The sequence below is a fragment of the Fibrobacter sp. genome (assembly GCF_045601785.1).
In the GTDB taxonomy this organism is placed as follows: Bacteria; Fibrobacterota; Fibrobacteria; order Fibrobacterales; family Fibrobacteraceae; genus Fibrobacter.
On the sequence record NZ_JAZSAF010000023.1, the window covers coordinates 1 to 57258 of the forward strand.

A 57258-nucleotide genomic window follows, 5' to 3' on the forward strand; every position below is an offset into this window, starting at 1 on the left:
CGTTACTCACCCGTTCGCCGCTATGCATTGCTGCACCGCTCGACTTGCATGTATAAGACACGCCACCAGCGTTCGTTCTGAGCCAGGATCAAACTCTTCATTAATCTTTTAAAGTCTTGGTCCCGTTAATCACGTTCGTATAATTGACTACTCCAAGAAATCTCTTGGACCCGTCACTAAGCACATCTCCGATTCCTTCAATCTTCCCGGCGGCCTCGCGGGCCTCCGTCGCGTTCGTCCGGGCTTGAACCCTTTCGTTCGCGGGTGAGGCCAATTATAGAACTTTATGCCGTGTCCGTCAAGGGGTTAAGGCAAAAAATTTTGTTTTTTTCCACTTTTTTCGCTAATGACTAGCTATAGTCTGCGTCAATCACTAGTTATCAACAATCTATAAACCAAAATTTTCCCTGAGCTACAATTCCACCGTCAATCCGGCGTGCATTTGCTCGACTCGGTCGCCCAGGACTTCGTGCAAGATTTCAAACGCGCGGTTTCCGGTGCAATGCCCCGTATAAATCTTCTGGACATCCAGTTCGCGCAAGCGCTCGGCAAAGACACGCACGACTTCATCTTTATAACGGAACAAGTGGAATCCGCCCAAAAGCGCATAGATTTTCTTGCCCGGGAATGTCGCCTCGATTTCTTTTACGATATTGTCTGCGCCACCGTGGCTGCAGCTGTTCATGACAAACAAGCCCTTGGGCGTATCGAACACGAGACTTTGTTCGTGATCAAAACTATCGTAGCGGAACTTGCCGTTTTCCTTGACCGAAAGATGTGCGCGCTCGCCAATGCTTTCGAGCCCAGGCATCTTGTGCGGCACCAGATACACATTCGGCGCAATCAGCGCATCACCTTCGGCAAAACGAATGCGGTCTGCGAAGCGCTTTAAAAAGCCCTTGTGAATTCCAATGTATTCGTGATAAGTAAACCGACCAAGCAATTTGTGCGCATGGTAGCAGTTTTCGCCAGCACCCTTGCGCAGATAAAACGGTGCAGTCTTGTTAAGCGCAAAGAACTTCGCCATACCATCGCTGTGGTCGAAATGCGCATGGCTCAAAACGCCCATGTCAATCTTTGAAAGATCCACTCCCATCACGCCTGCATTTTTGGCGAACAAGTGCGACGCCCCCGTATCGAGCAGGTAGCGCTTGCCCTCGAATTCCACATATACCGACAGGCCCCTCTCGCCAAAGAGCTTGCGGGAGCCACATGAGCTAGCAATGTTATCGATCAGAACTCGAATTTTCATATTGCAAAAGCCGGATTATTCACAGTCGAGGCAAGTCCATTCAATGACGCCATCGCAGCCGTCTTTAGTGCCGGAAAGGCGTTCGCAGGTATAGCTTTCGATGTCGATCAGGAACCCGAGTTCGCCCGCGTTCTTGGTGCAGCACCCGTCGCAATCGCTATCGGCGCACTTGTCACAGACAACGGCATCTATAGTGCGGTCATTCTGGCGGAGTCTAAAAGTCTTCAGCTTGTACTTGCCAAAATCCTTTTCGTGAATGGATATGATATTGTGTTCGCGCACCCATTCTTCGGTTTGCTGGTCAGACAGCGCTGCAAAATACCCGGACCATTCGCAACCATTGTACACCACGCATTCTTCGCTGCCCGGATCCGGCCACGATATGTACCAGGTAAGGTTCGCCTTGTTCCATACCGTGTCGGCAGTGGGTTCGACAGTTGAAGACTCCAAGGCAGAACTACTCGGTTCTACCGGATCGTTTGAAGTACTGGAAGTACCACCGCAAGCGGCCAACAAAGCAGCCGCCACGACACTTGAAAAAATATTAAGACTCTTCATATCCCCCAAAAAAAATTAAACATTGCCGAACAATTTCCCGTCACTGAAGGCGTTGCCTACACGGCGTTCCATCACATAGTAGCCATGGCCTGCAGAATCGTAGCAAACCGGCGCGAGCTTTTCAACTGAGAGCTTGCCGGATTCATCGAGTACGGAATCGTCGACAGACACATTCACGATTTCCCCGAGCAAAAGTTCCGAATCTTCGTTGTAGCTTACGAACTTGCATTCCAATGCGAGCGGAAGTTCCGCAATCAGCGGGGCATCCACATGAGCGCTCTTGACAGAGGTCAGGCCGGAATGGGCAAACTTGTCGGCCACCTTATTGCCCGACGTAATTCCCAAGTAATCGATTGCCTTGATGTTCTTTGCCGTCGCCATGCTCACGGTAAACGCCTTGCGGGCCAAAATATTCGGCATGGTCTTATGACTATGCGCCACGTAAATAGCCACCTGGTTTGTATCGCTAATGGAGCCCCATGCGGCCACCATGGCATTCGTGGAACCGTCTTCGTTGTAGGTTGCAATCACCAAGGTAGGTTGCGGATACAAGTAAGCTTTAACACCGAGATCTTTACGCATTGTTTACTCCTTTAATATTGCTAGACAATATACAAAAAGCAATTAATGAAAATCAACGACCTTCGCGCAGGCGGAACGCCACGCAGGCAATATCAACGACACGCGGGAGGCTCATTTCGCGGCTCATGCCCTGCGGCAGATTGCGGAAGCCCACGTTCTGGATTTTTTCGTAAAGTTTCCGGATGGTCGCAGCCACAGAATCACCGGCGGCAGAGGCATCGGACGATTCCGAATTGCTGGCGACGTTCTGCAGCAAGTTCAAAAGCAAGAATCCGGCACCAAGGCGTTGTTGCTTGTCGACAAGCGTGTTGAGGCGCGAAGTATCAGACACCAGAAACCCGATTTGCAACAAAGTATCGCCTGAGAGTTTTACCTTGACTTGGCGCTCGACCGCTGAGGTGGGGCGCACAGATTTTTGCAAAGGTTGCATGTAGGCTACAAACGGGCGCGCGCTTGAGGCCGCGGCTATGGATTGTTGCGATTTCGGCGACTTCGAAGACTTTGCACATTCGGCCTTGTAGTTTGCCATGACCACGATGTTGTCGGCAAGGTCGAGGTAGTCGCCACAGGCTCCCGCGACAAGAATGAAGTTCATGCCCGCGGAGGCAAGCTCGCGAATGCGGTCGGTCAAGGGAATCAACGGTTCGCGTTCGTCGCCCAGGAGCTTGCGCACGCGGACATCGCGGATCAAAAAATTCACCGCGGACGAATCTTCGTCAATCAGGAAAGTCGTCGCGCCCGCCTCCATGGCTTCGAGCAAGTTCGCGGCTTCGCTCGTGGAGCCCGACGCCGAAAGTGTCGTAAAATTCTTAGTGCTCACGCCGCCCGGCAAGTCGCGCACGAACATCGACAAGTCCGTTCCGCGCACGCAGCGGCCGTCTTCAACCCCGACTCGCAGAGCGGTCTCGTCCACAACGATTCCTTCGCGGCCGTCTCCAGGAACATGTGGGTAGACGGCGCGAATCAGCGCCTGAAGTAATGTGGACTTGCCGTGAAACGCGCCACCGGTAATCACCGTGATTCCCTTCGGGATTCCCATGCCGCGGATTTCGCGACCGCACGCGTTCAAAGTCACCGCCATCTGTTCGGGAGCGGCAAACGGGACAGCCCCTTCCAGCGGTAATTCACTCAAGCCTGATGCTCGTGGAAGGACCGCGCCATCGGGCACAAAGGCACATAATCCGCGGGAATCAAGCTGAGCAAGGATTTCCTTGCGTTCGGCAAGCACACGGTAATGCTCCTGTAGAGCCTTCTCGTCAGACTTGCTGTAATACACCCCGGCAGACACAAGGTCGGGCAGCACCATCGTCAAAATTTCGGCAGCGGCTTCGCTCTGAATCTTGCGACCGTCGCCCGGGAGCCTTACCTGCAGGCACGCCCTGAGTTCGCCATTGTCTATCCAGAGGCTGTTTCGCACCAGCATCTCGGGTCCAGCGACATCAAAAACGATTGCGGCATCCTTTTCCGGATACCTCTCCCTCACCAGAGCCGAAAGCTTGCGGTACACGAAATCGCTCAGCGCAAGCCTGTGTTCGAAATCGCCCCCCCATTCAGTCGCATACCCGAGCATCTGGAGTTTCGAGCGAATCAGCACACGGGACGCAGGCGCATACGGGTCCCCCTGCACATGCAAAAATTCAAGGACAAAGTCACCAAAATCCCAAGCCTTTTCAGCTAGGCTTTTGTAAAGTCCGTAGTTTTTTCCGTTCAGGGTACGAATTTTCTGATAAAGGGCTTTCATACAGGGGAAGATAGAAAAAAGGATTGAGGTCGCGACTTTGTCGCTCTGAGGTACGAGCGCGGCATTTCACGTCTTTGAGTATTTAATAATCGCGGCTAAGCCGCTTCTTTTTAAGGGAGCTTTAGCGAACAACCTCATTGCCAACACGCTTTTTCGCCTTATTTTCCCCAGGTATCTAAACTTTTGCACAAAAAAAATTTAAATTCCCTAAAAACTTTATATCTTTAGTACAAACAAATAGGAGAAATCCATGAAGAAACTTTACATCTTTGCGCTCTTGATCGCATTCCTCGTCACTTCCGCCGTCGCAGACGACGACCCACCTCCGCGCGGCAAGGCCGCAACCATCACCATCATCACCAATCCGCCTAACAGCGACGTGTTCCTCGGTGGTGAACCCTTGGGCAAGAGCCCGATTGAAAACGTGAGCGTCAAGTCTGGCCGCCAGACCCTCGTGGTGATCGACCAGGGTTACGAACTGGTGAACCAGCGCGTGAACATTTGGCCGGGCAACGACAAGCGCAATGTGTTCGACTTCGGCACCAAGATTCCTAAGGGCGCCATCAAGGTGACCACCATTCCGGGCAAGTGCCTCATCTACATCGACGGTGACAACGCCGACAAGACCGACGGTGCAGCTCTCACCATCAACAACCTCGATGCAGGCGACCACGTGGTTCGCGCCGAATGCTCCAACCGCAAGTCCGCTGAAGCCCTCGTCACCGTGAAGGGCGAAGAGACCGTCGAAATCACGCTCGACGCTTCGGGCAAGAAGAAGAAAAAGTAATTTCTCTCTCTGGTTTATACCACTTACCTCCGGCACGAGCCGGAGGCTTTTTTTTGTCCGCCTTGATTTTATTTATATTTCCACTACCGACATTAACGGAGTCTTTATGAAGCGCCTAGTTCTATTTGCCCTATCGGCATTTTTACTCTGCTCCTGTGCCAACAAGTCCATGACTCGCTACGAAACGCTCGCGCCCGTTCTCAAGAAAGAGGGATTCGAAGGAACGATTCAGAAAATCGAGAAGAAAAAGGACGACATCTACGGCAAGAACAGCGAATTCCTTTACCACTTCGATAAAGGCATGCTCTACCATTATACAGGAAACAACAAGGAAAGTATCAAGAGTTTCGAGAAGGCGGAACAGGTCTACGAAGACCTGTACACCAAGTCCGTAACAAACGAGGCTGCAGCCATCGTGACAAACGACAATATCCGTCCTTATAGGGCACGCCCCTTTGAAGTTTTGCTCATGTACCAGTACCAGATCCTGAACTACCTGGCCATCGGCGACCTGGACGGAGCCCTTGTCGAAGTCCGCAGGGCGCAGATTGCATCGGAAGCCCTTTACCAAAAAGACAACGAGAAAGTGAACGACAACGGCTGGCTACGCTACCTGAGCGCCATCGTCTACGAGATGGCCGGTGAAGAAGACGATGCGGCCATTGCCTACCTGAAGGCGGCCAAGGCCTTTGAAGAAGGTAACATCAGCATGCCCAAGGAAGCCTGGGAGTTCATCAACGAGAGCCTTACCAAGATGGACCGCGCCGACGACCTGAAGAACTTCAAGAGCGCCCCCCTCTCCCAGACGCCCAAGGCAACCGATGCCCGCGAAAAGGGCCAAGAAATCATCGTGATCGGCTATGCAGGACACAGCCCCATCCTGGGCGAGATGTACCTGTCGGGCACCTATGTGAGCGGCACTGCAATGAACCTCACCTATAAAGACGGCAAAACCGGGAAAGTCGGCTCATTTACCGTATTCGTCCCACCCGTTGCAGGTGCCGGAAGCAACACCTTCCACGTTGGTTTCGCCCTCCCCGAAAAGATGGAGCTCCCCCAGCGTACAAGTCTTTTCAGCGTGAACCTGGACGGAAAAATGCGCATTTCTCCTGAAAAGGTGGCAAACATCGATGCAGAACTCGAACAGAACATGAAGGACGAAAACACGACCACGATGGTCCGCACCGCAACCCGCGTCATCCTTCGCACCATTGCCGCCCAGAAGGCCAAATCGTCAACGAATACCGGCAACGGAATCCTGGACCTCGTGAAAAACATTGCCGTCGACGTGGGTCAGAGCCAGCTGGAACAGGCGGACCTACGCGTAGGCCTCTTTATGCCGAACTCAATCTATGTCACCCGCATCCCGGTAACCGAAGGCACCCACCAGCTGAACGTTTCTGCGCTTGGAGCCCACGGACAGATCGTCGGGGACTACAGGCTTGACAACATTAAAGTCAAAAAAGGGCAAAAAAAGATAGTCGTGATTCCCGCCATCGAGTGATTTTAAGTAATTTATGAAAATAATAGTATCCGCTTTTGAAATTTTTATGTAGTTTCAAAAGGCAAAACTTAAGGAGTCCTTATGAACATTAAAGCATTACTCGCCGCCGGAGCACTGCTTGCTACGCAGTCCTTCGCTATCGTGGGCATCGGTGCACACTACGCACCCGGTCTCGGGACCAAGATGGACGCGATGGACGCACCCGCACCCGTTGCCGACAATGTCAGCCTGCAGCACCAGGGCTTTGACGGCCTGATGCAAGGTTTCGGTTTCAAGCTGTGGGTGGACCTGCTCCCGATCATCGACATCGAAGCAACTCTCAACATCCAGTTCGGCTCCTACGACGCAGCCCTCTATGTCACCGACCCGGTTAACGGCTCCGTGACCGAGGTTCCCCTTGAAATTGAACTGGGCGGCACCCCGTTCGGCAAGGCAAACCCGAAGTTTGTCGCCATGACCGGTGACCTCTCCATCACCTACCCCATCACCTTCCTCCCGATTATCCGTCCCTACATCGGTGGCGGTCTTTCTTACCACTTGAACAGCTTTGTCCTGAACCAGAAGTTCGTCTCGGGCATCATTGACGGCACGACCCAGGAAATGATCCAGGTGCTCGCCCAGATTGACCCGACCGACCCGGCTTCCGTCCAGGCAGCCCAGGAAAAGACCCAGCAGCTCGGCGAAGTCATGAAGGAAAAGGTGCAGAAGGCAGCCATTGACGAAGGCCTCAACACCAGCATCGGCGGTCACATCCTGGTGGGTCTCCGCGCAAAGCTCCCCATCATCCCGATTGCAGCCTACACGAACTTCAAGTACTACATCGGTGGCGACTACCCGTCCGAAATCGATGCAGGCAATATGGCTCTCGAACTGGGTATCGGACTCGCTATTTAACACACTCCTAGGTAAAATCAATGACTGAAAATACAAGCAGCACCAAAATTCTTATTATCGAAGACGAAATTGCAATTGCGGAAGGACTGATCGACCTATGCAATCTGAATGGATACAACGTGAAGCACTGCGCCGATGGTGAAAGCGGCCTTGCAGAAGCACTCAGCCGCCAGTACAACCTGGTACTTCTGGACCTGATGCTCCCCGGCATGGACGGCTTCACTGTTTGCGACAAGATTCGCGAACAGGACAAGAGCCTGCCGATCATCATCCTCTCTGCAAAGAACGCCGACGACGATATCATCAATGGGCTCAAGTATGGCGCCGACGACTACATCCCGAAGCCGTTCTCCGTGCCGATGCTTTTGGCCCGTATCGATGCAGTGCTGCGCCGTAGCCGCCAGACGATGGAAAACGAAGGTAAGCTCGTGGCAGGCAGCCTGCGCGTGAACTTCCGCGAATACACCGGCACCCGCGGTACAGAAGAACTCGCCTTCACCCGCAAGGAAATCGAGATCCTTGAATACCTGTGGAAGAACCGCGACCACGCCGTTCCGCGCTCCGAACTCCTCCGCAAGGTCTGGGGTTACGAAAACGCCGACTCCGTGGACACCCGCACCGTTGACATCCACATTACCAAGCTCCGCAAGAAGATCGAAGACGACCCGTCCCACCCGAAGCTTCTGGTGACGTTCCGCGGCGAAGGATACCAGATGCGTTCCGCGCCCGATACTGACAAGTGAGCATAAAGACAATACTGAGTTATATTAAAAAGCATCAGGCGATCATCAAAGAGCGCCTGGTGTTTGTTTTAATCTTCTTGGTCATTGCCATTCCACTCACGATCTTGTTCATCAAGACCTACGAGCAGTCGTCCGCCCTCGAGGAAAAGAAGATCGAGGAGCGCATCGACGCCGCCTACGAAAGCCTGAGGCTCCGCCTGTCGTCGGACTTCAACCTGGAGAATAGCCGTTCCTACAAGGACTACGGCATTTTGAACTCCATCACGGTGATCGGCGGAAACAGCCGGCTTTTCTCTGAATTCTTCTCGTTCCCCGACTCGAGCGGCCCATACTGCGACTTCGACTCGCTGTACAGGCAGTGCCGCAAGGGTCTTGTCGGGCACTTCCAGATTTCGCACAGCGGAGAGCTCCTCACGCCCTTCTACCCCGACACGAGCACCGGCATCGGAAAGTCCATGTGGGACAACTTCTCGTTCGACGATCAGGAACAGCGCAAGAAGACACGAGACCTGATACAGCTCCTACTCAGGCAGCTCGATATCAAGAACGGGCTCCCGAAGCGGACGGTACAGACGGTGGACTCTACCGAAGCGATCGACCAGCTGTACGACGAGATTCCCGACCTGCAGATTCCGACACGCGTGGAGCTGACCTCCGAAGAGGAAGCTCTCACCTACATGGCGGAAACCGCAAAGAACGACACCTCGGTCACGCCGGACATTCCCATCTTCAACGGAAGCAACACTAACGTGAGCATCACGGACCTAAAGATCCGCATGACCTCCGACTACATCGTATTCTTCCGTACCATCTACATCGGCATGCTCCCCATTGTGCAGGGGTTCGTGGTCGACAAGGGAATCTACCTGAACTACATGACGCAGGAGGAGCAGATTGCCTACACCGAACTGCCCTACGCCATCGAGCTCACAAGCGACGACAAGGTATTGCTCGCCATCGGCAAGAACAACGCCACCTACACCATCAAGACGAGTCGTCCGCTCCCGCCGCCCTATGAAAAGATCCTCTTCAAGATGTACGCAAGCCCCGCCGCGAACTCGACCGGATTCACCGTGCTCCTGAGCGGAATCGTGATGCTGATTGTGATTGCCGTGTGCCTTGTCACCATCTACCGCTTTACGCAGAGCAAGGTGGCACTAGCCTCCAAGCGACAGGACTTCGTATCGGCCATTACGCACGAACTGAAGACTCCCCTTACCGCCATCAAGATGTACGCCGAACTGTTGCAGAACTCCTGGGTGGCAAACGAAGAGAAGAAACAGCGCTACTACGGACAAATTGCAAGCGAAGCGGACAGGCTTTCGCGCCTAATCCAGAATGTGCTCAACCTCTCAAAGCTCGACGGAAACCGTTGGAACGTGCAGCTCCGCAAGGAACGCCCCAAGGCCGTACTTGACGACTTTGTCGCCACTTACAGCAGAAACATCGAGAAGCAGGGATTCGAACTCACCGTCTCTACCGATACGGATGCAGACAACATAACAGTGCTGATTGACCGCGACGCCGTGATGCAGATTCTAATGAACCTGGTCGACAACTCGCTCAAGTTCTCCAAGAATGCAAGCTACAAGATGGTGAACATCGAACTGCGCGTGAACGGAGGCGACATGTACCTTGCCGTACGAGACTATGGTCCGGGCATTCCTGCAGCCGAGATGAAGAAGGTGTTCCAGGAATTCTACCGCGTCGAAAACGAAATGACGCGACAGACGAGCGGCACGGGCATAGGCCTTTCGATGGTGAAGAAGCTCTGTACGCTCTCTAACATGAAGATTGAAATCGAGAACGCAAATCCGGGACTTCGCACCAAGATACACTTCCCGCCGCTCGATATCTAGGCACGCTGCTAAAGCAGCTAACAGGGCATAAAAAAATCCGCTGGTTATATACCGGCGGATCTTTTAATTTTTGAGAGAGAAGCTACTTCTTTGCGGCAGGCTTCGCAGCCTTTGCGGCGGGCTTTGCTGTGGGCTTTGCAGCGGGCTTCTGAGCATCCGCCTTCTTGTCGGCAGGAGCCGCTTCGGTTGTCGCAGGCTGAGCAGCAGGTTCTACGGCGGGGGCGACGGCGGCGCTATCGATCGCGGGCACCTCGGCATAGACCTTCAGGAGTTCCACTTCGAACACGAGCATCGAATTGGCCGGAATGAGCGGCGGTACACCCGCCTCGCCATAAGCGAGAGCGCTCGGGATCCAGGCCTTCACCTTCATGCCTTCCTTCATTACCTGCAGCAGGTCCTGCCAGCCTTCAATCACGGCGTTCACCGGGAATTCAAGCGGTTCACCGCGCTTGACACTATTGTCGAACTCGGTACCGTCCAGAAGGGCGCCGACATAATGCACCTGCACCTTGTCGCCAAGCTTGGGGCTGATGCCTTCGGCATCCTTGAGCACCTTGTACTGTACGCCCTTCGGAGTCAGCTTGATCGTCGAATCCTTCGCATTTTCAGCAATGACGCGGTTCTGTTCGTCAAGAGCCTTGGCGGCCTTGGCCTTTTCCTCGTCTTCCTTTTTCTTCTGCATCTGCAAAAGAAGGTCCTGCAGCGCGGACTCCGAAGCGGAATCGCTCATCAGCACCTCGCGGGAGGAATCCACCTGGTCGCGGATGGCGCCCATCAGCACATCGACATTCAAGGGAACATTGATGTTGGCGACTGCCTTGCCGAGGTCCATACCCAGAGCGTAGCTGTAGCGTTCCGTGGGGTTGCTCAGATCGGGTGCGACAGGGGCTGCCGCAGCAGTCGTATCGGCAGCGGGGGCTGCAGCCGGGGCAGATTCCACAACAGGTTGCTGCTTGGACCCGCCACAGGCAACCAAAGCTCCACAAAGGGCAAAAGAGACCGGTAAAAGATGCATTTGCTTCATATAAATCCTTGATTTTGAGTGATTTATTGCACAGAGAAAGTTAGAAATATGGACAAAAGAACGCAGAGCGAACACTTTTTAGAACGCTTTTTTACTCTAGAATTTACAAAATAAGCCCCCAAAAAAGCGCTTTTTTTTCCAAAAATTTGCATTTATGGCGCAAAATCGCCATTTTCGTCCAGATTTGCATCGTGTGATGCGGAACACAGTTTGTAAACCCTGCTTTACAAAGCGGGTTGCACAAGGGAAGAAATGTTTCTAAATTTACATACAAGGATGAGAAAATAAGGAAAAAATATGAACTATCGCTTTGAAAATATCTTAAATTCAGCCTCCGCCAACAAGCAGGCTTTCGATAGCTCCATCGCGGGGGTACGCCGCAGCCTGCATGACTCGCTGCACGAGAACAATACGGCCTCTGCGACGGCTCCGGCCAAGACCGGCTGGCTCAAGGGCTCGCTCTCTTACCCGTGGGTAATCGTCTGCTCCCTGATTCCGTCACTCAAGGATCTGATGTAAGGCTTTCGGGATTCTCCCTTTACGCACGCAGCCCCGCTTTCCGCGGGGCTTTATTTTTTTCCGTTAGCCAAAATGTAATGACTATCCACTAAAACAATTCTATCTTTGCGGCAAACAACCGCGCATGACGCGCACCGGAGACACTTATGGCAGCACTCATCCTCGACGGCAAAGCACTTGCTAAGACCACGGAAGAAGAACTCAGCGCACGCGTAGCGCGTCTCAAGGAAAAGACGGGCAAGACCCCGATCCTTGCAACGATTCTCGTGGGCGACGATCCGGCATCCGCCACGTACGTGAAGATGAAGGGCAACGCCTGCGCTCGCGTGGGCATGGAAAGCATCCGCGTGGTACTCCCGAAGAACACCACCACCGAAGAGCTTCTCAACAAGATTCAGGAATTGAACGAGAACCACGACGTGCACGGCATTCTTTTGCAGCACCCGGTTCCGCGCCACATCGACGAACGCGCCGCTTTCGAAGCGATTGACGCCCGCAAGGACGTAGACGGAGTGACCTGCCTCGGCTTTGGCCGCATGGCAATGGGCGAACCCGCATACGGGTGCGCAACGCCCGCCGGCATTATGCGTCTCTTGAAGGCTTACAACATTCCGCTTGCAGGCAAGCATGCCGTGGTTGTAGGACGCAGCGCAATTCTTGGAAAGCCCATGGCCATGATGCTCTTGAATGCAGACTGCACCGTGACGATTTGCCACAGCAAGACCGAAAACCTCCCCGAATTCGTGAAGCAAGCGGACATCTTGGTAGGTGCGGTCGGCAAGCCGGAATTCATCAAGAAGGAATGGATCAAGCAGGGCGCCGTCGTGGTCGATGCAGGCTACCATCCGGGTGGCGTGGGCGATATCGAAAAGGGTCTCGAAGACGTGGCCAGCGCCTACACTCCGGTTCCGGGCGGCGTTGGCCCCATGACCATCAACACGCTCATCTACCAGAGCGTGGAAAGTGGCGAGAAGTACTTAGGATAATAGCGCCGCAGACGCTATCGTCTCGTGCGTTCAAGTTCGACAGCGTCGGTTTCGGCAGAATTGGGCGAAAGCATGTTCTTCATGGTCTGCCCCACAAATTCGGCACCAACGCCAATCAGCGTCCCGACAGTAGAATCGTTTGAAATTTTCTTGCTGTCCATTTCGACAGTCGCATCTTTTATGGCAGACTTTTCGTTTTCCTTGGGGTCCGCATAAACAACGGGCCCTTTCTTGTTGCCCAAATCAATGGAATCGGCAGCCGTAGGAACCTTCTTTTGCACCAACTGGGCGCAAGCGACGCCCGCAAGCATCAATAAGGCCAATCCAATAAATTTCATTTTTGCACCCTTCAGTGCAAAATATAGCAAGGGTCCCACCCACTGGCCAAGAAGGGTTCGATTTTTGCGCCCTAGAACTTGGTCAGGAATTCCTTGGCATCGCAACTGACGACAATATCGCCAAGGAGCGAGTGCAGCCTGTCAAGATCGGGGTGTCCCTCGCGTTCGAACACCACCACTTTCTTGAAGCGGGCACGGTGGCGGAGCAGAAATTCCAAATTGTTCATATCCGTTTTCGGGAAACCGTACCCGAGGAAATAAATTTCCTGAGCATTTTTCAGATAGTAGTCCGCCTTGCTCCACAACAAATTAAACAGGCTCCCGCGCAGGAAAGATTCCTTGGCATGCGCCATCGGAATATAGATCGGAGTGTCTTCGCGGTAAATCGGGAAACTACGGTCGCAAGGTTCCACCTGGCACACATTTTTCAAGTCCAGCGGATCTGACGCACCCTTGACCGGATACCAGTTCAGCGAGCCGTGCAGCTTGATCAAATCTACGGAATGTGTGCGCGGCGCACGGACAGCGCTGCGGTCCGCCGGATCGATGCGGACACCGTAATCGACCGCCACATCTGCACCCATTTTCGGATCGTCGGCAATGACATTTTCGATGAGCGTGTCGTAGTTGAAGCTGAGCAAGAGCGTATCGCGGAGCCCTTCGCCTGGGCAATTGACACAGCTTGCAAGAAACTTGCGGAGCACCGCCGCAGAAGATTCGTCAATGGCATGGTCATGGCGGATCGCGCCTGCAATAAAGCGCAACAGTTCAAACCGCAGGCTCGAATGGTATAGACTCTCGCGAACGCCCGGGAAAATCTGTGCCGACAGGATCGATGTCGAGAGAGTTTCGATATTCAGGTATTCCGCCTGGTTATTGCAAAGCTCCAGAAAACGCCTGCAGTAGTCGCGCAGATGCGGAAATTCGTCCGAGATTCCGAAGGGAATCAGCTCGTTCAGATCGCGAAGCGTAGGCATCTGCGGGCAAAACGACTTGCTGAAACCGGAACCGAACACGAAGATGCGGCGGTATGTACTCGATGCGATATCCATACCCTTAATGTATAATAATTTCAGCGGAAGTGCAACAAAAAACGCCTCGCGCCCAAAAGCGAGAGACGTCTCAATCAGGAAATATTCCTTACGGCTTATTCGGCGCGCAATCTCTTTGCAGCCGCCACGAGGTTCTTGAGGCTTGCCGTGGTTTCGGTTTCGCCGCGGGTTTTGAGGCCGCAATCAGGGTTCACCCACACGTTCTGCTGCGGGACCTTCGCAATAATCTTGTGGAGCGCATCCACAATTTCTTGTTCCGAGGGCACGCGCGGAGAGTGAATGTCGTACACACCTGGGCCCACCTGCGTTTCGAACTTGGCTTCGTTCAAGGCATCAAGCAGCTTGAGGTCAGAACGGCTTGCTTCGAAGGTGATTACGTCGGCATCCATGTTGTCGATATCGCGCACGATGTCGTTGAATTCGCTGTAGCACATGTGCGTGTGGATTTGCGTTTCGGGCTTGACCTTCGCGTGCACTAGGCGAAATGCCGGAATAGCCCAGTCGAGGTATTCCTTGTGCCAGTCGCTCTTGCGGAGCGGCAACTTTTCGCGGAGGGCGGCTTCGTCAATCTGGATAATGCGAATGCCGTTCTTTTCAAGGTCAAGGACTTCGTCGCGGATAGCAAAGCCGATTTCTTGCGCCTGCACCTTCAGCGAAACATCTTCACGCGGGAAAGACCAGTTGAGAATCGTCACCGGGCCCGTGAGCATGCCCTTCACCGGCTTCTTGGTGCAGCTCTGCGCAAAAACGGACCATTCGACGGTAATCGGAGCGCTACGGCTCACGTCGCCCCAAACTACAGGCGGCTTCACGCAACGGGTGCCGTAGCTCTGCACCCAGGCATTTTGCGTGAATACGAATCCGTCAATCTTCGAGCCGAAATATTCCACCATGTCGTTGCGTTCGAATTCGCCGTGCACAATCACGTCGAGACCGATTTCTTCTTGCAGCTTGATGCATTCGGCAATTTTTTTGCGGTTGAATTCCACATACTGTTCCTTGGAAATTTCACCCTTGCGGAATGCGGCGCGGTTCGCGCGGACTTCAGCGGTCTGCGGGAATGATCCGATTGTGGTCGTGGGGAACGCGGGCAGCTTGAATTCAGCCTTCTGCACTTCGCGGCGCTTGAGGCGGCTCGGCTTGCGTTCGAAATCAGCGGCGGTGAGGGCGGCAAGTTCTGCCTGCACCTTGGCGTTCGCCTGCACACGCGGAGTTGCAAACAAAGCCTTATTCTTTTCGAGAGCGGCAGCATCACCGCTTGCGATCTCGGCAAGTTCAACGAGCTTTTCTTCGGCGAAGGCGAAGTGACGGAGCGTCTCGGCGGGAAGTTTCTGTTCGGCAGCAACCATATACGGCACATGCAACAGCGAGCAAGAAGTTCCGACTACCACGTTTTCGGCACCGACAGCACTCACGATTTCAGCGAGCAAGGCATTCTTCTGTGCGAAATCGGCGCGCCAGATGTTCTTGCCGTTCACGATACCGGCGAGCAAGAGCGTGTTCTTCGGGAAACCGGACTTGACAAGTTCCAGCGATTTGAGACCTTCCACAAAATCAAGACCGATGGCATCGAAACCGAGGGCAACCACATCCTGGTACACATCGCGGATATCACCAAAGTAAGTCTGCAAGGCAATCTTGAGGCCTGCGGCACGCACCTTCTTGATAAGTTCCACATAAATAGATTTAAAAAGTTCCTTTTCTTCGGCGGTCACGTCGAATACCAAAGCGGGTTCGGCGAAGCTGATCCATTCGGCACCGGCAGCGGCGAGCAGATCGGCGACCTTCGCGTAAGCAGCGACTGCAGAGGCTACAAAATCCTTGGCCTTCTTTTGACCATTGTAGCGGGCCAAGCGGAGGAACGTGTAGGCGCCAATCAAAGTCGGCACGGTCTGAATTCCAGCAGCCTTCGCTTCGTTATATTCCTGCACCGGCTTGGAATCATTCACCTTGAATTCAGAAGCGTCATCAATTTCCGGGACAATGTAGTGGTAGTTTGTGTTGAACCACTTTTTCATGGGGAGGGCCTTCACGTCGCCCTTTTCACCTTGGTAGCCGTGAGCGGCTGCGAAATACTTTTCGAGTACGCTCAAGTCGAGGTTTTTATAACGTTCCGGAACGATGCCGAACAAGAATGCGGTATCGAGAACGTTATCATAGAACGAGAAATCGTTCGAGGGAATAAAGTCGATGCCGGCGGCCTTCTGCTTTGCCCAACCGTACTGACGGATTTCGGCGGCGACGTTCTGGAGCTCCACTTCGGAGATTTCGCCCTTGAAGAACTTTTCGCTTGCAAACTTGAGTTCACGGGCCTTACCAATGCGCGGGAAACCGATTACAGATGTTTTTTGATTGCTCATAGTGTTTAACCTACCTTTTTTGTTTGTTTTTCAATTACGCCGCCAAATATATCTCCTTTTTCATCATCGGTAAAATACTATTTTTTAGGCATTCACCATAGAATTTTCCTATGGTATAAACAAAAGAAAAGCTGATAACTGGCTATAAGAAAGGTCTATGACTTTACAACAACTTAAATACGCTATCGCCGTAGCCGACACACGCAACATTACCGAAGCATCCAAGCGGGTATTCATCTCGCAGCCGAGCCTTACGGCCGCCATCCACGAGCTCGAAGAAGAAATGGGCGTTACCATCTTCAACCGCTCCAATAAAGGCGTCACGATCACTAACGAGGGCGACGAATTTCTCTCTTACGCAAGGCAAGTCTTGGAACAAGCAACCCTCATGGAAGACCGCTACAAGGGTGGCAAAGGCGGCAACACCATCTTCTCCGTAAGCTGTCAGCATTACTCTTTTGCGGTCAACGCATTCGTCGATGTCATTCGAAAATTCGGCGGTCCGAGCTACGATTTTACGCTCCGGGAAACCCAAACTAACGAAATTATTGACGATATTGCGAAGCTAAAAAGCGAAATTGGCGTGCTTTATTTGAGCGACAAGAACGAAAAAGTCATCAAAAAACTTATTCAAAAGAACAATTTGATCTTTGAACCGCTCTTTGCAACCCCTCTGCATGTGTTTATGTCGTCTAAAAACCCACTTGCGCGAAAAGAAAAAATCACACTGGAGGACCTGAAGCCATACCCGTACCTGACTTACGAACAGGGCGACTTCAACTCGTTCTACTTCGCCGAAGAGCCGCTCACCGCCATCGATTTCGATTGTCCACGCAATATCAAGGTTCGCGACCGCGCGACACTTTTCAACTTGCTCATCGGCCTGAATGGCTACACCATTTGCTCGGGCGTCATCAGCCACAAGCTCAACGGTCGAAACATTATCGCGAGACACCTCGATGTTCACGACAAAATGACCATCGGTTACGTGATGCGAAAAGGCGTCTCGCCCTCGCGCTATGCCAAAGCCTACATCGCGGCACTCCTGCGACACTGCAAATAAATTACTTATCAATAATTGCCGAGGCAACGACTCCATCGCCCGCATAAAGCACCAAGACTTGGCCAGGGGCGGCAGCGAATTGCGGCGTTTCGAATTCTACGCGAATGCGGCCCTGTTCCAAGTCAAGAATCTTTGCGGGAGAGCCCTTGTGGCCCAGGCGAATGTGGGCATCTAGCGGCCCCTTGAGCAGCGGCGAATTCTCAGACACCATCAAGTTCAAGTCAATGGCAGAAACTTGTATACAAGATAACGCACTGCGGGGCCCGAGAACTACCTGATTCTTGGCAGCATCGATCGCCACCACGAAAAGCGGTTCCTTTTGCCCGCCAATGTTCAGGCCCTTGCGCTGACCCACCGTGTAATTCACGATGCCCTTGTGCTTACCCAGCACCTTGCCATTCACATCTACAAAATCGCCCGGCACCTGGTCCGATTCCTCGAACAGAACCGAGTAATCACCGCATTCAATGAAATCCTGGCTTTCGCGCTTGGTGGCAAAATCTTCCCAGCCGATTTCAGCGGCGAGAGCCTTTACATCTTGCTTGTGCATACCGCCCAGCGGGAAAAGCACTGTTGAAAGTTGCTCCGCCGAAAGCCTTGACAAAAAATAAGTCTGGTCTTTGCCTGTATCTAAGGCGCGATACAAAAAGGGTTCATTCTCGTTTTTGAAATCGAGGCGCGCATAATGCCCCGTAGCAAAATAATCGAATTCAATTCCCATTTTGCGGGCGGCCAAATGCAATGCGCCAAACTTGATGGACTGATTGCAACGCACGCACGGGTTCGGCGTACGACCAGCGCGGTATTCGGCGCGGAAATAATCCAGCACCTTTGTTTTGTATTCACCTGCGACGGGAACTACATAATGCGGGATTCCCAGGCGATCTGCCACCAGTTTCGCTTCTTCGATATTTTTGTCTTCGCTGGGGCCGTAGCAGCCTTCGCGGCCTTCTACCGCGGGCATATTCACCGAGCCATCCCACGTTGCCATGGTAAGCCCCACCACATCGTACCCCTGCTTTTGCAACAGGTACGCCGAAAGGGCTGAATCTACACCGCCTGAAAGTCCTACTGCCACACGCTTCATTATTTACCTTACGATTATTGCGACAAACCTTTCTCAAATTCTGCCAAGAATGCACGGCCCTGTTCCCATTCACCTAGATTCGAGTTGGAATTGATGTGTCCCAGCGCACCCGCGTTAAACAGCTTTGCGCCCCACGCCTCAGCAAAGAACTTCGTGCGCGCGAGCGTCATGTACGGGTCGTTTTCGCTACCCACAATGCAAACGGGTACCGGGAGTTTTTCGGTAGGCATCGGAGCAAAGTTCTTGATGATATCGACTGTGTCGGCATCGGCTGGGGCCACAAGGAAGGCCCCCTTGATATTTGCCGGAAGATTCCCTTGCTGCTTCGCACGCAAAAGCCAAAGAGCCGTTGTCACAACGCCCAAACTGTGTGAAACAAGAATCGTATCGTCCTTCAGCTGGCGGACAGCTTCGTCCAACGTTTGGATCCAGTCCTCTTTTTGCGGCTTATCCCAGCAATGCTGAAAAACGCGACTTGCGCTTGCCAGACTCTTGGTCCAAAAAGTTTGCCAATGGCTCGGGCCAGAATTATTTAAACCGGGAACAATCAAGTAGTGCATTCGAGAAGTCCTTTTATTTCCTACAAAAATAGTATAAAAATAAAAGCATCGCTTGACATTTTTTTCATTTTGCCTACTTAACCGCCGCAATCAGGCGTACAGAATCAAAAGCCTTCAGGTTTCCCGTCAGAAAGTAGCGTTGCTGAAGCGCGTTTTCGCCGAGAAATTCGTCGACCTTGAATCCGTAACGCTCTAGAACCTCGAAAACTTCGAGGTCTAAGTAACCCTCGGCCATGGTTTCGCCGCAGTCGGCAACGATTTTTCGCAATTCTTGAACGGAATTTGAATAGGCGTCTTTTTGCAGGTAATCAAATACAATCGAAATGCCGGTTGATGCAATCTCTGAAAACTGGCGCACCGTTTCTGCAAAAACAGGAAGCGGAAGGTAATATGAGACACCCAGAATGCTAATAACTGTCGGCTTTTTGCAGTCAAAGCCGTTTGCGACGAGTCTTTCGACAATACTGTCCTTGCTGAAGTCAATCGCCACAAAATGGACATTCTCCGAGACATTCCACTGGAGTTCCCGAATACGTTTTTTCTTGTAGCTTTGCGTCGGAAGCAAATCCAATTCAAAAACTTCGACATTCGGGTCTTTGTTGCGGAACGAGAATGTATCTACGCCAGCACCGCAAATCACATATTGAATCTTACCCGAGCGTGCAAGGAGTTTTACGCGGTCTTCCGCAAAGCGGCTTCGCGAAAGTACAATCGGGAGAAAGTATTTTTTGTTGAAATATTCGACCGAATTTTCCGATTCCTGCGGAAAGCGCTTTAGAATCAAGCGCGAAACATTTTCGTACTCCTCGCGACCCATCAGGTCGAATGCTAAAAAATCATTGAAAATCGTATGGTCCGATTGTAAAGAATGCCAGGCCCGTGCAAAGGCGCATAATTTCGCCGTCAAACTTTCCATTTTATTTTTCCTTTTTAAATTTTGGTTGAGGGCCTTAGCCCATAAGAAACGCCCGCGAAGGTTAACCTTACACGGGCGACAAAATGAATACCGCAATAAACGCCCGTCAACATCGGCCGTTCTTACAACAAAATCCTACAATCAGAGGCAACATTTTATTTGTCCTGCAATCCCTTGAGTCTCTGGGTACGTTCCGCAATCTTTTTGCGGTATACGTTGATTTTTGCAATTGCCTCGGCGATGGGGAGCGCGATATCGAATGCGCGCACGTTAAAGCGCGTTAAAGCCTGCACCGCCTGCGGGCCAAGCTGCGAGCAGAGAACATAATCCAGATCGGCTAGATTTTTTGCGGCCGAAAACATTGACGAACGTTCCACATCTCGCTGCCCACAAGCGCCGTCTCCGCACGAACCGTCGCAATGCTCCGGCTTAACGCGGACTTCGACTTTTTCTAATTTTCCGCTTTCTTCATCGACTTCGTAGACATCGAACGCCGCAGCGTGCCCAAAGTGAACATTGACATTTTCGCCATCGTTTGTGGCGACTGCAACTCTATATTTACCCATGAGAGAAAGTCTCCTTTACACGGATACGGTCCATGTAGATTTGCGCGCCGACATCGTAAACGCCCGGGACGCCAACGGCGTCGGCACGGCAATGGGCGCAATGCTTGAACACGTTGATGAACACTCCCGCCTGCTCCTGCGCAATCGCAAGAGTTTTCGGTGTCGGAGCGGGAATATCCTTAAAACCGTTTTGCGGAATCAACGGAATGATATTGTACATGATGGCCCCCGCTTCGCGCACGGTGGCCGCCACATCTTCGATGTGCTTGTCATTAATGCCCGGGCAAAGAACCGTATTGACTTTGATAAGTGTTCCGCTTTTCGCCACCTTGCGAATGCCTTCGAGCTGGTTGTGAATCAGAATTTCGGCCGCTTCTACACCTGTATAGGTTTTGCCGTGGTAGAAAATTCTCGCGTTGATCATCGCCTCGATTTCAGGATCCACGGCATTCACCGTAACCGTGAGCGAATCAATGCCCACATCGATGACTTCGTCTGCTTTGTCATTCAGCAAGAGTCCGTTAGTACTCATGCAACGAATGAGCTGCGGAAATTCCTTTTTCACCAAGCGGAACGTGTCTAGCGCAAAAGGAGTTGCAAGAGTGTCGCCGGGGCCCGCAATTCCCACCGTAGTGAGTTCCGGCACAAATTCCAATGCCTTGCGAATGTATCCGCATGCCTCTTCGGGCTTAATCACCTTACTTGTATTCCCCGGTACCTGAGCATCTTCGTTAATGCGCCTATCACAAAAACGACACTCTATGTTGCAACCCGGAGCGACTGGCAAATGAATGCGCCCCTTTCGGTTTTTGCAAGCACCAAAACACGGGTGTTCTCTAAAAACTGTTTCTTGACTGGTTGCCATAAAACCTCGCAAGGTATAGAAGCCCTGCACAAAAAATGATCGGCAAAGAACCGATTTAGTTTGTATTAAATAATGTGAACGTTTTGCCTAGCGTTCTGTAGCGTAATGAATGCTTTAACTTCTTAGCCAAAGAAGTATGTGTTTAAAGTTAAAAATCAGAACAATGGATTTCAATACGAAAGCAAGAGCGAAAATAAAAAAAGTTCATTTTTTCGAGGGAGTGATAGCTTTATGTTAACGCATGTTATAGGCGTTTATTATTGCAAATCACTTTTTCATGCACGCGATAGATTCGCGCTAACAAGGGCGATAAATGGAATTTATGACAACTTAAAAAAAGTGAATTTTTTTGACTAAACGGGTTCAAAAAGTATTGGAAAGAGTTGACTTAAATTCTAACTTGCCTTTGCCTAGTAATTTTGTAGGAAAACATAAGGAGACACGATAACATGTCTAAGAAATTACGTCAAATCGCTATTTACGGAAAGGGCGGCATCGGTAAATCTACTACGACTCAAAACTTGACCGCTGGCCTTGTAGAACAAGGAAAGCACGTTCTTGTGGTCGGCTGCGACCCTAAAGCAGACTCTACTCGCCTTTTGCTCGGCGGTCTTCATCAGAAAACGGTGCTCGACACCATTCGCGACAACAAAACCGAAATTCAGCTTTCTGACCTTGAAAAGGTCGGCTTCAAGGGCGTACGCTGCGTAGAATCCGGCGGCCCGGAACCGGGCGTGGGTTGCGCAGGCCGCGGCATTATCACCTCGATTAGCATGCTCGAACAGCTCGGCGCCTATACTGAAGACCTCGACTACGTTTTCTACGACGTGTTGGGCGACGTGGTGTGTGGCGGTTTTGCTATGCCGATTCGTGAAGGCAAAGCCAAGGAAATTTACATCGTCGCTTCCGGCGAAATGATGGCCCTTTATGCAGCAAACAACATCTGTAAGGGTATCGCCAAGTATGCCCAGCACGGCGAAGTGCGCTTGGGCGGTATCATCTGTAATAGCCGTAATGTGGATAACGAACTTGACCTGCTCCGTGCATTCACCAAGGAACTCAACACGCAGCTCATTCAGTTTGTGCCGCGCAACAACATTGTACAGCAGGCCGAAATCCGTAAGAAAACCGTGATTGAATTCGAGCCCAAGTCTAGCCAGGCAAACGTCTACCGTGAACTCGCCAAGAACATCGACGAAAACGAACTCTTTACCATACCGACCCCGATGACGCAGGATCGTTTGGAACAGATTCTCATCGATTACGGCATGATGGAAAAAGACTACCAGATTTAATGTGAGGGTTCATGGCCAAGACTAATATTAATTTGAACATGACCTCAGTCGAAAACCGCGAGTATCGACTGGGTACGATTATCGGCTGGGACGGCAAGGCGAGCGACCTGATTAAGGAATCTGCCTACGACGAACGCAGCGCGAAAAAGCATGGTGGCTGCGCAGGCAAGGGCGTGGGTTGCAAACTTTGCGAATTGAGCTCTCCGCTGAACCAAGAGACCATGTGCTCTAATGCGATTGTGCAGTGCCAGGTGGGAAACCTTACGGACTGCGCCCTGATTGACCATTCTCCTATCGGTTGCAGCGGCGAAAACTCCAAGTTTAACCTCTCGATGCATAATGGCCTTCGCCGTCGTGGAAAGCCCCTGCAGAATACGCTGAACATCAGCACGAACCTGAAAGAAAAGGACATGGTCTTTGGCGCTTCCGAAAAACTCCGCCAGACAATCCTTGACGCAAAGGAACGCTTTAACCCTAAGGCAATTTTCATTGGCATGGCTTGCGCAACCGCTATTATCGGTGAAGACATCGACTCCATTGCCGAGGAAATGGAACCTGAAGTTGGCGTGCCTATTATTCCGCTGCATTGCGAAGGTTTCCGTTCCAAGCACTGGTCTACGGGTTTTGACGTCGCTTTCCATGGCGTGCTTCGTCAGATTGTGGAACGCCACCCGACCAAGAAACAGAATGACTTGCTCAATATCGTTGCCCTTTGGGGTTCGGACAATTTCTCCGAAATGCTTGCTCCGCTTGGACTGCGCGTAAACTACCTTTTGGACACTGCTTCTTTCGAAGAAATTCGCCAAGCTTCAGAAGCTGTCGCTACCGCTACCTTCTGCGATACGTTGGGCGGCTACATGGCGACGGCTCTTGAAGAATCTTTCGGTGTTCCGCAGATTGACGCTCCGCAACCTTACGGCATCAAGGGTACCGATGCATGGCTTCGCGCTATCGCAAAGGTGGTCGGCAAAGAAAAAGAAGCCGAAGAATACATCGAAAGCGAGCACAAGCGCATTGCTCCGAAGCTTGCCGAACTCCGCGAATTTTTCAAGGGCAAGAATGGCATCGTGATGACGGGTTCTGCATACGCACATGGCCTTATCAGCGTACTTTCGGAACTGGGAATCGGCCACGACGCTGCACTCGTGTTCCACCACGACCCCGTTTACGACGGCGGTGGCGAACATCAGGATACCTTGAAGGAACTGGTCGAAACCTACGGCGACATTCCGCACTATACCGTCAGTAAGACTCGCGCCTTCCAGCTTCCGCAGCTTTTGAAGCGCGCCAAGACGGATTTCTTGCTCATTCGCCATCCGGGTCTCGCCTCTGTCGCGGGCCATCTCGGATTCCCGACCCTCACCATGGGCGACGAACATATTCCGGTGGGCTATCAGGGCATTCTCCGCATTGGTGAAATGCTCAAGGGCGTGATTTCACGTACCAAGTTCAATCAGGTGCTCAAGCGCAATGTAAAGCTCCCGTATTCCGACTGGTGGCTTTCTCAGGACGATCCGTTCTATTTGACACATCACCCGGAAGCGCTTGAAGATTTGCCGGAACCGAGAAACCTCAAGCTCGGCATCGGCCAGAAAAAAGTTTCGGAAAGCGCATAACAAGGGAGTTTTTAAATGTCTGAATCTACAATTAAAAGAAAGAAGAGTAATTCTATTTCGGACCCTCGATATGCTTGCGCGGTGGGTGCATCCCACACGGTTGTCGGTATTAAGGGCGCAGTTCCTATTGCCAACTGCTCTCCGGGTTGCCAGCTGAAGCAAACGGCGTTTCTCACGTTTGAAAACGGATTCCAGGGTAGCATTTACGCCGGCGCTGGTAACATGCCGAGTGCAAACTCCACTGAAAACGACATCGTCTTTGGCGGCATCAAGACTTTGGATCAGTTGATCAAGTCGACGCTCAAGGTGTTCAATGGCGACCTCTACGTTGTGCTTACCGGTTGCGTGGGAGGTCTTATCGGCGACGATGTTTCGAGCCTGGTTCGTGGCTACCGCGATTTGGGTTACCCGATCGTCTCCGTTGATACCGCCGGTTTCAAGGGCAACAACCTTTTCGGTCACGAAGAAGTCGTGAATGCCATTATCGACCAGTTCGTGGGTGATTACAAGGGTAAACGCAAAAAAGGTCTTGTCAATCTTTGGTTTGAAACTCCTTACTACAACCAGAACTGGCGTGGAGACTATCAGGAAATTGCCCGTATTCTCCGTGGTGCCGGTTTTGAAGTCAATGTTCCCTTCGGACCCGAAAACGAAGGTGTTAAGGATTGGTTGCGCATTCCGAAGGCTCAGTTCAACTTGGTGATTTCTCCGTGGGTGGGCGTTCGAAACGCAGAACACCTCCAGGAAAAATACGGTCAGCCGTTCCTGCACATTCCTGAAATTCCGCTCGGCGCCGAAGCGACAAGCGAATTTATCCGTAAAGTTGTCAAATTTGCCGGAATTGACAAGAAACAGAGCGAAAAGTTCATCAAGGAAGAAAACAGAATCTATTACTACTATCTGGAACACTTCTCTGAATTCTTCGCCGAATACTGGTTCGGTATGCCCAGCGAATTTGCCATTACCGCAGATTCCGCCTACACGCTTGCCTACACCAAGTTCCTCGTGGACCAAATCGGCCTTATTCCGCGCAAGGCAATTATCAGTGACGATCCGCCAGAAAAATTCCGCAAAAGTATCGAAGATGCGTTCCACAACATTAGCGAAGGTGTCGATGTCGAAGTGGAATTCGAAGAAGATGGCTACCTGATTGAAAAGTCTATTAAGGAAGTGAATTTCTCTTCTGGAAAACCCTTGATTCTTGCCTCTTCGTGGGAAATCAATATTGCCAATGAAAAGAATGCGCTGCTTTTCGAAATTACTCCGCCATCCAGCGAAACGTTGATTATCAATCGTAGTTTCGTCGGTTACAAGGGCGCGCTTAATTTGCTTGAAAAAATCTACAGCGCATCCGTTGGCGGAAAATAATATTCAAGATAAAATAATTTACTCTCCTAAAACAAAAAATGTCGCTTGATTATTCAGGCGACATTTTCTTAAAAAGCTCGAAGTCACTTTTTGTCAACGCCTCTGTTCAAGTCTAACCCTATATTAAGCTATAAAGAAAAAGTATTTTACAAGCTCATTTTTATTTCTACTTTTAACGCACAAAATTTCGAGAACGTCATGTTCCGAAGAGCAAACAAATCAAAACGAGGATACCTATATGTGTAGACTTTATAATTTTGCTCAAGGCATTCGCCAGTAAGCACTCAACCCCACCAAACAAAATTTAATCAAGTCGTGCAAAAAATTTTTTTTGCATGGTTGCTCAACTCATAAAAAATTTCAATCAGGAGACTTATAAATGAATATCAATTCGAAAAATGTAGCTGCCAAGATTATTCTTTTGTCCGCAATCACCTCTTTCGCCGCCGAACCGATTTCGGTCACCACAAAAACCGGCGTAACCGCAACCCTCTACGGTTTTGCATCTCTCAACGCCGCCTACGAAGATTCCAAGAGCAACAACGGTAACTTCGCCAACTTTGTTGCCGCTTCTGACCTCACCAACGAAAACGACGGTGGCTGGCACTTGACTCCGAACCTGACTCGAATCGGCTTCAATCTTTCGAGCGGTAGCGATACGACTTATTTCAAAGCCAACGGTAAAGTCGAAGTAGACTTTTACGGTGGTGGCTCAGCCAACAATCCCAACCCGCGTCTCCGCCACGGCTACGGTGAAATTTCTTTCGGCAAGACTGGCTTCTCTATTTTGGGCGGTCAAACTTGGGACGTGATTTCTCCGTTGGTAACCCCGACGCTTAACGCAGGCGTTCTCAATAACTCCGGCGACGCAGGCCTTCGTAGGGCTCAGCTGAGACTCACCGAGAAAATTCCCGTTGGTGAAGGCTCCGTGGATATTGCTGCAGCAGTTGTCCGCACCATCGGTGAAAACCAGCCGTACAATTCCTCTTCTGCCTCGGAAACCGGTACCGACGCCGACATTCCTACTTTCCAGGGCCGCATCGGCATTGCGCTTCCGCTGTGGGTAGATAACAAGAAGGCTGGTTTGGGCGTTTCGGGCCATTACGGACAAGAAGAAATCGACTTGGACGCAACGGGCGACACCAAGAATATTCCTACTTGGTCTGCTAACGTCGACTTGACTCTCCCCATCACAAGCGCAATCACCTTCCTTGGCGAAGGATTCGTCGGTGAAAACCTGGATACGTATGCAGCCGGCATCGGGCGCGGATTTGTCGCCAACACCGAAGACCCCGAAAGCGTCAAGAGCATCAAGGCGTACGGCGGATGGTTTGCCCTGCAAGCTAAACTGATTCAAAAACTGGCAATTAATGGTGGCGCAGGTATTGACAAACTGGACCGCGATGACATCGAAACTGTGGGCGGCCGCGAACAGAACATTTCCATTTTCGCAAACGCCACCTACAGCCTGACCGATGCATTCTCGCTCGGATTTGAATACTTGCACGTTCAGACCGACTATCTAACCGCCGGCACCGTGAAAGAAGCCGACTTGAACCGCTATCAACTTTCTGCAACTTATGGCTTCTAACATAGGAGAATTTCACAATGACTCAGAATTATCATAAAAAACATTCTCGGATTGCATTGGCAATCCTCTTTAGCCTCGCCTGCGCTACTTCTGCAATCGCCGCAGACAAGATTTCCATCGGTTACCTGTCTTCTACAGGTCAAGGAAAATTCTTCATCGCAAAAGATGCTGGTATTTTCGAGAAAAACGGTCTTGACGTAACGCTCGTAGAATTTTCGAATTCTGGCGACGGCATTGCCGCTGTCCGCGCAGGTAAACTCGATGCAGGCGCATTCGGTTCGCTCGCTCCGCTTATTCACATTTCGCAGGGTGCCGACATCCGCGTGATTGGTGGCATCATGGGCGGCGACCAGGCCGTGATTACCCGCAAAGAAAATGCAGCCTCCGTTAAAAAGCTGAGTGACCTCAAGGGCAAGAAAATCGCTACCATTCGCTTGGGCACCGCCGACGCCATCGTTCGCGGCGGCCTCAAGAAAGAAGGCGTCGACTGGCGCAAGGATGTCACCATCGTAGAACTCAAGAATCCGCCTGCCGTAATCGAAGCCGTCAAGAATGGCAGCGTATTTGCAGGCGTTACTTGGGGACCCCATGACCTTCGCGCCGAAGAAGCTGGCCTTTCCGTGGTGCTCCGCAGTAAGGACATTAACCCCGGCCATATTTGCTGCCGCCTCATTGCATCGCTCCGCAAAATCGAAGGCCGCGACGATGTTTACAAGCGCTTGGTCAAGTCGCTGATCGAAGCCGAAGAACTGGTGCAAAATAACCACAAGAAGAGTGTGGAAATTATTGCCAAGTGGATCAAGCTCGATACCGCCCTTGTCAACAAGGCGTTCTACAGCGGGCACGTCACGCAGGATACCGACCCGAACGTGAAGGGTGTTGAATTCTTCTGGGATTTCTTGAAAGACGCCGAATTCATCAAGTCCGACAAGAAAGTCTCCGAATACGTGCGCACCGATTTCTACAAGGCCGCCATTGCGGAACTGCGCAAAGAAAACCCCAAGTCCGAATTCTACGCCAAGGCAGAAAATATTTTCAAGTCCAGGAACTAAGAATAGTATGACAATAAAGCAAAATGGTTTTGAAGCAACGAATCTCGGTTTTTCGTACGATGGCAGAGCCATCTTGAAAGACATCAACTTGAAAATCAATCAAGGTGAGTTCGTATGTCTGCTAGGCGAAAGCGGTAGTGGCAAGACCACTTTGCTAAACCTTCTCGCTGGGCTTACCAAGCCGAGCGAGGGGCATGTCTACTGGAAAGGAAAAGAAATCGAAAAGCCTTCTGCAGAAAGGAGTGTGGTCTTTCAAGACTACACCCTTTTCCCTTGGCTTACCCTTCTCCAAAATGTAACACTCGCCATCAAAAAGACAAAAAAACTTAAGACAAGTTACGCCAAAAATTTAGCAGAAGAATACTTGAATTTGGTGGGGCTATCTGGAAGTCTGCATAAATATCCCTTTGAACTTTCGGGCGGAATGCGCCAGCGCGGAGCCATAGCGCGTGCCTTAAGTGTCAGCGCTGACGCCCTACTTTTAGACGAACCCTTTGGCGCTCTCGATCCGGTAAACAGGGCGAGCTTGCAAGATTTAGTCTTGGAGCTTTGCCGCGGCGTCAAAGACCGTCCTATTACCACATTGTTTGTCACGCACGACATTCGTGAAGCTGTTTATCTCGGGAGCCGCATTATCGTTTTAGGCTCTACTCCGGGGCGTATCATTGCGGACATCCCGCTTGATTTCCCGGTAAAGAAGAATCGTGGCGAATGGTTCCGCAACGAAAAAGTCCAAGAAACCATTGCAACTATTGAAGACGCCTACCACAAGGACATCCTTGAAAAACTAGGCCACATTGTACAAGGAGGTGCCAGTATATGAGAACCTTTACAAAATACTTATCCAAGTTTTCAGGAATCCTTTTTCTTCTCTTCTTGTTAGGAATTTGGGTGCTGATCAGCTGCGGCCCGGAATGGGACAGTCAATACCTGTTCCCGTCTCCTAAGGCAATCCTGAAATCGCTCTTTGATTCTCGTGAAGAACTTTTGCGCAGTGCGGGAGCGTCTCTTTTAAAACTGGTGCCCGCCTATTTGGTGGCATCGATTGTCGGAATCTCTATCGGAATTGTTTCCGGTTCCATTCCGTGGGTCTCCAATATGCTAAAACCCATTTCCAGGTTTGCGGCCCCCATTCCCCCCAACGTTTATATTCCTTACGCGATAGCGATTCTTCCGACGTTCTATTTGTCTTCGACATTCATCATTTTTATTGCCGCCTTTTGGCCCATCTACTTGAATACGGCTGCCGGTGCCGCCGAAATCCCCGAAAAATACAAGCGTAACGCCGCCATCATCGGAATCGGAAAGTTTGAATACTTGTGGAGAATCGCCCTTGTAGCAAGTCTGCCGTCAATATTTTCGGGGCTTTCTGTAGGTATGGGACTTTCGTTCATCATGCTTACCGTGGCAGAACTTTTCGGCGAAAACACGGGGCTCGGTCACTTTGTGCAATTCTACGCGGACTATTCCGATTACCCCAACATGGTTGCAGGCATTCTCTGGACGGGCATTGTGGTGCTTGCGATTATGGAACTGTTTGAACTTGTTAAACGCAAGCTCCTGTTCTGGACAAAAGCGAATTAGTTATGATTAGTAACACTTCAAAAATATTTATATTGGCGGTGAAAATTGGAGATTTAAAATGAGCCTGACCGTCGAACGCGCAAAAGAAATCAACAAGGGCCACGTGACCGAAGAATCGCTGGTTATCCATTCCCTCAACGTATGCTATGCCATGGGCGCCATGGCCAAGCACTTCGGCGAAGACGTTGAACACTGGCAGGCCGTGGGCTACCTGCACGATTACGACTACCAGGAATTCCCCGAAGAACACCTGCAGCACACCGAAAAGGAACTGCTCGCGCAGGGCGTCTCCGAAGAAGACGTTCGCGCCATTTTGGCACACGGTTTTGAAATCGTGAACCAGGTGGAGCCCAAGACCAATATGGAAAAGAGCCTGTTTACCGTCGACGAACTCACCGGAATCATCCAGGCCTGCGCGAGAATGCGCCCCAACGGAATTTTGGACCTCGAAGTGAAAAGTTTCATGAAGAAGTTCAAGGACAAGAAATTCGCCGCCAAGTGCAACCGTGACTACATTCTGAAAGGCTGCACCCTGCTCGGCATGGACGTGAAAGACGTCGCAGCCATCTGCATCGAGGGCATGCGCGAACACGCCGCCGAAATCGGCCTTGCCGGTAGCGCTGCGTAATTACGACGCTATCCAAAATCCGTAAAGTTTTCCAAAAACTGTAATGAAAAATGCCAAAGTATCTTGCGAAAGAGCTTTGGCATATTTTTTGCATTCTATGGGGCGCAGGATTTAATATGATTACGCTGAACGACTATTTATATTCTGGAAACACGGTGCTGAAAATTTTGCACCAGTATTCTAACGACCTCAGGAACGGTGCGAAGGAAACGCGCAACAGCATCGACCTTGCGCATTCGAATTTTCTGATTCAGATTATTGAATTGCTGGAGCACAATGACTTTTTGACTTCGCAGTCTCAGCGGATCAAGGAATTCTACAAGTTCATGACGCGGGAATACCCGTTCTTGGCTTTTACTTTCAAGGGTCGCATTAAGTCGCTGATTCGCGCCGAAGAAAAATTCAATGGTTACATCCTTGAATACATTTACGGCTACTACAAAAAAAACGGGAAGTTCCCAACAGAAGCCGAAATCAAGAGCAAGCTGAACTTTCGCGACTTGATTGCTTACCGCATTGTGATTTCGATGCCGGTTTGCCACATTAAAAAGGGCGAGAACCGCCGCGAAGTAGAAGAAAAGTATCTGTACGAAATCGCGAACGTGCTGCCGGAATTCTTGGAAGAGCGCGGCTTTACGGCAGAGATCACGAAGTACACGGAAGACGGTCATTCGGAATTGCTGAATGAACAAGTGCGGCCGTATTACCACGATTCGGTGGCATTCCCGAGAAGTTCGGGTTACCAGTCGCTGCATATTATTTTCTACGACAATCTGGCCCGCTGCTTTACCGAGGTGCAGTTGCGCACCAAGGACATGGATGACTTTGCCGAAATCGGCGAGGCGAACCATTTTGGCTACGAGAAAACGCAAGAGGCGCGCCGCAGCAAGCACGACGAGATTCCGAGCGGCGAGTGCGTTTATTTTGACGAGGCCTACGAGCGCCTGACAAATTTGCAAGAAATCGAGCTCGCGAATGTGGACGTGAACATGTTCAAGGCTATCAACAACCAGCTAATAAACGACGGTTGCGGCCTTTTCCGCGGTCGCCAGATCTTGCCGTTCGAGCATCTGTCGCGATTCCAGAATGATTTGATTGACTGATAAAGGCAAAAATGGGCGTTTACGAGCCATCCGGTCTGCTTAATTTATGCTAAAAATGTCGGTTTAAATGTCGGATAAGATGTCGGATTAATGTCGGAATAAATGTCATATTATTTGTCATGATAAAAACATGTTTGTCGGGGTATTTGTCGGTGTAAATGTCGGGGTAAAAAGCGACAAAAAATGGGCGTTCCCCGGCTTGTTTACCCTCGCCGGGTCGGGCTATACTCGCTTCGCTCACGGAGCCTCGCTAACGCAAGTCTCCGCCCTTACGGGTTACTATCCCTAACGCAAAGTAAGAGAAAAAAGCTAAATCAAAACAGCTTCTTGCTCTAACATCTTGCCTTGTTTACGAATTTCAGTCATTAAGGATTCTAATTCAGCATCTGGAAAACCATACTCTTTGAAATTACTCCAAAGAGTATCAAACATTGATTCTTGATTACCCTTTCGTCTTAGTTCTTTACAACCATATTTTTCAAGCTTCATTTTCCAGTCATGCATCCAAAACCATTGAGCATCAGGCAACGTTTCTACAAGATTCGCGTAATTATTTATTCCAACAGCATCGTAATCGGGGAAAAGGATTACACTTACAAAAGAACTCTTCGTCAACCACATGCGTAATCGAGCGGACAAATTTCCAGCATAATAAAGAATAATTCCATTAAAATCTGATGGCACCCATCTTAAATCATCAAGTAATTGTTGGTTTTCGACCAGTATCAAAGAGCCATTGCATTCAAATCCATCAGAGTCATCCTTTATCGGCAATGCAAAACAGCCAAGGGATTTTGTAATAAATGAAACATCTACACCATTAACAATTACACCGTCACCTACAGCATTGCAAAGAAAATAGGAAAAATCAAGCGTCGTTTGACCGGCTTTTGTATTGCTATTTTTTGCAAGATTTTGAACGCGGACAGGGAGGTTATCTAAATCTTTTTTAGGGGCAAGACGAGTTATTTCCCATTCAAGAGTTTTCTCATCAACAACCTTAAATACTTTTCCTTTACCGGCTTTTTGGATAGAAATACACCCTTTTCTTTCAGCCCAAACTTCTAATTCTTTTCGCAAAGATTGTGCGATAGACGAGAAGACCACTTCCTTTTCAGAATAGATTCTTGTCAAAATATCAACCCAGGCATCATTCCTCATTACGCACCTCGATTGGATCCAGCGTTATTCGCTGTTTGTCTGTCACAACATTTCTGTTGTTTCTCTTTTCAATACGGATACAATAACGGACTGTTGTTTGTGCTGTTGGAGAAGCAAAAAGCAACACAAAACCAAACTCACGAGCAGCCGCAATCAACTTTTTCTGGTTTTCTTCATCAATGCTTGCAGCCTCATCAAGATAGCATATTGATGTTGTCGCGTTCTTTTTATCCGTCATCCAATGAAGCAACGCCAAGCCGAAAATAAGTTTCGCCATAAGAACGGTCCCATTAGAACCTATTGCATTTAAATCACTAAGATTCTGTTCTAATTCGCCTTCTTTCTGAACCTTGATAGATAAATCAAACAAGTTTTCTAGTCTAAGCTTATCATTGTTATCACAGAATCGGAACAATTTTTCTTTAGCTTTGTCAACTTCAGGATTTCCCGCATATCCTTCTTTTGCATCAGGATTAAACAAACCCATTGAATCGGTAGGATCCGTGCTATGTCTCGCTATTATTTTAACAGCATCAAGTATGTCTCGAGGATTTATCTCAATAGAAAGTTTTTTCAAGTCAGAAACACGTCTTTTCGTAATCAACACATTAAATTTGGTTAAATCATCTTCAAAAGTTTTATATTGATTGACTAATTCGATGAGAATATTTCCGACTCGCGTAATTGCTACATGGAGATTGTGTTGTATGGCAGCCTCTTCTTTGGGCAATGTATGAGCATAATCAAGAATACGCTCCGTCATTTCATCTTCTTGTTCTATGCCAATAAATTTGGTAAATCCCCTATGTTCAAGATCTCTTAATATTCGATTTTTACTTGAAGATACGGAATCCAGCTCGTTACAATCGTCCACCTGATTTTTCAGCAATTCCGGAAGTTCTTCCATCACATTCCCATCGTAAACATACGGAAGATAAACCTGTTCAAGAACTTCTGTATAATTTTCAACATCTCGGCGTTTATTCCTCAACAAGGAAATTTCGCTATTTCTGTCATTTAAATCCTTTATCTTGCCAATTATTTCACGCTCTTTAGACTGGCTTTTCCCCCTTTCTTCGTCAAATTTTTCCAAATTGCTCAAATTTTCTTGAAGCGATTTAGATAGTTTTATTTTTTCACTATTTCGTTCTGCTTCCGACAATCGCAATTCGACAAACTCATTATAATCATTCAACTCCTTTTGCGTCGAATCTCGCCTTTCTATTAAAACACTCAATTCATTCTTAACTTTCTCACGTTCTTCAATAGCCCTACGACGTTCTTTATACTTCTCTAATTCATCTTTACTCAAGTTAATCTCTTCTTGTATTTCTTCAGGAGATTTTTCCTCATAATGTCCCATTGCTAGGATTTCACATCTATTTAATGTCAATCCATTTATTTCTAAAATATCCCCTTGGCTGTTGAGCCAAGTTTTGTACGATTCAATAAATGACCGAACATCACCTAGCTCGTCCACACTTAAAGAAAGGATTCTTTGATTGACAAGATTATAAAGAATGTCTTTTTCTTCAGAATTGAGTAGAGATTGCACCTGTCTTTTGAATAATTTTTCACCAGATTCAAGTTCCCTTAAACTCTGATTTATACCTTCTTCCAATTCTTTTATACGCCTACTAATAAACCTAACATTTTCTTGTCGTGTTGAGTTTAACAACGTCTGTTTTGCAGCAACTTGGTCGTTTAAAGAACTAAGATTCTGTTTTAACACATTCTCATCAATATTGAGAACAAATCGAGATTTCAATGATTCATAACGATTATTTTTTGATTCGATTTCACCTAAATTACGATTAATATCTTCGTTATCTCTGATTATTTGATCATGCTTTTCTCCGTATTCCGCCACCTCGGCTTTTACACGAGCTAAATCATTTTCTAAGCGATCATTCTCGCTATTTTTATATTCTTCCCACTGGCTCAAGCCCTTGTTTATCAAAGGACGCATCGTCCCGATTTTGCCACGGAGTTCACGAATACGATTATATTTGCGATCCAAGTCATTTATTGAAGACATAGAATCTTTACAGGCCTTATACTGAGCCTTATCTTCTTCCACAGATTGGAAGGCTTCATTCCACTCACGCTTGAAATCAAAACCTCTAGATGAGGCTTCTTTGGAATAGTTAACGGCATTAATTTGAAGAAGAAATCTCTTGATGTCCGCAGAATCAAGCTTGTCAAGATGAAGAGTCTTTATTAGAACCTTTTGAAAAACATCTCTAAGCGAAGCCGCTACAGAAAACAAGCGAATATCTAAATCCGACGATGCTAAATCAGTTTTACCATAAAGGTTATTAAAGAACTCTGTTGAACGAGGATACTTGTTAATTGAGATTCCTTTTTCCCGCATTTTTTCTTGCAAAAAGGCCTCTTCAATAATACTGCCATCTACATCTTTATAATCTTCTATGTGAAGTGAACCTTCATAACTGAAATACTGATACTCGTTAGAAAAACCTTTGCCAACGCAACCGACGACGACAACGCCACTTTTTAATTGCATTTCAAGCAATATGTAAGAGCTAGGATATGGAAAATAGAATTTTAGCGAAGAATTCCTGTCATGGGCTCCAAAGTCCATCTGCTGCTTATCGCGAATAAGCAAAAATTGAAGAGCATTAATCAAGCTCGTCTTGCCAGAATTATTCGGACCAACAATAGAAACTGCATCGTCAAGAGGAATCTCGGCAATTTCGTAGTTGGCACTATTTATCAAAACCAACTTTCGTAAGCCATACTCATTTTTCATACATCATCCTCTTCAACAAATTCTTCAAGATCTTCGTTAGTATCATCAACAACTGCATTATCAGTTTCGTTATCAGATAAATCCTGATAAAGGTCTATAAATCGCCAGCAAGGCAACATCATCGTATAACAAGAATCATCTTTATTCATAAAGCCTAAGGTCTCTGCCTTATGAACCACCCTATTCCACGCCTCGTCAGAATCTAATTTTTCTTGAACGAGTAATTCTTTATTTTTCTCTCGCAATTCTGCAAAGAATACCGGATCCAAAATCCAGCTTGTAAACCGAAGTAAATCAGCACCGTCAGCGTATTTTTTATCCAAAATCAGCAAGAAAAGCAAAGCAACCTGTTGAGCGGCCTTTTGATTAGTATCTTCATCAAAATTAAAATATGCGAAGCCCCTCGGATCAATTTCTAACTTTTTTCCTAAATGCTTAAAAAGAATCGCATAATCGTCTTTATGTTCACCTTGCAAAGCATTCCACCATTCAGCATCAGCAGAAGCATCAATATGGCGTCCAGCAGCAAGCTGACTAAAAATATCTTTGACATACTTCAAATTTTCGAGATCTTTTGATAAGCTCATACAGCATTCTCCAAAATATGCGGATAGTATGTAATTCTATAATTCTTTAAGTTCGTTGATTCGCGAGAATCTGATTGACGCAATCTTTTCGACTCACGCTGCAAAATCTGCTGGTAAACAGACAACAACGTTCTATCGCTTTGTTCAGGATAATTTTCCTTAAGCCATTCCATCAAAGGCACCCGTCTTTTGCACATTTTTAAATTTTCAACAACATCATCTATTCGAAGCAGCATCAAATCGTCATTACTCGAAACCAACTCTTCTGGGAAACTAAACTTTGCCGGAGTGTATTGCAAAACTTTTGCCGAAAACTCCTTGACTGAAGGACTTAATGAAAAACGGACATCTCTTTGGCTTCCGCCTAATTTGAGAGTCTTTACATTTAGACTTTTCCTTAATCCCTTTTTCCGGACTTTTGCCAAAAGAGCAACTACAGAACAAGATATTCTATTATTCTTCGTTACTCTATTGCGTAGAGGAGCCAATTCATTTTGGAACAAAGCCAAATTTTCTCTGATTTGCGTTCGCAGCATGCGTATTTGACTTTGAGCACCTTTCATTGTTCTTGACCAAGAAGACAATGAACCAGCCTGGATATTGCAGAGATCCATTCCCCGAGCCAACTGTTTTTCTATGGTTAAAGTCAAGTTGAGAAATCCAGTAGCATCATTGCCTAAAAACTGACGCATTGGCTCTACATATTGTTCAAAGCAATCAGAAACCTCCCCATAGCGAAGATTCAAAGGCGTATCGGGCGGCATAATCTTGGCACGCTCAATTATGTTCTTGATAGCATTTCTGTCAGACTCCAAATGATTTTGAATTTCATCTATCAGATCAATAATCATCGAAGCTTTACTTTGGACAAGAGCCAAATCGCCTTTTTCAAGAGCCTTTTGAACCTCATCACTTAGTTTTCCAACACGATCTGCCTCAACTTTAACTATTTCAGCAAGGCCGAGTTTTTGTTCCTTAACTAGGTTAAGGACATAGTCTTTCGTGTACTTTTGGATTATATACGCCCCATCTTGGTCAATAGGACGTAATATTCCGTTTTTGACCAACACTCTAAAGGCTCTCAGAGCATCTTCTTTATTCTGTTGAAAATAGGCAACGGCTTCATCAAAAATGGCTTGTTCATATAGAGCATTTGAAGACCTACTTTTTAAAGCAAGCCTTTCTATTAAGTCAAAGTACTCATTCAGTGTTTGTACTATCGCTTTTGGAGAAGCCATTGATATTTTCGCCTAAATTTCCATTCTAAATACAATATACATTTAATCGCATGACACAAAGTGTCAAATTTAATAGTTTATCTAGCTAGCGGAAGACGAGAGAAGATTCCGCTTCTGAAACCGGAATAACGAAGCGGCTGGAGCTAGGGGGAAACTTTCACCGCCATTTTTTTCAAAAAAAACTCCTGAACCTATTGACAATCGGGATTTTTGCAACTATATTATAGTACACAAGTGTGCAGCAGTATTTTGCTTTTTCAGCATGTAAGCAGATGAGGTCATATGAAAACAACAATGGTAAACGCTCTAAATATGCAAGATTTTGCAAGCAAATGCTTGCATATACAATCAAAAAGACATATATTTGGTACTATGAGTACCGTAGCAAAAAATTTCCGCATCGATTCCGAATTGAACAACCAGGCCAGTAAGCTTCTTGAGGGGCTGGGACTTTCCATGTCGCAGGCGATTTCCATGTTCCTGAAGCAGGTTGTTCTGCATCGCGGTCTTCCTTTCGAGGTGAAGTACCCGGAACATTCCGGCGAACTGTTCGAAGCCATCGAAGAGGCGAAACGGCTCGAAGCCGACCCGAAGACCAAGCGTTATACGGATATGGACGAGATGTGGACGGACTTGGACAAATGATTTAAACTCCATATTCACCCTGATTGGCTTCTGTGCTATAGGAAGAATAAAGGCGTTTTGACACTTACTCTTGTGGATACAGGAACGCACGCAGACCTGTTCGGAAAGTAGAAATGTCACAGTAAAATGTCACAGTAAGAATCAGTGAGCGCCAGAAACAGATTCTAGACATCGTGAAAGGGAATCCGAATGTTTTGCAAACGGAACTAGCTGAACGCTTTGGCGTCCGGCGAGAGACCATCTACCGTGACATGAAAAAGCTCGTGGATGCGGGAATTCTTAGTCGCTCCGAATCAGACAAAAAATGCACATGGAAGGTGGTGAAAAAGTTTTAGAGGGCAAATGAAGATTTTTTAAGGTGCCAGATTGGATCCTTAAAGCCTTACCGCGCAGGGAATAGTCTTGCGCTATAAAAAGCTATAAAAAAATTGTATATCCCGAAATATTGCGCCGCTTAGGTGCAATTTGTATTTTTTCTTGTCACACTTTTAACTCTGTGAGTCACCACCACTAAACATTTTTCTACACGATAAAATGTCCGAAGTCAAAAAAATTCTTGCAAAAGATTTCTACAAGATCAATTCCCAAAATTCAACACTACTCGATGTCCGCGAACCGAGCGAGTCCACGGTACGCCCTGTGAGTGGATCCATTCAGGTTCCGTTCTTTGAGTTGTCCAAGAAGATAGACAGCATCCCGAAAGACAAGCCTGTTTACGTGTTCTGTTCTACGGGAGATCGTTCCGAAGAGGTCGCCGAAATCCTCGCCGACCGCGATTACGACGTGTATAATGTGGAAGGCGGGCTTGACGCCATCCCGAAAATTCACTTTGTGGATACCAAGGGTCTCAAGTGTCCAGGGCCGATTGTTCAAGTGGACGAAGCTATTAAAAGTATATCCGTCGGCGAAGAAGTCCAGGTGGAAGCGACCGAGAAGGCGTTCTTCTCGGATGTGGATGTCTGGTGCCAGCGTACCGGCAACGAGTTGAAATCGCTTTCCGAAAAAGACGGCGTAATCTATGCGACCATCGTAAAGCGCGACGCACCCAAATCTCTTGAAAATCGGGAATTTGAGCATGGCAAGACATTTGTCGTTTTTAGTGGCGACTTAGACAAGGCCATCGCTTCGTTCATCATGGCGAATGGTGCCGCCGCCATGGGACGCCCGGTCACGATGTTCTTTACCTTCTGGGGTGTAAGCATTTTGCGCAGGCCCGAAAAGGTGCGCGTCAAGAAGTCGCTCATCGGAAAGATGTTCGGGTTCATGATGCCCCGCGGTTCCAAGAAGCTTGGCCTTTCGCGCATGAACTTTGGCGGAATCGGCGCCAAGATGATTCGTGCGGTCATGAAGCAAAATGGGGTCTCTTCGCTAGAAGAACTGATTGAAAGCGCAAGGCAGAAGGGCGTGAAGTTTGTCGCCTGCCAGATGTCGATGGAACTCATGGGCATCGCTGCGGAAGAGTTGATTGACGGCGTAGAACTCGGCGGCGTCGCGACGATGCTCGGCTCCACAGAAAAATCCGACTTGACCTATTTTATTTAAGCGAAGCCTGCGATATGTACGATTTCGACACCGTAATCGATCGACGAAATGGCGATTCTATAAAATGGAAAGTCGCCGAAAACGAGCTGCCCATGTGGGTGGCGGATATGGATTTCCGGACTGCCCCCGAAATTTTGGATGCGCTCAAAAGCCGCCTGGATCATGGCGTTTTCGGGTATGCGGATGTTCCCGACGCCTGGTACAATGCTTACATCAATTGGTGGGGTAGGCGGCATCACTTGAAAATGGAGAAAGAAAATCTGATTTTCTCTGCAGGCGTGATGCCTTCGATTTTCTCCGTAATCGAGCGGCTTGCCGCTCCGGGCGAAAACATCGTCATCCAATCTCCAGTCTACAATAACTTCTACAACTGCATCGAAAATAGCGATTGTAACGTTGTCGAAAATAAACTTTTGTATAAGAACGGGGCTTACGCCATCGATTTTACGGATCTGGAACAAAAGCTATCGAATCCGCAGACAACAGTGATGATTCTTTGCAATCCCCACAACCCGATTGGAAAAATTTGGAGTGCGGAAGATTTGGCAAAAATCGGCGAACTTGCCAAGAAGTACAATGTCACCGTCATTTCCGATGAAATCCACTGCGACATTACGGAGCCTGGGAAAAGTTACGTGCCGTTTGCGGCGGCTTCCGAAACTTGCCGCGAAGTAAGCGTTACTTGCATAGCGCCCACGAAGACTTTCAACTTGGCGGGTCTCCAAACTTCGGCGGTATATGTAGCAAGCCCCACTTTGAGGCGCAAGGTACGGCATGCGTTGTACACGGACAAGATCGCCGCGCCCAATTCCTTTGCGACGGTGGCCGCGATTGCAGCGTTTGAACAGGGCGAGCCATGGCTTGAAAGCCTGCGCGAATACCTCTGGGAAAACCGGAAACTGGTCGAAGTCTTTTTGGCGAAGGAACTTCCCGAAATCAAGGCTGTCAAGGGCGACGCGACTTACCTTGTGTGGCTTGACATTTCGGCGTTGCCTGAAACAGGGCGAAATGTTGCAGCCTATTTAAGGCGCAAAACGGGACTGTTCCTTATCGGGGGTGACGCCTACGGTGCCGGCGGTGAACATTTCTTGCGAATGAATGTCGCCTGCCCTAAAAGCGTGTGCCTAGAAGGGCTCAACCGGCTTAAACAAGGCGTAAAGGAGTTTAAGCTAGGATAGATTTTGAGGCTCTTGACTAGGCCTGCGAACTATTCCAAAATTTTTTCTAGCTGTTGAACAGCCCTTTTCATTCGCGATTCCGAAACTGACGAATAATTGATGATGAATTCATGCTGCGAGGGTTCCGCCTCGGCATAATAATCCGAAAGCGCCCTAATGTACACGCCATTTTTAAGCGCTCGCTCGCAAAATTCTTCATCTGAGAGTTCGGTATTGACCTTCAAAATAAAATGTAAACCTGCATCTTCTTCGGCAATTTCGATGTAATCACGGATCTTGCTTTGGCGAATCGTTTCGAGCAATGTGTCGCGACGGTGGCGGTAGAAATTCCGCATACGATTGATATGCTTTTCGTAATGGGCTTCACCAATGAATTTCGCAAGCACATACTGTTCAAGATTTGATACGGTGCAGGTGTAGAATGAAAATTCTTCGTGGAACTTTTTGGCAAGCGGCTTGGGGAGCACCATGTAGCCTACGCGCACCGTGGAGGCTAGCGTTTTGGAGAACGAATTGATATAAATTGTCTTGTCTTGCACATCGATATTTTGGAGTGATGGAATCGGACGGCCGACCATACGGAATTCGCTATCGTATTCGTCTTCGACAATATAGCGGTTGCTTGATTTTGCAGCCCAACTCAAAAGCTCATAGCGACGGCTCACGGGCATCACCTTGCCTGTCGGAAAATGGTGCGACGGCGAAAGGTGTACAACATCAGTGCAAGTTTCTTCAAGTTGGTCTATGCAGACTCCGTTTTCGTCTTGCGGAATGTAGTTGCAGACCACATTGAGTTTGCGGTAAATTTTCGAAATTTTACTATACCCTGGATCTTCAACACCGAACTTTTTGTCGAAACCAAGCAGTTGAACAAGCCAGGTATAAAGGCAATCTGTTCCGGCCCCCACTACAATCTGCTCCGGAGATACACGCATTCCACGAAATTCCAGAAGCATTTTGGCGATTGACTTACGCAGCTTCTGAACGCCGGAATTCGGCGAACGGGTTAGTAATTCACGTTGCTGTTCGCAAAGTACCTTACGCGTGAGTTTTGCCCAAGTCGTGAACGGAAATGTAGATGCGTCTACTTGGTTGTTGACGAAATCGGCAATGTAATGCGGCGCTTTAGCCTGCTCCGTATGCAAGGATTCGCGGGATTGCTTTACAGGCTGTTTCTGCTGAATATTGGAGTTTTTCTGCGGAATTGCTGCTACAAAGAACCCCTTTCGTGAAAGTGAATAGATAAAACCTTCGGCAATAAGCTGGTTATACGCATTTTCAACGGTAATGACACTCACTCCGAGCGAATTCGCAAAGGGGCGTTTCGACGGAAGCTTTGCATCCGGCTCCAGCCTACCCGACAAAATATCGTCCTTAATTGAGCGATATAAAAAATGGTAAAGAGAGTCGTCCCCTGCTTTTGAAATATCATATGCGAGCATCTTTCGCCTCTGAACCTAATCTGACCTTAATCTGAATATATAAAAATAGTAAAAATTTGATTATTGAACAAGGTCAACAAAAAGTCTAATTTACGCATCGAAAACGAAACACAATCCACAAGGAGAATTAAATGTCTACAGAAAATCGCTATGAATTGAACAAGAATCTCGCCCAAATGCTCAAAGGCGGTGTCATTATGGACGTGACCACCCCGGAACAGGCCAAAATCGCCGAAACAGCCGGTGCAGCAGCAGTGATGGCACTCGAACGCATTCCCGCCGACATTCGTGCCGCAGGCGGAGTGTCGCGAATGAGTGACCCCAAAATGATTAAGGGAATCCAGGACGCCGTTTCAATCCCTGTGATGGCCAAGTGCCGTATCGGTCACTTTGTCGAAGCGCAGCTTTTGGAAGCGATTGAAATTGACTATATCGACGAAAGCGAAGTCCTTTCCCCTGCCGATGATGTTTTCCACATCAACAAGCATGAATTCAAGGTGCCGTTCGTGTGCGGAGCCCGCGACCTCGGCGAAGCCCTCCGTCGTATTGAAGAAGGCGCATCAATGATTCGCACCAAGGGCGAGCCGGGAACAGGTGATGTCGTGCAGGCGGTCCGTCACATTCGCCTGATGAATCAGGAAATCGCCCGCATTTCTTCGATGCGGGAAGATGAACTTTTCAACCGAGCCAAGGAGCTGCAAGTTTCTTATGACCTTGTGAAATACGTTCATGAACACAAGCGCCTGCCTGTCGTGAATTTTGCTGCGGGCGGTGTTGCTACCCCTGCCGACGCCGCGCTCATGATGCAGCTAGGTGCCGAAGGCGTATTCGTGGGTTCGGGCATTTTCAAGTCCGGAAACCCCGCCAAGCGCGCCGCCGCCATCGTGCAAGCCGTCACAAACTATACGGACGCCAAGCTCATTGCAAAACTCTCCGAAGATTTGGGCGAAGCCATGGTTGGCATCAACGAGCAGGAAATTGAACTTTTGATGGCTGAACGAGGAAAATAAATGAATGAAAAATCTTTGAAAAACAAGTCCCCGAAAATCGGCGTACTCGCCGTGCAGGGGGCTTTCGCCGAACATCGGCAAATTCTTGAAAAAATCGGCGCAGAAACGTTTGAAATCCGACAGTTGCGAGATCTAGAGCAGCATTTTGACGGACTCGTTCTTCCCGGTGGCGAGAGTACCGTACAAGGGAAACTTCTGCACGATCTCGGGCTTTTTGAACCGCTCAAAAATCTCATCGAGAAAGGCCTTCCGACTTTTGGAACTTGCGCCGGCCTAATTCTGCTTGCCAATAAGTTGAGTAACGATTCCCACACCTATTTCGGAGCCCTCCCTGCTACTATTGAACGTAACGCTTACGGTCGTCAACTCGGAAGTTTTTATGTCGAAGAAAACTTTGAGGGAATCGGCAAAATCCCGATGACATTCATCCGTGCGCCGCTTATTCAAAAAGTTGGCGAAGGCGTACAGGTTTTAGCTACTGCCAATGACCAAATTGTCGCTGTACGCTACAAGAATCAGCTGGCCATTTCGTTCCACCCGGAACTTAATGAAGACTTGCGCGTACACAAATATTTTTTGGAAACGCTTCCCCATTTTTACTAACTTTGGCCGCGCCATGCTGATATATGCCAACAAAGTTTTTGAAAATCTTGTATCCACGCGACCTTGAAACTGCCGAGAAAATCTACGGTTTCAATTCAGTGCGCGGCGTTGTCGAAGTGGAATTGGCTTAACGCTATTTACCACACAATTCCAATCGCACAGTAAAGTAGCGATAGCCCCATGAGCGTATAGAAAATTCGGTGGTGCTTTCGGAATATTCCTTGAAGCAAAACGCCTGCGAAAAGCCACGCCAAATTGCAAACAGGCCCTGTGAATGGCAAGACTAGGCCAAATATAAGGATGTGCGGAAAATCCTGGTGGTAAGGAAGCATGTAGGTCGTAATCGCCGTCAAGCAAAACACCATTATCTTCACGTTTGTAAGTTGCACGAAAAGGCCCGTGCGGAAATTGCCGGTGGCGCGGTTGTTGCGAATTTCATCGTATGGTTTAATCGCTTGAAGCAAAAGGCTTATAGCTAGATACGCAATATAAATTGCTCCAATAAACGAGAATACTTCAATAAGACTTTCAAATGCACTACTAATAAAATAAACGATAAAAACGGACGCAAGCGCAACAATCGTGTATCCGGTAAAAAGCCCGTACCATTGCTTTATCGCCACACTTTTTCCACTTTTCATTGCTACGGACAGCGAGCAAAGATTCGCGGGTCCCGGGGTAATTCCCGAAACAAAGGCGTAAAGCAAAAATGAAAGTGCAACTTCTAGTGACACGATGTGCCCCGCACGACGATTATTTATCTGTGCTTTCTACAAACCAGGTGAAGCCGGCATTTTCGATCGTCTTAAACGTTTCGTTGAGTCCTTGGCCGCCCTCGGTAAGGTAACCTGAAGCGAAGATGGAATCGACGACCTTGAAAAGTTCTTTTTCGTGGCCCTTGAAATACACTTCGCGGCCAGCGGCACAGCGAATGTCTGATTTCGGGAGCAATAGGCGTGCAAGGCAGAGAATCTTGATGCAGTATTCAAACGTAAGCCCCGAAATGTCGCGTTCGGCAAGACGCGTGCCCTTGACAGGCAGCAAAAAATTTATAGGTACCGATTCTGGATTGATGGCAACCAAATCCAAAAGCATGTCGACGACATCTTCCTTGGATTCGCCCATTCCGATGATTCCGCCGCAGCAAATTTCAAAACCGACGCGTTGCAACATCTGAATATTTTGAATGCGACGTTCGTACGTATGCGTGCTGCAAATTTCAGGATAAAAACGGCGACTCGTATTTAAATTGTGGTTGATGCGGTCGAGCCCCGCAGCTTTTAAAACGCGCGCCTGGTGTTCTGTCAAGAATCCGATGGAACAGCAAATATGCGTTCCCGACTTTTTCATGTGTGCGATACGTTCGGCAAGTTCTTCGATTTCCCTATCGGTAAAGCCCATGCCCGAAAGTCCGATGCAATGCCGCGACAAGTTAAATTCACTTACCAGATCGTTGTCGCCGTAAAGTTTTTCGTCGGAGACGCTTCTGTATTTTTCGATAGGGGCTTCGGAATCGCGAGACTGTGCGCAATAGGCACAATTCTGCGTGCAGTTTCCACTGCGAACATTCGTCAAAAGCTGGACACTGACACGATTGCCCTTATATTTGGTGCGAAGCGAATAGGCATTCTCAATCAATTCCCCGAGCGATTCGTCCGGGGTGTTCAAAATCTGCAAACATTCTAATTTCGTCATTTCGGCAACAAATATAAAAGCCAAGCTCTCACTTGGCTAATACAAAAAAACTATATCATTTTGGCTGAGAAAAGCCTGTTAGTGATGATGGTGATGCCCTTCGTGCATCATTTCCATGTGATGCGCAGGCGCTTGAATCTCCGTTGTCGCCTTGTTAGGAGCGTATCCCGCAATTCCCGGATCCACCATACCGAAAATCATTGCAATATGCGAAAGCACAAGGAATGCAGCCAACAAAAGGATGGCGTATGTTGTGCGCTTTCGTTCATCCACTTTACGGAATAAAAGCTTGAAATTCAGGAGTGCAAGCAATATCATCGGGATTCCGGCGAGAATGTACGAGAAAATCGCCACAACATCGATCCATGTTCTAAATTCGCCTGCCGATGCAAGCGGAATGATTACATTCGGAATGAAATAGATAATGATAGCTACGAAAGCAATGCCAGCAAGGATTCCCGCGATACGATTGACAAGCGAAAGCTTCGGATGCGCATTGGGAGACTTGAGCAGAAACAGTTCCGTAATGGCGATTGTTTCTGCAAGAATGACAGGGATTGCCATAAAGACAATCAGGTTCCAGGGAGAATTCTGCATCAGCAGATCCATATAATGGGTGGAGTACATATAGACACCTTTTTGTTGTAGGTTAAAAAGAAATCCCCTTCTTGTAGGAAAATACAAAAAGCAATCCGCAAAATGGTTATTGAAAATTTCGATAGCAAGCGATCGAAAAAAAGTATTGACGTTGCAACTTTATAATCGGTATGAAAAGATTATATTTATAGTCATGTTTTTATCAGCAAATAGAAGAATTAATTCACGCTACGACAAGCCACGGCTGGGCAATCACGGTGGATGTCAAGCCAGAACATGGAATGGAAAAAGTCTTGTACGCCGTCGATGAATTGACGGGCTTGATTGGGGCTGTTGTTTTGATGCGTCCTTCCAAAAGTGTGCAGGATTTGGAATTGAAATCCGTCTTGAAAAAGTACAAGTCGCCAAAGTTTGCTGCAGGATGCTCCCGCGAAGTCATTGAACGCGGCGCAAGCCTTTTAGGCTGGGAACTGAACGATCTTATCTTGCGCACGATAGCCGCACTGAATACGTTTAGACCGTAACTGCGAAATAGATCCGCGGACAAGACAACTACAAAAGCCCCCGACTGAATCGGGGGCGATTTTAACATTTTCGCGAAGTTGTTAAGCCGCAGCTATTCTGTGATTTGCAAGCCTTCGTTCGTGGCGTTGTCTCCTTCGATATGGAAGGAATTCAACACAGGATTTTCGCGGTCTTGCAAAGAAAGAATCAAGTAGCTTGCCGATGAATCATAGGCAAGGCGCTTATCTTCTTGCGAGGGGCGCGAAGGGGATTCTGGATGCGAATGCCAGTTACCGAGAGGCTTCAGGCCTTTCGCACGCATGTCCTTGATGGCTGCTAGTTGTTCTTTCGGATCAAGCAAAAAATGCTCGTTCGAATGATCGATGTTCGTGAGCAAGTATACTTCACGAATTGCCTTGCCATCTGCAGTTGCTTCGCCCGCGATCAGCCCACAAGCTTCTTCAGGCAAATTCTTGCGAGCATGCTCGAGGATTTTTTCGTAGTTTGATTTAGATAATGTAATCATTTGAATTAGTCTCGTTTCCCTGTCATTCCCGGCTCGACCGGGAATCTCCTTTTCTTTATTACAAGAGGAGATGCCCGACTAAATCGGGCATGACAAAAAGGGGGATTAGTGCTTCAAATCACACACAGCTTGTTCATAGTCAATTAGCTTGGTGATAGTTGGGTGTGTTCCGCAAACGGCGCAGTCGTCGTTATGACTCGGGAGCTTCACCTTGCGAAATTCCGCCGTGAGTGCGTTGTAGGTGAGTAATTGACCTGTAAGTAAATTACCCACTCCAAGAATATACTTGATTGCTTCCATTGCCTGCAAACTTCCGATGACGCCTGCGATTGCCCCAATCACGCCTGCCTCTTTGCAAGTCGGCACAGAACCTTTCGGGGGCGGTTCCTCGAAAATGCAGCGGTAGCAAGGTCCCTGCTCCGGCACGTATGTCATCAGCTGTCCCTGAAATCCGACAATACCTGCATGTGAGAAAGGTTTCTTCGCCATGACGCAGGCATCATTAATCAAGAACTTCGTCGGAAAATTATCGGTGCCGTCAATGATAAAATCGTAATCCTTAATGATGTCGAGAATATTTTCGCTCGTTACGAAAGTATGGTACGTGATCACCTTGACATCCGTATTCATCGCTTCCATGGTTTCTTTCGCGGATTGCACCTTGGGCTTACCCACATCTTGCGTGGCGTGTATTATCTGACGTTGTAAATTTGAAAGGTCAACCACATCGGCATCGGCAATGCCGATCGTGCCCACACCGGCGGCGGCAAGGTACATGGCCACTGGGGCGCCAAGGCCGCCCGCACCAATGACGAGTACCTTCGCGTTCAAGAGCTTCTTTTGGCCCTTTACGCCGACATCTTTAAGAATGATATGACGCGAATAGCGTTCCAGCTGTTCGTTGGTAAAAACCATTTTTCTATTGGAATTCAGTTTTCAAATCACACGTACTTTGAGAGCGTCACGACATCTTCGCCGCTCCACGTGTAAAGCGCAAGCAACGGCTCGTCTTTTGTTTGCATGGAATGTACGTGGTTTGACGGGTGCAGAATAAATTCTCCGGGGCCGCGGACTTTTGAAACGCCGTCTAATGTCCAAACGGCAAGGCCCGAAAGCACCACATAAAGTTCCGTGGCAGGGTGGTAATGCGCCGGATACAAGGTATTCTTTCCGAGAAGCGTAAACCCGAAACAAAAATGCTCGTCGTGATACGGCGCTTCGGGCCCGAGGATTTCTCCCCAGCCCATACGGTTTCCTAAATCAGGCATATCGGCGCGAGGCTCGTAATTGTATTTCCACGGCAAAAAAGGGAGTGCGGGCTTTAACGCTTTCAGCAAATTTGCAGTCTCTGAACTTCCGTGTTTTGCGGAGTCTTCAATCCAGCGAATCAGCGGAGAATCGCTTTTTTTGAAAGTCCCACTCGGGGCAGGAATTTCGCGTGCTACAAACTTGGCCGCCTCTTGACCGATATCATCGTCAATTTGGGCGCGACTGTTCAGAAAGCGCTTTGATTCTTCAATTAAATGGGCGATAAAATCTTGCATCAAAATACACTCGTTTTACTTCACGCTTGATTTCAGTACGGCAACCGTATGGCCGATCACTTCGCCCTTTAGGAATGCTTCGTAAGCTTCTTTAGCGGTAAGTTTCGAAGATTCCAGCGACTTTTCGATTTCGAAAGCGTTCTTGCCGGATTCCTTCACCGAAATGTTGGCGAATGCTTTTTGCAAGTCGCTCGCGCGGTAGAATCGGAACGGCCCGAGGCCCGCCTTTTCTTGCGCGGCGTAGCCTGAAATCACGTCTTCGGGTTCCGCCTGTACTTTCCAGGAATAAGTGAAAATTTCTGACTTAAGCCCAGCCAATTCGCCGAGTTTGATAAACGCACTGAGCGGCACGCGGCCACCGAGTGTAGAATAGACGGCACCCTTGTCGGCCAGGTAATCGCGTGCCTGCTTGAGCGCCAGATAATGCAAATCCAGCATCTGTTCATGCACAAATTCTGGAATCGCTTCTACACGTTTTTCTAGGTAATGGCCGCTGTTTCGTTTGTCTTCAATCTTGGTGTTGTCCGTCAGCGGAACATTGGGCAGATTCTCGTAAATCACGTCGTAACGGCGCTTGCCATTTTGAAGAGGTTGCAACAAGTCGCCTGCACCGAATTCCAATTCAATTGAATCTGCATTCTTCAAATTTTTCCTGATGTTTTCGGAGGCGGCAGTTACTACGCTTTTTTGCAAGTCAGTAAAGCCCACGCGTTTTGCGCCCAAAAGTTCGATGCCCGTCAAGACATCGATACCGGAACCTGTACCGATCGAAGCGAATGCTTCTACATCGTGTCCTAGATTTTCACGGATCAGTTTGAATGCCGGAGCCGCAATGTAGGCGACCCAATCGCTAGTAATATCTTCGGTTTTTGGCAAGTAGGCGTGATCCGTTACTGCCACAGAAAGATAATCTTGAACGTGCTTCGGCGCACCATCTAAAGTCAGATACTTTTTAATGTCGACTAAAATACTCATTTATAGATAACCTCTTTTTTTTGAGTGCAAATATAGATGTTGCCTATAGCTGCGTCCAATACAAAATTCCTAGCACTTGCTATCAATTTTTTGTATAAGAAAAATCGTGTTTTTCGCTTGACAATGTTTATGCATTTATGTAGATTTATGCATAGAAATTCAAACCACGTTTTTTCAGCGCTTGGGAATGCTCAAAAATGCGACGTTCTTTTCGGTGCTGTTAACAAAAGGAGCCTTATACAATGGCACATTATCTCTTTACTTCTGAATCGGTGTCCAAGGGGCACCCCGACAAAGTTTGCGACCAGATCTCGGATGCAATTCTCGACGCCTGCCTCGCCCAAGACCCGAACAGCCGCGTGGCTTGCGAAACGCTCGCCAACACCGGTCTCGTCGTGATTTCTGGCGAAATTACCACCAAGGCCGTAATTGACTACCAGCAGATTGCACGCAAGACGATCAAGAGTATCGGTTACGTGAATCCGGAACTCGCTTTTGATTACAAGGGTTGCTCCGTACTCGTTGCCGTAGATAAGCAGTCTCCCGATATTGCTCAGGGTGTTGACGCCAAGGCTGCCGAAGGCAAGGAAGATGACAAGCAGGGCGCAGGCGATCAAGGCATGATGTTCGGTTACGCCGTGAACGAAACCAAGGAACTGATGCCGCTTCCGATTAGCCTTGCTCACAAGCTTATGGAAGAAATCCAGAACCTCCGCGAATCCGGCAAAATCAAGTGGCTCCGTCCTGATGCAAAATCGCAGGTGACCGTCGAATACAACGAAAATGACAAGCCTGTGCGTGTCGATACGGTGGTGGTCAGCACCCAGCACGACGAATTCGTGAACGGCAAGGAACTCAAGCATTCTACCATCGAAAAGGAAATCATCGAAAAGCTTATCAAGAAGGTGATTCCCGCAAAGCTTTTGGACAAGAAGACTCGCTTCCTCATCAATCCGACGGGTAAATTCGTGATTGGTGGACCGCATGGTGACTGCGGCCTGACGGGGCGTAAGATTATCGTGGATACCTACGGCGGCATGGGCCGTCACGGTGGTGGCGCTTTCAGCGGCAAGGACCCGAGTAAGGTCGACCGCAGCGCCGCTTACGCTGCTCGCTATGTGGCAAAGAATATTGTGGCAGCTGGTCTTGCAGACCGTTGCGAAGTGCAGCTTGCCTACGCTATCGGTTATTCCAAGCCGGTGTCTGTGCTGGTGAATACGTTCAAGACTGGCAAGATTGATGACCGCAAGATTGAAGAAATCGTAAAGAAGACTTTCGACCTTTCTCCGGCAGGCATCGTGAAGATGCTTGACTTGAAGAAGCCCGGTTACCAGGCAACTGCCGCGCTCGGCCACTTCGGCCGCACCGGTGCACGCTTCACTTGGGAAAAGACGGACAAGGCCGCTGCTTTAAAAAAGGCCGCTCGCGTCTAAGCGAACTCTCTCTAGCAAAAAGATTAAGGCTCGTCAAATGCGACGGGCCTTTTTCGTTGGTTTGCTTTTGCAGATTCAGGAAATGTTCTTCATAAAAAACATCCCCGGCAACATCAGTTGCCGGGGGGTACCTGCGCGGAGAGTAGTGCACAGGAATTTAGGAGTACAAATTATTACTTATGCCAGTCGACTTCGCGATAGATTTTTTCGGTGAATTCGTCGGCATTCAGCTGCAGGTATCCGACTTTATGCAATAGGTCTGCAAAGTAGTGCAAGTCGGCTTTCAGGTTGCGGCCACTCTTGATTTTCTGTTCAGGAGACTGGTATTCGTAAGACTTGATGAGTGCGGTTGCGAATTCCTTGTCTTCGATGGCGGAGTGCTTGCCTGCCTGCATGAGTTCCACGGTTTCTTCCGGGTGTTCGCTGATCCAGGTGTGCGCCTGTTCGAGAGCGCGGAGAAGAGCCTTGATCTTTTCCGGTTCCTTTTCCAGAAGAACTCCCGAAACATAATAGAAACAGCAATAGCGGCCTGCAAAAACAGGGTCGGTTGCCAAATCCATCAGCACATCGGCGCGACCGTCAACTGCGGCAAGGCTTCCTAGCGGGTCCCAAAGTGATACCGCTTCGACCTGCCCGCGTTCCAAGGCTTCAAGCGCCAAGTTGCCATCGGCATAGGGCAAGAACTGCACATCGTTTATGGCAGAGACTCCGTTTGCTTCAAGCCAAAGTGTTGCGGCCTGGTGCGGGGTTGCCCCAATGGCGTTCACGGCAATCTTTTTGCCCTTCAAATCCTGCGCGGAGCGAATTGGCGAGCCCTTCTTGACGAGCAAATGAATACATCCGACGTGGAATCCTTCGACCACCTTGATGTTCACGCCGTTTTCGACGGACTGGAAAAAGGCGAAGTCGGAGTTCGTAATCGGATACGTTCCGTTGTTGAGCCCGATTTTGCGGGTTTCAGCATTTGCCGACACGAATTTCACATCAACACCTTCTTTAGCGAAGAAGCCTTTTTCTTTAGCGACAAAGAACGGCGCAATGCAAAGGGTTCCATCGGAAACGGGGATTTCGACAGTACCGTATTTAAAAGCGGATTCATTGGTAGCGGCAGCCTTCTCGGATTTTTCTTCTTCGCAGGCGATGAGTGCAAATCCCAAAGTAAAAGCGGCTGCAAACGATAGTAATGTTTGGATGAATTTCATTTATAATCTCCTGTATTGATAGTGTTTTAATGTTTTGTTGTACTTGCTTTAATCGCCTGCTCAAAATCGGCGATAATGTCGCGCGGATCCTCGATACCGACGGACACGCGAATCATGTCGTCAGGAATTCCTGCAGCAAGCCTATCCTTCGGCGAAAGCTGGGAATGAGTACTTGTTGCCGGGTGCAGCACGCTTGTGCGAGCATCGCCCACATGCACCACCAAGGCAGCAACTTTCAAGGCCTTCACGAACGAGCGAATGGCCGCCTTGCCTCCCTTGAGGCCAAAGGTCAGCACGCCGCTTCCGCCCTGGTAATCGAAATACTTGCGAATGCGCTTGCTGTTCGGGCTAGATTTGAGCGCCGGATAGTTGACCCAGTTTACTGCCGGGTGCTTGGAAAGGTATTCCGCCAAAGCCAAGGCGTTAGAACTGTGCTGCGGCATGCGCAAATGCAGAGTTTCAAGACCCAAGTTCAAAAGGAATGCGTTGAACGGGCTCTGGGCGGCACCGAAATCGCGCAAAAATTGGGCACGGGCCTTGACAATGTAGGCGGCACGGCCAAATTTTTCGGTATAAGAGGTGTTGGCGTACTGTGCGTCCGGATTGACAAGATCCGGAAACTTTCCGTTATTCCAGTTGTAATTGCCGCCGTCAATCACGACACCGCCCAAAGCGATGGCATGGCCATCGATGTACTTGGTAGCCGAATGAATGACGATGTTTGCGCCATGCTTTAAGGGCTTCACCAAGAACGGCGTTGCAAGGGTATTATCCACAAGGAACGGCACGTCGAATTCCTTGGCAAGCTTCGAGAACTTTTCAAAATCCAGAACGCCAAGCGCCGGGTTACCAATGGTTTCGCCGAAGACCAATTTTGTATTCGGGCGGAATGCCTTGCGAAGTTCTGCAATAGGGGCTTCCGGGTCAATAAAAGTCGTTTCAACGCCGAGCTTAGAAAGTCGAACATCAAGCAGCGTGTAGGTTCCGCCATACACCGCCTTAGAGGCTACGATATGATCGCCTGCCTTGACCAAATTCGAAATAGCGAGCAATACGGCCGACTGTCCCGATGCAGTTGCGACAGCGCCCACGCCGCCTTCCAACTCGGTAATTTTTGCTTCAAAAGCCGCTACCGTCGGGTTGCCCGTACGCGTATACTTATTGCCCGACTGCTTGAGGGCGAAAAGACGTTCTACTTCGTCAACATCTTCGTACTTGTAAGTGGTTGACTGGAAAATCGGCAAAACGCGGGGCTCGCCCACTTTCGGCTTCCAGCCCGCCTGTAAGCACTTGGTCCCAAAATTCCAGTTGGACGGATTCGAAACGTCTGCTGAAATTTTACTTGAATTTTTTGATGATTTATTTGGCATATGAATCACTCTCCTTATAAATTTTTCAATGCGAAAAATAGAAAGGAACTTACACTTTTTCTAATACTTTGTTTTTATGCGGAATTATCAAAAATTTTTATAACGAAAACGCCCCCGACCGAGTCGAGGGCAGCATCACTTAAGGTTAATTTATTTATAATCCACCATAATCAGATTCACCGTTCGGCAAGAGTCTCCCCTTGTGCATGGTGTAAATGCGGTCACCATACTTGAAGCCGCGAGGATCATGGGTAGCCACAAGTACCGACGTTCCCGACTGCGCAAGTTCCGCCAAAAGGTCAAAGACAATCTTGGCATTAGTTTCGTCAAGGTTGCTGGTCGGTTCGTCAGCAATCACGATATCGGGATTGTTAACCATGGCGCGCACGATCAAAGCTCGCTTGAGTTCACCTCCCGAAAGCTCCGCCGGCATTTCATTCACCAAATGGGCAATGCCGAGAGTTTCGAGTTTTGAATGAATATCAATATCGACCAATTCCGAAATATCCCTCACCTCAACCTTATTGCCTTCGCGAAACGCCTTAGGCAACAAGATATTCTCCAGCACCGTAAAATGCGGCAAGAAAACGGATTCTTGTGGAATGTAGCCGATTTTATCGTTACGAATTGCGGAAAGTTCGGCATCAGTCAAACTTGCAAAATCGATACCGTTAAAAATAATCGAACCATGCGAGGGGCGATTGATTCCCGAAAGGAGCGATAAAAGCGTACTCTTTCCGCTTCCCGATTCGCCATAGATTACCGAGAAATCACCGGACCAGGCAAAAAATTCCACATTATCGACTGCGTTAAATTCTTCGCCGCGGCGGGTATAGATTTTATACAAATTAGAAACGTTTAAAATCAATGTTCTACCTCCCTCAAAGCGGCGTAGGCATCAATACTGCTCACCTTATTTGCCACGCCGAAAACCGCCACCGGCCCCACCGAATGCAAAAGCAAAACCACCACAGCGTAAACAGCGGCGATTTCGGCATTTCCAGGAACAATAAAGGGCACGTTCACATGTTCGCCAATCCAAATTTTAAAAGTGAAAAAAAACACGCTCGAAACCAGCAATCCAATATACGTTCCTACCGCCGAAACCAACAGCGATTCGCCCAGCACAAGAGTCCTTAAACGTTTGCGGGCATAGCCCACAATTCGCAAAAGTGCATATTCACGCCTGCGTTCGCGAGTCGACAGTGAAAACGAAATCACAATCGCGGCAACCGCAATCACCAAGAAAAGGGCCACGATTGACCACACCACAATCTGCAAGAAATTCGCCGACTTTTCAAGACCCGAGAACAAATCTTTGCGGGTGCGAATCTGCACGCCGTCAAAGCGGGTATGAATTTCTCGAGAGAGGCGATCGATATCGGCCCCTGCACGCAATTTAATCAAAACGCTGGAGTAAATCGGCGAATCCGAGCCCTCGGACTTGACATCTTGATGCAAGAAAATCACGCCCTTGGCCTTAGCTGCCTCGCGGATATCGGCAAGTGTTGCCACATCTACAAAAACGGCCTGGTCCAACTTGTTGCCAACCGGTTCAAGAGAGGCCGCCACAGGGTATTCATGGCCAAAGAACTTGACGGTCTTTTTCTCGCCCACGCTAATGTCGCCGCCCACCACGATAGCACCCTTAGGGAGTTTGTCTGTAAGAACCTCGTGAATCCAAGGCTGAATCACAAAATCAGAAGCCGGCTCGAAACCGATAATCATGACTTTCTGTTCGCAGCAGCTAGAATTCAAGGTGGTCAAAAAATACTGCGGCGTCGCAATTTCTACGCCGTCAAGGCCACGAATAAATTCCAGCGAGCCCTGCGGCAAATAGGTGTACTTGGAATCGCCCTGCAAAAGTACAGTCTGGTCGTTGATTTCGCTCCCCTGGGGAATCACAATCACGTCGGCTCCCAAGCGAGACGAAAGGCGATTCAGGCCCTTCGAAAGCGAAAACGACAAAAGCCCGCCCACCAAAAGCACCGAGGCGAGCAAGGCAATCAAAAGCGAAAGCCCAAAACTTCTAAAGGGGTTTCGCAAGTAATTTTCAATAATCAAATTAAAATCAGTCTTGTTCATTTCGCCTCCTCAATTTCAAGTAAATCAAATTCAGCGCCGCAAGAAGCGCAATCTGCACACCAAAAACAGCAAGCACCGGAGCTGTTATCACGTGACATGCCATTTGAGCATGTTGGCATGTTCCAACAATTACTGTTGGCACCAGCGAAACAAAAACACCAAGCACAAGCGTTACTGCAGAAAGAATGACATGTGCTTTCTTTTTAAGGAGCCCCGCAGCAACGACGGCATTTGCAAGCAAAGCAAGTCCTAAAAAAGCATCTACCGTCGTCGAAATTTCACAACTCATGGTTCCGCCACCAATCGGATGGCAAACAGGCAAAATCAACTTGGTAAGCACAATCAGCAAAACGCCGAAAATCAGATTAGCAACAACAAATACTTTGTACTGTTTCATGGCACTCTCCTTAAAAATTTTCGATGCATAAATTAAAAAGGTATACCGAAAATGTCCAATACTATATCACTATAATTTGTTATAGGTTTTTGTTATAACAATAGACGCTTCACCTCGTTAATCGCTTTCGCCTATAGAAAAAATCAATAAATCAGCATAAGAATTAAGTATTGGACATTCGTGAAAACCTCATCTATATTTGCTTTCAAAAAAAATTAAGGAGAGTATAATGTCAAATCAATTTTCTTTTGATACGCTTAAATTGCACGCAGGCTATAATCCTGCTGAACACAACCACGCTGTTTCGGTGCCTATTTATCAGACTACCGCTTTTACGCTCGACACCGTAAAGCGTAGCGATGACCTGTTTTATTTCGACAGCGCCGAAGCACTTTATACACGACTTTCTAATCCGACAACGGATGTACTTGACGCGCGCCTTACGGCACTCCATCCGGGAGCAACCGGAGCTGTCATGCTTTCTTCGGGCATGGCAGCGGTTACGTATTCGCTTTTGAACGTCACAGCAGGCAAAGGCAGAATCCTTGCAACAGCTCGTTCTTACGGAGGATCTTTCGATAGTTTCGAACAAATCTTCGGAGAGACGGGCGTCAAGTATGACATTGTAGAAGACCCTGACGATCCGGCAAATTTCGAGGCACTCGTTAAAGAAGACACCAAGGTAATCTACATCGAATCGATCACCAACCCGAACGCCACCATTCTGGATATCGAAGCGATCGCAAATATCGCCCACAAGCATGGAATTCCGCTGATTGTCGACAACACGGTGGCAACCCCCTACTTGTTGAATCCGTTTGATTTCGGCGCCGATGTGGTTGTTTATTCGGCGACCAAGGGCCTTACGGGTCACGGCAACGTGATTGCCGGTGCCATTGTAGAAAACGGCAAGTTCAACTGGAAAAACGGAAAGTTCCCACAGTTCGACGGCCAACCGCATTTCTTGGTGTCGCAGCAGGGTGTACCCCGCAGTTTTTACGACGTGTTCCCGGATACGCCTTTCACCGGCCGTATTCGCGCCATTCACCTGAATTACCTGGGCGGTGCCATAGCCCCGTTCAATTCTTATCTGGTGCTTCTTGGAATTGAAACCCTTTCGGAACGTCTTTCGAAATCGGTAAAGTCTGCTGAAAAGATTGTAGAATTTTTGGAAACGCGCCCCGAAGTTTCTTGGGTCAATCACCCGCACGCAAAAAAAAGCAAGTATAAGGCGCTCGCCGCCAAGTATTTCCCCAAG

55 protein-coding genes, 1 rRNA gene and 2 pseudogenes (1 of these 58 only partly in view) are annotated in these 57258 nt (G+C 48.7%); 27 read left to right on the top strand and 31 right to left on the bottom strand.

Annotated features, from left to right (window positions below; genetic code table 11):
* The 5 genes from ACKI61_RS03620 to ACKI61_RS03640 all read right to left on the bottom strand — a co-directional run.
* Positions 1-104: ribosomal RNA gene (locus tag ACKI61_RS03620) — 16S ribosomal RNA — on the bottom strand; the annotation flags it as partial.
* A 308-nt stretch (positions 105-412) separates the two neighbouring features.
* A complete protein-coding gene (locus tag ACKI61_RS03625; protein ID WP_407456428.1) occupies positions 413-1252 on the bottom strand; it encodes an MBL fold metallo-hydrolase in 840 nt (279 codons plus the stop codon).
* A gap of 15 nt (positions 1253-1267) precedes the next feature.
* On the bottom strand, positions 1268-1810 hold the full coding sequence (locus tag ACKI61_RS03630; protein WP_407456429.1) for a hypothetical protein: 543 nt from the start codon (positions 1808-1810) through the stop codon (positions 1268-1270).
* Positions 1811-1825: 15 nt separating this feature from the next.
* Positions 1826-2392: a flavin reductase family protein gene (locus ACKI61_RS03635; protein ID WP_407456430.1), complete on the bottom strand. Its 567-nt coding sequence runs from the start codon at positions 2390-2392 to the stop codon at positions 1826-1828.
* Positions 2393-2444: 52 nt separating this feature from the next.
* Positions 2445-4133 carry a P-loop domain-containing protein gene (locus tag ACKI61_RS03640; protein WP_407456431.1) on the bottom strand — a complete coding sequence of 563 codons (1689 nt, stop codon included), beginning with the start codon at positions 4131-4133 and terminating at the stop codon, positions 2445-2447.
* A gap of 250 nt (positions 4134-4383) precedes the next feature.
* On the opposite strand from ACKI61_RS03640, the gene ACKI61_RS03645 reads away from it, so the two are divergent.
* From ACKI61_RS03645 to ACKI61_RS03665, 5 genes are all read left to right on the top strand, one after another.
* Positions 4384-4920, top strand: coding sequence for a PEGA domain-containing protein (locus ACKI61_RS03645; RefSeq protein WP_407456432.1), 537 nt, complete (start codon positions 4384-4386; stop codon positions 4918-4920).
* Positions 4921-5026: 106 nt separating this feature from the next.
* Positions 5027-6424: a hypothetical protein gene (locus ACKI61_RS03650; protein WP_407456433.1), complete on the top strand. Its 1398-nt coding sequence runs from the start codon at positions 5027-5029 to the stop codon at positions 6422-6424.
* An 81-nt stretch (positions 6425-6505) separates the two neighbouring features.
* Positions 6506-7318, top strand: a complete 813-nt coding sequence (locus ACKI61_RS03655; RefSeq protein WP_407456434.1) for a hypothetical protein — start codon at positions 6506-6508, stop codon at positions 7316-7318.
* Between the two features lie 20 nt (positions 7319-7338).
* The gene (locus tag ACKI61_RS03660) at positions 7339-8061 is read left to right on the top strand and encodes a response regulator transcription factor (protein ID WP_173567040.1); all 723 of its coding nucleotides are present in this window, start codon (positions 7339-7341) and stop codon (positions 8059-8061) included.
* Between the two features lie 59 nt (positions 8062-8120).
* Positions 8121-9920, top strand: coding sequence for a sensor histidine kinase (locus ACKI61_RS03665; protein WP_407456435.1), 1800 nt, complete (start codon positions 8121-8123; stop codon positions 9918-9920).
* 82 nt (positions 9921-10002) lie between these two features.
* Here ACKI61_RS03665 and ACKI61_RS03670 read toward each other — a convergent pair whose 3' ends face one another.
* Positions 10003-10944 (bottom strand): FKBP-type peptidyl-prolyl cis-trans isomerase, encoded by a 942-nt coding sequence (locus ACKI61_RS03670; RefSeq protein WP_407456436.1) that lies wholly within the window; start codon positions 10942-10944, stop codon positions 10003-10005.
* Between the two features lie 297 nt (positions 10945-11241).
* Here ACKI61_RS03670 and ACKI61_RS03675 point away from each other — a divergent pair, with 297 nt between their 5' ends.
* The gene (locus ACKI61_RS03675; protein WP_407456437.1) at positions 11242-11463 is read left to right on the top strand and encodes a hypothetical protein; all 222 of its coding nucleotides are present in this window, start codon (positions 11242-11244) and stop codon (positions 11461-11463) included.
* 146 nt (positions 11464-11609) lie between these two features.
* The gene (gene folD / locus ACKI61_RS03680) at positions 11610-12449 is read left to right on the top strand and encodes a bifunctional methylenetetrahydrofolate dehydrogenase/methenyltetrahydrofolate cyclohydrolase FolD (protein ID WP_407456438.1); all 840 of its coding nucleotides are present in this window, start codon (positions 11610-11612) and stop codon (positions 12447-12449) included.
* A 14-nt stretch (positions 12450-12463) separates the two neighbouring features.
* Here folD and ACKI61_RS03685 read toward each other — a convergent pair whose 3' ends face one another.
* The 3 genes from ACKI61_RS03685 to metE all read right to left on the bottom strand — a co-directional run bounded on the left by ACKI61_RS03685 (position 12464) and on the right by metE (position 16199).
* Positions 12464-12787: a hypothetical protein gene (locus tag ACKI61_RS03685; RefSeq protein WP_407456439.1), complete on the bottom strand. Its 324-nt coding sequence runs from the start codon at positions 12785-12787 to the stop codon at positions 12464-12466.
* Between the two features lie 71 nt (positions 12788-12858).
* Entirely contained in the window at positions 12859-13839 is a 981-nt protein-coding gene (locus ACKI61_RS03690) for a hypothetical protein (protein WP_407456440.1), read from the bottom strand.
* A 95-nt stretch (positions 13840-13934) separates the two neighbouring features.
* Positions 13935-16199, bottom strand: coding sequence for a 5-methyltetrahydropteroyltriglutamate--homocysteine S-methyltransferase (gene metE, locus ACKI61_RS03695; protein WP_407456441.1), 2265 nt, complete (start codon positions 16197-16199; stop codon positions 13935-13937).
* Between the two features lie 157 nt (positions 16200-16356).
* Here metE and ACKI61_RS03700 point away from each other — a divergent pair, with 157 nt between their 5' ends.
* Positions 16357-17262 (top strand): LysR family transcriptional regulator, encoded by a 906-nt coding sequence (locus tag ACKI61_RS03700; RefSeq protein ID WP_407456442.1) that lies wholly within the window; start codon positions 16357-16359, stop codon positions 17260-17262.
* 1 nt (position 17263) lies between these two features.
* Here ACKI61_RS03700 and mnmA read toward each other — a convergent pair whose 3' ends face one another.
* The 5 genes from mnmA to ACKI61_RS03725 form a co-directional block, all read right to left on the bottom strand.
* Entirely contained in the window at positions 17264-18349 is a 1086-nt protein-coding gene (mnmA, locus tag ACKI61_RS03705) for a tRNA 2-thiouridine(34) synthase MnmA (RefSeq protein ID WP_407456443.1), read from the bottom strand.
* A gap of 14 nt (positions 18350-18363) precedes the next feature.
* Complete coding sequence (locus ACKI61_RS03710) at positions 18364-18909, bottom strand: RBBP9/YdeN family alpha/beta hydrolase (protein ID WP_407456444.1); 546 nt, start codon at positions 18907-18909, stop codon at positions 18364-18366.
* A 73-nt stretch (positions 18910-18982) separates the two neighbouring features.
* Complete coding sequence (locus tag ACKI61_RS03715; protein WP_407456445.1) at positions 18983-19825, bottom strand: class I SAM-dependent methyltransferase; 843 nt, start codon at positions 19823-19825, stop codon at positions 18983-18985.
* 155 nt (positions 19826-19980) lie between these two features.
* Complete coding sequence (locus tag ACKI61_RS03720; protein WP_407456446.1) at positions 19981-20391, bottom strand: NifB/NifX family molybdenum-iron cluster-binding protein; 411 nt, start codon at positions 20389-20391, stop codon at positions 19981-19983.
* Entirely contained in the window at positions 20384-21256 is an 873-nt protein-coding gene (locus ACKI61_RS03725; protein WP_073056572.1) for a radical SAM protein, read from the bottom strand. The genes ACKI61_RS03720 and ACKI61_RS03725 overlap by 8 nt, the downstream gene beginning before the upstream one ends.
* Positions 21257-21705: 449 nt before the next feature.
* Between ACKI61_RS03725 and nifH the strand changes: the two genes are divergently transcribed.
* The 9 genes from nifH (at position 21706) to ACKI61_RS03770 (ending at position 31493) form a co-directional block, all read left to right on the top strand.
* Positions 21706-22551: a nitrogenase iron protein gene (gene nifH, locus ACKI61_RS03730; protein WP_072977618.1), complete on the top strand. Its 846-nt coding sequence runs from the start codon at positions 21706-21708 to the stop codon at positions 22549-22551.
* Between the two features lie 11 nt (positions 22552-22562).
* On the top strand, positions 22563-24167 hold the full coding sequence (locus tag ACKI61_RS03735) for a nitrogenase component 1 (protein ID WP_407456447.1): 1605 nt from the start codon (positions 22563-22565) through the stop codon (positions 24165-24167).
* Positions 24168-24182: 15 nt separating this feature from the next.
* Positions 24183-25535 (top strand): nitrogenase component 1, encoded by a 1353-nt coding sequence (locus ACKI61_RS03740; protein ID WP_407456448.1) that lies wholly within the window; start codon positions 24183-24185, stop codon positions 25533-25535.
* Between the two features lie 379 nt (positions 25536-25914).
* A complete protein-coding gene (locus ACKI61_RS03745) occupies positions 25915-27126 on the top strand; it encodes a hypothetical protein (protein WP_407456449.1) in 1212 nt (403 codons plus the stop codon).
* 17 nt (positions 27127-27143) lie between these two features.
* Complete coding sequence (locus tag ACKI61_RS03750; protein ID WP_407456450.1) at positions 27144-28178, top strand: ABC transporter substrate-binding protein; 1035 nt, start codon at positions 27144-27146, stop codon at positions 28176-28178.
* Positions 28179-28251: 73 nt separating this feature from the next.
* Positions 28252-29001, top strand: a complete 750-nt coding sequence (locus ACKI61_RS03755) for an ABC transporter ATP-binding protein (RefSeq protein ID WP_407456451.1) — start codon at positions 28252-28254, stop codon at positions 28999-29001.
* Complete coding sequence (locus tag ACKI61_RS03760; protein WP_407456452.1) at positions 28998-29762, top strand: ABC transporter permease; 765 nt, start codon at positions 28998-29000, stop codon at positions 29760-29762. The genes ACKI61_RS03755 and ACKI61_RS03760 overlap by 4 nt, the downstream gene beginning before the upstream one ends.
* Before the next feature lie 58 nt (positions 29763-29820).
* Positions 29821-30390: an HD domain-containing protein gene (locus ACKI61_RS03765; RefSeq protein ID WP_407456453.1), complete on the top strand. Its 570-nt coding sequence runs from the start codon at positions 29821-29823 to the stop codon at positions 30388-30390.
* A 116-nt stretch (positions 30391-30506) separates the two neighbouring features.
* The gene (locus ACKI61_RS03770; RefSeq protein WP_407456454.1) at positions 30507-31493 is read left to right on the top strand and encodes a guanosine polyphosphate pyrophosphohydrolase; all 987 of its coding nucleotides are present in this window, start codon (positions 30507-30509) and stop codon (positions 31491-31493) included.
* 309 nt (positions 31494-31802) lie between these two features.
* Here the strand turns inward: ACKI61_RS03770 and ACKI61_RS03775 are convergent, their stop codons facing one another.
* The 4 genes from ACKI61_RS03775 to ACKI61_RS03790 are packed head-to-tail and all read right to left on the bottom strand — an operon-like array spanning position 31803 to position 37252.
* Positions 31803-32654: a hypothetical protein gene (locus tag ACKI61_RS03775; protein WP_407456455.1), complete on the bottom strand. Its 852-nt coding sequence runs from the start codon at positions 32652-32654 to the stop codon at positions 31803-31805.
* A complete protein-coding gene (locus tag ACKI61_RS03780) occupies positions 32644-35427 on the bottom strand; it encodes a hypothetical protein (RefSeq protein WP_407456456.1) in 2784 nt (927 codons plus the stop codon). Before ACKI61_RS03780 ends, ACKI61_RS03775 begins: the two co-directional genes overlap by 11 nt.
* Positions 35424-36014: a condensin complex protein MksE gene (locus tag ACKI61_RS03785; RefSeq protein WP_407456457.1), complete on the bottom strand. Its 591-nt coding sequence runs from the start codon at positions 36012-36014 to the stop codon at positions 35424-35426. The genes ACKI61_RS03780 and ACKI61_RS03785 overlap by 4 nt, the downstream gene beginning before the upstream one ends.
* Positions 36011-37252: a hypothetical protein gene (locus ACKI61_RS03790; protein ID WP_407456458.1), complete on the bottom strand. Its 1242-nt coding sequence runs from the start codon at positions 37250-37252 to the stop codon at positions 36011-36013. Before ACKI61_RS03790 ends, ACKI61_RS03785 begins: the two co-directional genes overlap by 4 nt.
* A gap of 372 nt (positions 37253-37624) precedes the next feature.
* Between ACKI61_RS03790 and ACKI61_RS03795 the strand changes: the two genes are divergently transcribed.
* From ACKI61_RS03795 to ACKI61_RS03815, 5 genes and pseudogenes are all read left to right on the top strand, one after another.
* A complete protein-coding gene (locus ACKI61_RS03795; RefSeq protein WP_407456459.1) occupies positions 37625-37897 on the top strand; it encodes a type II toxin-antitoxin system RelB/DinJ family antitoxin in 273 nt (90 codons plus the stop codon).
* Between the two features lie 9 nt (positions 37898-37906).
* Positions 37907-38008: pseudogene (locus ACKI61_RS03800) on the top strand (type II toxin-antitoxin system YafQ family toxin); the annotation flags it as partial.
* A gap of 29 nt (positions 38009-38037) precedes the next feature.
* A complete protein-coding gene (locus ACKI61_RS03805; protein ID WP_407456515.1) occupies positions 38038-38232 on the top strand; it encodes an HTH domain-containing protein in 195 nt (64 codons plus the stop codon).
* A 199-nt stretch (positions 38233-38431) separates the two neighbouring features.
* Complete coding sequence (locus ACKI61_RS03810; RefSeq protein ID WP_407456460.1) at positions 38432-39439, top strand: DsrE/DsrF/DrsH-like family protein; 1008 nt, start codon at positions 38432-38434, stop codon at positions 39437-39439.
* Positions 39440-39453: 14 nt separating this feature from the next.
* A complete protein-coding gene (locus tag ACKI61_RS03815) occupies positions 39454-40617 on the top strand; it encodes a MalY/PatB family protein (protein WP_407456461.1) in 1164 nt (387 codons plus the stop codon).
* Between the two features lie 29 nt (positions 40618-40646).
* On the opposite strand, the gene ACKI61_RS03820 is transcribed toward ACKI61_RS03815, so the two are convergent.
* Positions 40647-42059, bottom strand: a complete 1413-nt coding sequence (locus ACKI61_RS03820; protein ID WP_407456462.1) for a PLP-dependent aminotransferase family protein — start codon at positions 42057-42059, stop codon at positions 40647-40649.
* 131 nt (positions 42060-42190) lie between these two features.
* On the opposite strand from ACKI61_RS03820, the gene pdxS reads away from it, so the two are divergent.
* Both pdxS and pdxT read left to right on the top strand, forming a co-directional pair.
* Positions 42191-43069, top strand: a complete 879-nt coding sequence (gene pdxS, locus ACKI61_RS03825) for a pyridoxal 5'-phosphate synthase lyase subunit PdxS (RefSeq protein ID WP_407456463.1) — start codon at positions 42191-42193, stop codon at positions 43067-43069.
* Positions 43070-43672 (top strand): pyridoxal 5'-phosphate synthase glutaminase subunit PdxT, encoded by a 603-nt coding sequence (gene pdxT, locus ACKI61_RS03830; protein ID WP_407456464.1) that lies wholly within the window; start codon positions 43070-43072, stop codon positions 43670-43672.
* A gap of 137 nt (positions 43673-43809) precedes the next feature.
* On the opposite strand, the gene ACKI61_RS03835 is transcribed toward pdxT, so the two are convergent.
* The 3 genes from ACKI61_RS03835 to ACKI61_RS03845 all read right to left on the bottom strand — a co-directional run bounded on the left by ACKI61_RS03835 (position 43810) and on the right by ACKI61_RS03845 (position 45994).
* Positions 43810-44406: a LysE family translocator gene (locus ACKI61_RS03835; RefSeq protein WP_407456465.1), complete on the bottom strand. Its 597-nt coding sequence runs from the start codon at positions 44404-44406 to the stop codon at positions 43810-43812.
* 19 nt (positions 44407-44425) lie between these two features.
* Positions 44426-45367 carry a biotin synthase BioB gene (gene bioB / locus ACKI61_RS03840; protein WP_407456466.1) on the bottom strand — a complete coding sequence of 314 codons (942 nt, stop codon included), beginning with the start codon at positions 45365-45367 and terminating at the stop codon, positions 44426-44428.
* A gap of 78 nt (positions 45368-45445) precedes the next feature.
* The gene (locus tag ACKI61_RS03845) at positions 45446-45994 is read right to left on the bottom strand and encodes a DUF6803 family protein (RefSeq protein ID WP_407456467.1); all 549 of its coding nucleotides are present in this window, start codon (positions 45992-45994) and stop codon (positions 45446-45448) included.
* A 182-nt stretch (positions 45995-46176) separates the two neighbouring features.
* Here ACKI61_RS03845 and ACKI61_RS03850 point away from each other — a divergent pair.
* Positions 46177-46488: pseudogene (locus ACKI61_RS03850) on the top strand (hydrolase); the annotation flags it as partial.
* A gap of 92 nt (positions 46489-46580) precedes the next feature.
* Here ACKI61_RS03850 and ACKI61_RS03855 read toward each other — a convergent pair.
* From ACKI61_RS03855 to ACKI61_RS03870, 4 genes are all read right to left on the bottom strand, one after another.
* The gene (locus ACKI61_RS03855; RefSeq protein WP_407456468.1) at positions 46581-46994 is read right to left on the bottom strand and encodes a M67 family metallopeptidase; all 414 of its coding nucleotides are present in this window, start codon (positions 46992-46994) and stop codon (positions 46581-46583) included.
* A gap of 105 nt (positions 46995-47099) precedes the next feature.
* On the bottom strand, positions 47100-47909 hold the full coding sequence (gene thiF / locus ACKI61_RS03860; protein WP_407456469.1) for a thiazole biosynthesis adenylyltransferase ThiF: 810 nt from the start codon (positions 47907-47909) through the stop codon (positions 47100-47102).
* A 26-nt stretch (positions 47910-47935) separates the two neighbouring features.
* Positions 47936-48538 carry a dimethylsulfonioproprionate lyase family protein gene (locus ACKI61_RS03865; RefSeq protein ID WP_407456470.1) on the bottom strand — a complete coding sequence of 201 codons (603 nt, stop codon included), beginning with the start codon at positions 48536-48538 and terminating at the stop codon, positions 47936-47938.
* Between the two features lie 15 nt (positions 48539-48553).
* Positions 48554-49513, bottom strand: a complete 960-nt coding sequence (locus tag ACKI61_RS03870; protein WP_407456471.1) for a 50S ribosomal protein L11 methyltransferase — start codon at positions 49511-49513, stop codon at positions 48554-48556.
* 242 nt (positions 49514-49755) lie between these two features.
* Between ACKI61_RS03870 and metK the strand changes: the two genes are divergently transcribed.
* Positions 49756-50946 (top strand): methionine adenosyltransferase, encoded by a 1191-nt coding sequence (metK, locus tag ACKI61_RS03875; protein ID WP_407456472.1) that lies wholly within the window; start codon positions 49756-49758, stop codon positions 50944-50946.
* A gap of 173 nt (positions 50947-51119) precedes the next feature.
* Here the strand turns inward: metK and ACKI61_RS03880 are convergent, their stop codons facing one another.
* The 5 genes from ACKI61_RS03880 to ACKI61_RS03900 form a co-directional block, all read right to left on the bottom strand.
* Complete coding sequence (locus ACKI61_RS03880; protein WP_407456473.1) at positions 51120-52148, bottom strand: ABC transporter substrate-binding protein; 1029 nt, start codon at positions 52146-52148, stop codon at positions 51120-51122.
* Positions 52149-52174: 26 nt separating this feature from the next.
* Positions 52175-53518, bottom strand: a complete 1344-nt coding sequence (locus ACKI61_RS03885) for an O-acetylhomoserine aminocarboxypropyltransferase/cysteine synthase family protein (RefSeq protein ID WP_072977585.1) — start codon at positions 53516-53518, stop codon at positions 52175-52177.
* A 154-nt stretch (positions 53519-53672) separates the two neighbouring features.
* Positions 53673-54365 carry an ABC transporter ATP-binding protein gene (locus tag ACKI61_RS03890; protein WP_407456474.1) on the bottom strand — a complete coding sequence of 231 codons (693 nt, stop codon included), beginning with the start codon at positions 54363-54365 and terminating at the stop codon, positions 53673-53675.
* A gap of 17 nt (positions 54366-54382) precedes the next feature.
* Positions 54383-55603, bottom strand: a complete 1221-nt coding sequence (locus ACKI61_RS03895) for an ABC transporter permease (RefSeq protein WP_407456475.1) — start codon at positions 55601-55603, stop codon at positions 54383-54385.
* Positions 55590-56000, bottom strand: a complete 411-nt coding sequence (locus ACKI61_RS03900; protein WP_407456476.1) for a DUF4418 family protein — start codon at positions 55998-56000, stop codon at positions 55590-55592. The genes ACKI61_RS03895 and ACKI61_RS03900 overlap by 14 nt, the downstream gene beginning before the upstream one ends.
* 229 nt (positions 56001-56229) lie before the next feature.
* On the opposite strand from ACKI61_RS03900, the gene ACKI61_RS03905 reads away from it, so the two are divergent.
* On the top strand, positions 56230-57258 hold the 5' portion of the coding sequence (locus ACKI61_RS03905) for an O-acetylhomoserine aminocarboxypropyltransferase/cysteine synthase family protein (protein WP_407456477.1). 276 nt of this gene lie beyond the right edge of the window; the window shows 1029 of its 1305 coding nt (coding positions 1-1029); it begins with the start codon at positions 56230-56232; its stop codon lies off the right edge, out of view.

Bases quoted from the DNA above. Each gene is read 5' to 3' on its own strand.
- ACKI61_RS03625 (WP_407456428.1), bottom strand. From the start codon at position 1,252: ATGAAAATTCGAGTTCTGATCGATAACATTGCTAGCTCATGTGGCTCC.
- ACKI61_RS03630 (WP_407456429.1), bottom strand. From the start codon at position 1,810: ATGAAGAGTCTTAATATTTTTTCAAGTGTCGTGGCGGCTGCTTTGTTG.
- ACKI61_RS03635 (WP_407456430.1), bottom strand. From the start codon at position 2,392: ATGCGTAAAGATCTCGGTGTTAAAGCTTACTTGTATCCGCAACCTACC.
- ACKI61_RS03640 (WP_407456431.1), bottom strand. From the start codon at position 4,133: ATGAAAGCCCTTTATCAGAAAATTCGTACCCTGAACGGAAAAAACTAC.
- ACKI61_RS03645 (WP_407456432.1), top strand. From the start codon at position 4,384: ATGAAGAAACTTTACATCTTTGCGCTCTTGATCGCATTCCTCGTCACT.
- ACKI61_RS03650 (WP_407456433.1), top strand. From the start codon at position 5,027: ATGAAGCGCCTAGTTCTATTTGCCCTATCGGCATTTTTACTCTGCTCC.
- ACKI61_RS03655 (WP_407456434.1), top strand. From the start codon at position 6,506: ATGAACATTAAAGCATTACTCGCCGCCGGAGCACTGCTTGCTACGCAG.
- ACKI61_RS03660 (WP_173567040.1), top strand. From the start codon at position 7,339: ATGACTGAAAATACAAGCAGCACCAAAATTCTTATTATCGAAGACGAA.
- ACKI61_RS03670 (WP_407456436.1), bottom strand. From the start codon at position 10,944: ATGAAGCAAATGCATCTTTTACCGGTCTCTTTTGCCCTTTGTGGAGCT.
- ACKI61_RS03675 (WP_407456437.1), top strand. From the start codon at position 11,242: ATGAACTATCGCTTTGAAAATATCTTAAATTCAGCCTCCGCCAACAAG.
- folD (WP_407456438.1), top strand. From the start codon at position 11,610: ATGGCAGCACTCATCCTCGACGGCAAAGCACTTGCTAAGACCACGGAA.
- ACKI61_RS03685 (WP_407456439.1), bottom strand. From the start codon at position 12,787: ATGAAATTTATTGGATTGGCCTTATTGATGCTTGCGGGCGTCGCTTGC.
- ACKI61_RS03690 (WP_407456440.1), bottom strand. From the start codon at position 13,839: ATGGATATCGCATCGAGTACATACCGCCGCATCTTCGTGTTCGGTTCC.
- metE (WP_407456441.1), bottom strand. From the start codon at position 16,199: ATGAGCAATCAAAAAACATCTGTAATCGGTTTCCCGCGCATTGGTAAG.
- ACKI61_RS03700 (WP_407456442.1), top strand. From the start codon at position 16,357: ATGACTTTACAACAACTTAAATACGCTATCGCCGTAGCCGACACACGC.
- mnmA (WP_407456443.1), bottom strand. From the start codon at position 18,349: ATGAAGCGTGTGGCAGTAGGACTTTCAGGCGGTGTAGATTCAGCCCTT.
- ACKI61_RS03710 (WP_407456444.1), bottom strand. From the start codon at position 18,909: ATGCACTACTTGATTGTTCCCGGTTTAAATAATTCTGGCCCGAGCCAT.
- ACKI61_RS03715 (WP_407456445.1), bottom strand. From the start codon at position 19,825: ATGGAAAGTTTGACGGCGAAATTATGCGCCTTTGCACGGGCCTGGCAT.
- ACKI61_RS03720 (WP_407456446.1), bottom strand. From the start codon at position 20,391: ATGGGTAAATATAGAGTTGCAGTCGCCACAAACGATGGCGAAAATGTC.
- ACKI61_RS03725 (WP_073056572.1), bottom strand. From the start codon at position 21,256: ATGGCAACCAGTCAAGAAACAGTTTTTAGAGAACACCCGTGTTTTGGT.
- nifH (WP_072977618.1), top strand. From the start codon at position 21,706: ATGTCTAAGAAATTACGTCAAATCGCTATTTACGGAAAGGGCGGCATC.
- ACKI61_RS03735 (WP_407456447.1), top strand. From the start codon at position 22,563: ATGGCCAAGACTAATATTAATTTGAACATGACCTCAGTCGAAAACCGC.
- ACKI61_RS03740 (WP_407456448.1), top strand. From the start codon at position 24,183: ATGTCTGAATCTACAATTAAAAGAAAGAAGAGTAATTCTATTTCGGAC.
- ACKI61_RS03745 (WP_407456449.1), top strand. From the start codon at position 25,915: ATGAATATCAATTCGAAAAATGTAGCTGCCAAGATTATTCTTTTGTCC.
- ACKI61_RS03750 (WP_407456450.1), top strand. From the start codon at position 27,144: ATGACTCAGAATTATCATAAAAAACATTCTCGGATTGCATTGGCAATC.
- ACKI61_RS03760 (WP_407456452.1), top strand. From the start codon at position 28,998: ATGAGAACCTTTACAAAATACTTATCCAAGTTTTCAGGAATCCTTTTT.
- ACKI61_RS03765 (WP_407456453.1), top strand. From the start codon at position 29,821: ATGAGCCTGACCGTCGAACGCGCAAAAGAAATCAACAAGGGCCACGTG.
- ACKI61_RS03770 (WP_407456454.1), top strand. From the start codon at position 30,507: ATGATTACGCTGAACGACTATTTATATTCTGGAAACACGGTGCTGAAA.
- ACKI61_RS03775 (WP_407456455.1), bottom strand. From the start codon at position 32,654: ATGAGGAATGATGCCTGGGTTGATATTTTGACAAGAATCTATTCTGAA.
- ACKI61_RS03780 (WP_407456456.1), bottom strand. From the start codon at position 35,427: ATGAAAAATGAGTATGGCTTACGAAAGTTGGTTTTGATAAATAGTGCC.
- ACKI61_RS03785 (WP_407456457.1), bottom strand. From the start codon at position 36,014: ATGAGCTTATCAAAAGATCTCGAAAATTTGAAGTATGTCAAAGATATT.
- ACKI61_RS03790 (WP_407456458.1), bottom strand. From the start codon at position 37,252: ATGGCTTCTCCAAAAGCGATAGTACAAACACTGAATGAGTACTTTGAC.
- ACKI61_RS03795 (WP_407456459.1), top strand. From the start codon at position 37,625: ATGAGTACCGTAGCAAAAAATTTCCGCATCGATTCCGAATTGAACAAC.
- ACKI61_RS03810 (WP_407456460.1), top strand. From the start codon at position 38,432: ATGTCCGAAGTCAAAAAAATTCTTGCAAAAGATTTCTACAAGATCAAT.
- ACKI61_RS03815 (WP_407456461.1), top strand. From the start codon at position 39,454: ATGTACGATTTCGACACCGTAATCGATCGACGAAATGGCGATTCTATA.
- ACKI61_RS03820 (WP_407456462.1), bottom strand. From the start codon at position 42,059: ATGCTCGCATATGATATTTCAAAAGCAGGGGACGACTCTCTTTACCAT.
- pdxS (WP_407456463.1), top strand. From the start codon at position 42,191: ATGTCTACAGAAAATCGCTATGAATTGAACAAGAATCTCGCCCAAATG.
- pdxT (WP_407456464.1), top strand. From the start codon at position 43,070: ATGAATGAAAAATCTTTGAAAAACAAGTCCCCGAAAATCGGCGTACTC.
- bioB (WP_407456466.1), bottom strand. From the start codon at position 45,367: ATGACGAAATTAGAATGTTTGCAGATTTTGAACACCCCGGACGAATCG.
- ACKI61_RS03845 (WP_407456467.1), bottom strand. From the start codon at position 45,994: ATGTACTCCACCCATTATATGGATCTGCTGATGCAGAATTCTCCCTGG.
- ACKI61_RS03855 (WP_407456468.1), bottom strand. From the start codon at position 46,994: ATGATTACATTATCTAAATCAAACTACGAAAAAATCCTCGAGCATGCT.
- thiF (WP_407456469.1), bottom strand. From the start codon at position 47,909: ATGGTTTTTACCAACGAACAGCTGGAACGCTATTCGCGTCATATCATT.
- ACKI61_RS03865 (WP_407456470.1), bottom strand. From the start codon at position 48,538: ATGCAAGATTTTATCGCCCATTTAATTGAAGAATCAAAGCGCTTTCTG.
- ACKI61_RS03870 (WP_407456471.1), bottom strand. From the start codon at position 49,513: ATGAGTATTTTAGTCGACATTAAAAAGTATCTGACTTTAGATGGTGCG.
- metK (WP_407456472.1), top strand. From the start codon at position 49,756: ATGGCACATTATCTCTTTACTTCTGAATCGGTGTCCAAGGGGCACCCC.
- ACKI61_RS03880 (WP_407456473.1), bottom strand. From the start codon at position 52,148: ATGAAATTCATCCAAACATTACTATCGTTTGCAGCCGCTTTTACTTTG.
- ACKI61_RS03885 (WP_072977585.1), bottom strand. From the start codon at position 53,518: ATGCCAAATAAATCATCAAAAAATTCAAGTAAAATTTCAGCAGACGTT.
- ACKI61_RS03895 (WP_407456475.1), bottom strand. From the start codon at position 55,603: ATGAACAAGACTGATTTTAATTTGATTATTGAAAATTACTTGCGAAAC.
- ACKI61_RS03900 (WP_407456476.1), bottom strand. From the start codon at position 56,000: ATGAAACAGTACAAAGTATTTGTTGTTGCTAATCTGATTTTCGGCGTT.